Source organism: Ramlibacter sp. G4-7 (assembly GCF_057784995.1).
Map to the genome: position 1 here is coordinate 1 of NZ_JBYNTT010000004.1, position 55,001 is coordinate 55,001.

At 68.2% G+C, this 55,001-nt stretch carries 59 protein-coding genes and 1 tRNA gene (1 of these 60 running past the window's edge); 50 read left to right on the forward strand and 10 right to left on the reverse strand.

The window, feature by feature from the left end:
* Nucleotides 1–120: 120 nt before the first annotated feature.
* From AC3EGR_RS06625 to tatC, 36 genes are all read left to right on the forward strand, one after another.
* Complete coding sequence (locus AC3EGR_RS06625; protein WP_488545664.1) at nt 121–780, forward strand: type IV pilus inner membrane component PilO; 660 nt, start codon at nt 121–123, stop codon at nt 778–780.
* Nucleotides 777–1,319 (forward strand): pilus assembly protein PilP, encoded by a 543-nt coding sequence (locus AC3EGR_RS06630; RefSeq protein ID WP_488545665.1) that lies wholly within the window; start codon nt 777–779, stop codon nt 1,317–1,319. Before AC3EGR_RS06625 ends, AC3EGR_RS06630 begins: the two co-directional genes overlap by 4 nt.
* Entirely contained in the window at nt 1,316–3,436 is a 2,121-nt protein-coding gene (locus AC3EGR_RS06635; protein WP_488545666.1) for a type IV pilus secretin PilQ, read from the forward strand. The genes AC3EGR_RS06630 and AC3EGR_RS06635 overlap by 4 nt, the downstream gene beginning before the upstream one ends.
* A gap of 10 nt (nt 3,437–3,446) precedes the next feature.
* A complete protein-coding gene (locus AC3EGR_RS06640; RefSeq protein ID WP_488545667.1) occupies nt 3,447–3,974 on the forward strand; it encodes a shikimate kinase in 528 nt (175 codons plus the stop codon).
* Between the two features lie 282 nt (nt 3,975–4,256).
* The gene (aroB, locus tag AC3EGR_RS06645; RefSeq protein ID WP_488545668.1) at nt 4,257–5,360 is read left to right on the forward strand and encodes a 3-dehydroquinate synthase; all 1,104 of its coding nucleotides are present in this window, start codon (nt 4,257–4,259) and stop codon (nt 5,358–5,360) included.
* A gap of 4 nt (nt 5,361–5,364) precedes the next feature.
* The gene (locus AC3EGR_RS06650; RefSeq protein WP_488545669.1) at nt 5,365–6,504 is read left to right on the forward strand and encodes a deoxyguanosinetriphosphate triphosphohydrolase; all 1,140 of its coding nucleotides are present in this window, start codon (nt 5,365–5,367) and stop codon (nt 6,502–6,504) included.
* Nucleotides 6,501–7,712: an MFS transporter gene (locus AC3EGR_RS06655; protein ID WP_488545670.1), complete on the forward strand. Its 1,212-nt coding sequence runs from the start codon at nt 6,501–6,503 to the stop codon at nt 7,710–7,712. The genes AC3EGR_RS06650 and AC3EGR_RS06655 overlap by 4 nt, the downstream gene beginning before the upstream one ends.
* Nucleotides 7,713–7,721: 9 nt before the next feature.
* Nucleotides 7,722–8,273, forward strand: a complete 552-nt coding sequence (locus AC3EGR_RS06660) for a DUF1415 domain-containing protein (protein WP_488545671.1) — start codon at nt 7,722–7,724, stop codon at nt 8,271–8,273.
* Nucleotides 8,270–9,136, forward strand: a complete 867-nt coding sequence (locus AC3EGR_RS06665; protein WP_488545672.1) for a class I SAM-dependent methyltransferase — start codon at nt 8,270–8,272, stop codon at nt 9,134–9,136. The genes AC3EGR_RS06660 and AC3EGR_RS06665 overlap by 4 nt, the downstream gene beginning before the upstream one ends.
* 9 nt (nt 9,137–9,145) lie before the next feature.
* Nucleotides 9,146–9,853 carry a transposase gene (locus AC3EGR_RS06670; RefSeq protein WP_488545673.1) on the forward strand — a complete coding sequence of 236 codons (708 nt, stop codon included), beginning with the start codon at nt 9,146–9,148 and terminating at the stop codon, nt 9,851–9,853.
* Nucleotides 9,854–9,968: 115 nt separating this feature from the next.
* Nucleotides 9,969–14,708, forward strand: a complete 4,740-nt coding sequence (locus AC3EGR_RS06675; RefSeq protein WP_488545674.1) for a glutamate synthase-related protein — start codon at nt 9,969–9,971, stop codon at nt 14,706–14,708.
* Between the two features lie 12 nt (nt 14,709–14,720).
* Entirely contained in the window at nt 14,721–16,187 is a 1,467-nt protein-coding gene (locus AC3EGR_RS06680; RefSeq protein ID WP_488545675.1) for a glutamate synthase subunit beta, read from the forward strand.
* 111 nt (nt 16,188–16,298) lie between these two features.
* A complete protein-coding gene (locus tag AC3EGR_RS06685) occupies nt 16,299–17,117 on the forward strand; it encodes an ABC transporter ATP-binding protein (protein WP_488545676.1) in 819 nt (272 codons plus the stop codon).
* Nucleotides 17,114–17,896 carry a lipid asymmetry maintenance ABC transporter permease subunit MlaE gene (gene mlaE / locus AC3EGR_RS06690; RefSeq protein ID WP_488545677.1) on the forward strand — a complete coding sequence of 261 codons (783 nt, stop codon included), beginning with the start codon at nt 17,114–17,116 and terminating at the stop codon, nt 17,894–17,896. Before AC3EGR_RS06685 ends, mlaE begins: the two co-directional genes overlap by 4 nt.
* Nucleotides 17,897–17,912: 16 nt before the next feature.
* On the forward strand, nt 17,913–18,395 hold the full coding sequence (gene mlaD / locus AC3EGR_RS06695) for an outer membrane lipid asymmetry maintenance protein MlaD (protein ID WP_488545678.1): 483 nt from the start codon (nt 17,913–17,915) through the stop codon (nt 18,393–18,395).
* On the forward strand, nt 18,392–19,225 hold the full coding sequence (locus AC3EGR_RS06700; RefSeq protein ID WP_488545679.1) for an MlaA family lipoprotein: 834 nt from the start codon (nt 18,392–18,394) through the stop codon (nt 19,223–19,225). The genes mlaD and AC3EGR_RS06700 overlap by 4 nt, the downstream gene beginning before the upstream one ends.
* Before the next feature lie 117 nt (nt 19,226–19,342).
* Nucleotides 19,343–19,993: an MlaC/ttg2D family ABC transporter substrate-binding protein gene (locus AC3EGR_RS06705; RefSeq protein WP_488545680.1), complete on the forward strand. Its 651-nt coding sequence runs from the start codon at nt 19,343–19,345 to the stop codon at nt 19,991–19,993.
* 5 nt (nt 19,994–19,998) lie between these two features.
* Nucleotides 19,999–20,271 carry an STAS domain-containing protein gene (locus AC3EGR_RS06710; protein ID WP_488545957.1) on the forward strand — a complete coding sequence of 91 codons (273 nt, stop codon included), beginning with the start codon at nt 19,999–20,001 and terminating at the stop codon, nt 20,269–20,271.
* 113 nt (nt 20,272–20,384) lie between these two features.
* Nucleotides 20,385–21,305: an ABC transporter ATP-binding protein gene (locus AC3EGR_RS06715; protein WP_488545681.1), complete on the forward strand. Its 921-nt coding sequence runs from the start codon at nt 20,385–20,387 to the stop codon at nt 21,303–21,305.
* Nucleotides 21,302–22,057: an ABC transporter permease gene (locus tag AC3EGR_RS06720; RefSeq protein ID WP_488545682.1), complete on the forward strand. Its 756-nt coding sequence runs from the start codon at nt 21,302–21,304 to the stop codon at nt 22,055–22,057. The genes AC3EGR_RS06715 and AC3EGR_RS06720 overlap by 4 nt, the downstream gene beginning before the upstream one ends.
* A gap of 9 nt (nt 22,058–22,066) precedes the next feature.
* Complete coding sequence (locus tag AC3EGR_RS06725; RefSeq protein WP_488545683.1) at nt 22,067–22,309, forward strand: BolA family protein; 243 nt, start codon at nt 22,067–22,069, stop codon at nt 22,307–22,309.
* Between the two features lie 5 nt (nt 22,310–22,314).
* Complete coding sequence (gene murA / locus AC3EGR_RS06730; RefSeq protein ID WP_488545684.1) at nt 22,315–23,580, forward strand: UDP-N-acetylglucosamine 1-carboxyvinyltransferase; 1,266 nt, start codon at nt 22,315–22,317, stop codon at nt 23,578–23,580.
* Complete coding sequence (gene hisG / locus AC3EGR_RS06735) at nt 23,577–24,245, forward strand: ATP phosphoribosyltransferase (protein ID WP_488545685.1); 669 nt, start codon at nt 23,577–23,579, stop codon at nt 24,243–24,245. Before murA ends, hisG begins: the two co-directional genes overlap by 4 nt.
* Nucleotides 24,242–25,558: a histidinol dehydrogenase gene (hisD, locus tag AC3EGR_RS06740; protein WP_488545686.1), complete on the forward strand. Its 1,317-nt coding sequence runs from the start codon at nt 24,242–24,244 to the stop codon at nt 25,556–25,558. Before hisG ends, hisD begins: the two co-directional genes overlap by 4 nt.
* A gap of 144 nt (nt 25,559–25,702) precedes the next feature.
* Nucleotides 25,703–26,779, forward strand: coding sequence for a histidinol-phosphate transaminase (gene hisC / locus AC3EGR_RS06745; protein ID WP_488545687.1), 1,077 nt, complete (start codon nt 25,703–25,705; stop codon nt 26,777–26,779).
* Complete coding sequence (hisB, locus tag AC3EGR_RS06750) at nt 26,776–27,372, forward strand: imidazoleglycerol-phosphate dehydratase HisB (protein WP_488545688.1); 597 nt, start codon at nt 26,776–26,778, stop codon at nt 27,370–27,372. Before hisC ends, hisB begins: the two co-directional genes overlap by 4 nt.
* Nucleotides 27,373–27,427: 55 nt before the next feature.
* The gene (hisH, locus tag AC3EGR_RS06755; protein ID WP_488545689.1) at nt 27,428–28,084 is read left to right on the forward strand and encodes an imidazole glycerol phosphate synthase subunit HisH; all 657 of its coding nucleotides are present in this window, start codon (nt 27,428–27,430) and stop codon (nt 28,082–28,084) included.
* Between the two features lie 51 nt (nt 28,085–28,135).
* A complete protein-coding gene (gene hisA / locus AC3EGR_RS06760) occupies nt 28,136–28,876 on the forward strand; it encodes a 1-(5-phosphoribosyl)-5-[(5-phosphoribosylamino)methylideneamino]imidazole-4-carboxamide isomerase (protein ID WP_488545690.1) in 741 nt (246 codons plus the stop codon).
* Nucleotides 28,877–28,911: 35 nt separating this feature from the next.
* A complete protein-coding gene (gene hisF / locus AC3EGR_RS06765) occupies nt 28,912–29,691 on the forward strand; it encodes an imidazole glycerol phosphate synthase subunit HisF (RefSeq protein ID WP_488545691.1) in 780 nt (259 codons plus the stop codon).
* A 55-nt stretch (nt 29,692–29,746) separates the two neighbouring features.
* A complete protein-coding gene (gene hisI / locus AC3EGR_RS06770; protein ID WP_488545692.1) occupies nt 29,747–30,136 on the forward strand; it encodes a phosphoribosyl-AMP cyclohydrolase in 390 nt (129 codons plus the stop codon).
* Between the two features lie 6 nt (nt 30,137–30,142).
* Entirely contained in the window at nt 30,143–30,517 is a 375-nt protein-coding gene (locus tag AC3EGR_RS06775) for a phosphoribosyl-ATP diphosphatase (RefSeq protein ID WP_488545693.1), read from the forward strand.
* A gap of 21 nt (nt 30,518–30,538) precedes the next feature.
* Entirely contained in the window at nt 30,539–30,901 is a 363-nt protein-coding gene (locus AC3EGR_RS06780) for a DUF4870 family protein (protein WP_488545694.1), read from the forward strand.
* Between the two features lie 11 nt (nt 30,902–30,912).
* The gene (locus AC3EGR_RS06785; protein ID WP_488545695.1) at nt 30,913–31,272 is read left to right on the forward strand and encodes a histidine triad nucleotide-binding protein; all 360 of its coding nucleotides are present in this window, start codon (nt 30,913–30,915) and stop codon (nt 31,270–31,272) included.
* A gap of 64 nt (nt 31,273–31,336) precedes the next feature.
* A complete protein-coding gene (gene tatA / locus AC3EGR_RS06790; RefSeq protein WP_488545696.1) occupies nt 31,337–31,579 on the forward strand; it encodes a Sec-independent protein translocase subunit TatA in 243 nt (80 codons plus the stop codon).
* A gap of 15 nt (nt 31,580–31,594) precedes the next feature.
* Nucleotides 31,595–32,056, forward strand: a complete 462-nt coding sequence (tatB, locus tag AC3EGR_RS06795; protein WP_488545697.1) for a Sec-independent protein translocase protein TatB — start codon at nt 31,595–31,597, stop codon at nt 32,054–32,056.
* A gap of 34 nt (nt 32,057–32,090) precedes the next feature.
* A complete protein-coding gene (gene tatC / locus AC3EGR_RS06800) occupies nt 32,091–32,885 on the forward strand; it encodes a twin-arginine translocase subunit TatC (protein ID WP_488545698.1) in 795 nt (264 codons plus the stop codon).
* 99 nt (nt 32,886–32,984) lie between these two features.
* Here tatC and AC3EGR_RS06805 read toward each other — a convergent pair whose 3' ends face one another.
* Nucleotides 32,985–34,190: a S1C family serine protease gene (locus AC3EGR_RS06805; RefSeq protein ID WP_488545699.1), complete on the reverse strand. Its 1,206-nt coding sequence runs from the start codon at nt 34,188–34,190 to the stop codon at nt 32,985–32,987.
* A gap of 69 nt (nt 34,191–34,259) precedes the next feature.
* On the reverse strand, nt 34,260–35,525 hold the full coding sequence (locus AC3EGR_RS06810) for a hypothetical protein (protein ID WP_488545700.1): 1,266 nt from the start codon (nt 35,523–35,525) through the stop codon (nt 34,260–34,262).
* A gap of 88 nt (nt 35,526–35,613) precedes the next feature.
* Here AC3EGR_RS06810 and AC3EGR_RS06815 point away from each other — a divergent pair, with 88 nt between their 5' ends.
* A complete protein-coding gene (locus tag AC3EGR_RS06815) occupies nt 35,614–36,372 on the forward strand; it encodes a Nif3-like dinuclear metal center hexameric protein (RefSeq protein WP_488545701.1) in 759 nt (252 codons plus the stop codon).
* Nucleotides 36,369–37,388 carry a 4-hydroxythreonine-4-phosphate dehydrogenase PdxA gene (gene pdxA / locus AC3EGR_RS06820; RefSeq protein WP_488545702.1) on the forward strand — a complete coding sequence of 340 codons (1,020 nt, stop codon included), beginning with the start codon at nt 36,369–36,371 and terminating at the stop codon, nt 37,386–37,388. The genes AC3EGR_RS06815 and pdxA overlap by 4 nt, the downstream gene beginning before the upstream one ends.
* Here pdxA and mscL read toward each other — a convergent pair.
* The gene (gene mscL / locus AC3EGR_RS06825; RefSeq protein WP_488545703.1) at nt 37,371–37,829 is read right to left on the reverse strand and encodes a large conductance mechanosensitive channel protein MscL; all 459 of its coding nucleotides are present in this window, start codon (nt 37,827–37,829) and stop codon (nt 37,371–37,373) included. The two genes, pdxA and mscL, sit on opposite strands and share 18 nt — an antisense overlap.
* A 122-nt stretch (nt 37,830–37,951) precedes the next feature.
* On the opposite strand from mscL, the gene petA reads away from it, so the two are divergent.
* The 9 genes from petA (at nt 37,952) to AC3EGR_RS06870 (ending at nt 44,035) form a co-directional block, all read left to right on the forward strand.
* A complete protein-coding gene (petA, locus tag AC3EGR_RS06830; protein WP_488545704.1) occupies nt 37,952–38,548 on the forward strand; it encodes a ubiquinol-cytochrome c reductase iron-sulfur subunit in 597 nt (198 codons plus the stop codon).
* 7 nt (nt 38,549–38,555) lie between these two features.
* Entirely contained in the window at nt 38,556–39,965 is a 1,410-nt protein-coding gene (locus tag AC3EGR_RS06835; protein ID WP_488545705.1) for a cytochrome b, read from the forward strand.
* Nucleotides 39,966–39,982: 17 nt separating this feature from the next.
* Complete coding sequence (locus tag AC3EGR_RS06840) at nt 39,983–40,741, forward strand: cytochrome c1 (RefSeq protein ID WP_488545706.1); 759 nt, start codon at nt 39,983–39,985, stop codon at nt 40,739–40,741.
* 92 nt (nt 40,742–40,833) lie between these two features.
* The gene (locus AC3EGR_RS06845; RefSeq protein ID WP_066702169.1) at nt 40,834–41,445 is read left to right on the forward strand and encodes a glutathione S-transferase N-terminal domain-containing protein; all 612 of its coding nucleotides are present in this window, start codon (nt 40,834–40,836) and stop codon (nt 41,443–41,445) included.
* A gap of 36 nt (nt 41,446–41,481) precedes the next feature.
* Nucleotides 41,482–41,991: a ClpXP protease specificity-enhancing factor gene (locus AC3EGR_RS06850; RefSeq protein WP_488545707.1), complete on the forward strand. Its 510-nt coding sequence runs from the start codon at nt 41,482–41,484 to the stop codon at nt 41,989–41,991.
* 32 nt (nt 41,992–42,023) lie between these two features.
* Nucleotides 42,024–42,099: transfer RNA gene (locus AC3EGR_RS06855), tRNA-Thr, on the forward strand.
* Nucleotides 42,100–42,392: 293 nt separating this feature from the next.
* Nucleotides 42,393–42,872 (forward strand): VOC family protein, encoded by a 480-nt coding sequence (locus tag AC3EGR_RS06860; protein WP_488545708.1) that lies wholly within the window; start codon nt 42,393–42,395, stop codon nt 42,870–42,872.
* A gap of 103 nt (nt 42,873–42,975) precedes the next feature.
* Nucleotides 42,976–43,374: a YciI family protein gene (locus AC3EGR_RS06865; protein ID WP_488545709.1), complete on the forward strand. Its 399-nt coding sequence runs from the start codon at nt 42,976–42,978 to the stop codon at nt 43,372–43,374.
* 136 nt (nt 43,375–43,510) lie between these two features.
* Nucleotides 43,511–44,035 carry a MarR family winged helix-turn-helix transcriptional regulator gene (locus AC3EGR_RS06870; protein WP_488545710.1) on the forward strand — a complete coding sequence of 175 codons (525 nt, stop codon included), beginning with the start codon at nt 43,511–43,513 and terminating at the stop codon, nt 44,033–44,035.
* Nucleotides 44,036–44,146: 111 nt separating this feature from the next.
* On the opposite strand, the gene AC3EGR_RS06875 is transcribed toward AC3EGR_RS06870, so the two are convergent.
* The 7 genes from AC3EGR_RS06875 to AC3EGR_RS06905 form a co-directional block, all read right to left on the reverse strand.
* Complete coding sequence (locus AC3EGR_RS06875) at nt 44,147–45,319, reverse strand: Gfo/Idh/MocA family protein (RefSeq protein WP_488545711.1); 1,173 nt, start codon at nt 45,317–45,319, stop codon at nt 44,147–44,149.
* Nucleotides 45,316–46,284 (reverse strand): PDR/VanB family oxidoreductase, encoded by a 969-nt coding sequence (locus AC3EGR_RS06880; protein WP_488545712.1) that lies wholly within the window; start codon nt 46,282–46,284, stop codon nt 45,316–45,318. Before AC3EGR_RS06880 ends, AC3EGR_RS06875 begins: the two co-directional genes overlap by 4 nt.
* A 43-nt stretch (nt 46,285–46,327) precedes the next feature.
* The gene (locus tag AC3EGR_RS06885) at nt 46,328–47,320 is read right to left on the reverse strand and encodes an ABC transporter substrate-binding protein (protein WP_488545713.1); all 993 of its coding nucleotides are present in this window, start codon (nt 47,318–47,320) and stop codon (nt 46,328–46,330) included.
* Between the two features lie 12 nt (nt 47,321–47,332).
* On the reverse strand, nt 47,333–48,658 hold the full coding sequence (locus AC3EGR_RS06890) for a Rieske 2Fe-2S domain-containing protein (protein ID WP_488545714.1): 1,326 nt from the start codon (nt 48,656–48,658) through the stop codon (nt 47,333–47,335).
* A gap of 22 nt (nt 48,659–48,680) precedes the next feature.
* Nucleotides 48,681–49,151 (reverse strand): bacteriohemerythrin, encoded by a 471-nt coding sequence (locus AC3EGR_RS06895; RefSeq protein ID WP_488545715.1) that lies wholly within the window; start codon nt 49,149–49,151, stop codon nt 48,681–48,683.
* A 78-nt stretch (nt 49,152–49,229) separates the two neighbouring features.
* A complete protein-coding gene (locus AC3EGR_RS06900; RefSeq protein WP_488545716.1) occupies nt 49,230–50,108 on the reverse strand; it encodes a Bug family tripartite tricarboxylate transporter substrate binding protein in 879 nt (292 codons plus the stop codon).
* 404 nt (nt 50,109–50,512) lie between these two features.
* On the reverse strand, nt 50,513–50,836 hold the full coding sequence (locus AC3EGR_RS06905) for a hypothetical protein (protein WP_488545717.1): 324 nt from the start codon (nt 50,834–50,836) through the stop codon (nt 50,513–50,515).
* A 15-nt stretch (nt 50,837–50,851) separates the two neighbouring features.
* Here AC3EGR_RS06905 and AC3EGR_RS06910 point away from each other — a divergent pair, with 15 nt between their 5' ends.
* The 3 genes from AC3EGR_RS06910 to cqsA all read left to right on the forward strand — a co-directional run.
* Nucleotides 50,852–51,829, forward strand: a complete 978-nt coding sequence (locus AC3EGR_RS06910; RefSeq protein ID WP_488545718.1) for a M23 family metallopeptidase — start codon at nt 50,852–50,854, stop codon at nt 51,827–51,829.
* A gap of 217 nt (nt 51,830–52,046) precedes the next feature.
* A complete protein-coding gene (gene secA / locus AC3EGR_RS06915; RefSeq protein WP_488545719.1) occupies nt 52,047–54,830 on the forward strand; it encodes a preprotein translocase subunit SecA in 2,784 nt (927 codons plus the stop codon).
* 143 nt (nt 54,831–54,973) lie between these two features.
* A protein-coding gene (gene cqsA, locus AC3EGR_RS06920; RefSeq protein WP_488545720.1) for an alpha-hydroxyketone-type quorum-sensing autoinducer synthase crosses the window boundary here: on the forward strand, nt 54,974–55,001 show its start. It continues 1,277 nt past the right edge of the window; only the first 28 of its 1,305 coding nucleotides appear in the window; its start codon is at nt 54,974–54,976; the stop codon falls past the right edge of the window.

A 55,001-nucleotide genomic window follows, 5' to 3' on the forward strand; every position in this document is an offset into this window, starting at 1 on the left:
CCGCCGCGCCGGTCGCTCCCCTCGCGGCCGCCGCCGCACCCGTGGCCAGCGCCGCGGTCGCCACCGCGGCGGTCGGCACCGGCGCCTCCCCGGCGTCGGCCCGGAAGTGAAGGACTGAACATGGCAACGACCGCCAACCTGGACGTCAGCGGCGCGATGGAACGTTTCGCCGCGCAGTTCCGCAACCTCAACCCGAACGACCCGGCCGCCTGGCCGATCCTGCCCAAGGTGGCCCTGTGCGGCCTGGTGGCGAGCGCGATCGTGATCGCCCTGTGGTTCGTCTGGCTCACCGGCTCCGCCGAGGAACTGGAGGCCGAGCAGAAGAAGGAAGAGGGCCTGCGCGCCGACTTCCAGAAGAAGCTCGCCCAGGCCGTGAACCTGGACGCCCTGCGCAAGCAGCGCGAGCAGGTGCAGCAGTACGTGACGCAACTGGAAAAGCAGCTGCCCAGCAAGGCCGAAATGGACGCCCTGCTGTCCGACATCAACCAGGCCGGCCTCGGCCGCAGCCTCGCCTTCGAGCACTTCCGCCCCGGCAGCGTGAGCGTCAAGGAGTACTACGCGGAGCTGCCGATCTCGCTGCGCGTGACCGGCCGCTACCACGACATCGGCGCCTTCGCCTCCGATATCGCGCACCTGTCGCGGATCGTGACGCTGAACAACCTGCAGATCAACGCGGCGGGCAGCGGCCTCGTGATGGACACGACGGCCAAGACCTTCCGCTACCTCGACACGGACGAAGTCGCGGCGCAGCGCAAGGCCACCGGAGGGAAGAAGAAATGAGGCACACGCTGTTGCTCGCCCTGGCGGCCTGCACCGTGCTCGCCGCCTGCGAAGGCTCGGAGGGCGAGGAAGTCACCAAGTGGATGGCCGAACAGAGGGCGGTGACCAAGCCCAAGGTCGACCCGATCCCCGAGCCCAAGCAGTTCAAGCCGGAAGCCTACGCCCAGGAGGCGCAGGTCGAGCCTTTCAGCAACCAGAAGCTGGTGGTGGCGCTCAAGCGCGACTCGCAGCAGCAGGGCACGGCCAGCGCGGCGTTGCTGGCGCCCGAGCTCACCCGGCGCAAGGAGGCCCTGGAGGCCTTCCCGCTGGACGCGATGGCGATGGTGGGCAGCCTGGTCAAGCAGGGCCAGCCCGTGGCGCTGATCCGCGTGGACAAGCTGCTGTACCAGGTGAAGCCGGGCAATTACCTCGGCCAGAACTACGGAAAGATCACGAAGGTGGGAGAGAGCGAAGTGGTGCTGCGCGAGCTCGTCCAGGATGCCGCCGGCGAATGGGTGGAGAGAGTCGCGACGCTGCAATTGCAGGAGAAGGCCAAATGAAGAAAATAAATGTTTGGGGGTGGCGAGCCCTTGTCGCCGCGGCTGCGGTGTTCGTGACCGGGGCGGCCTTCGCGGCGCCGGCGGTCCAGAACATCACCGGCTCGCTGCAGGGTGGCCAGGAGGTGGTCCGCATCGAGTTCTCCGAGCCGCTGGCCACGCTGCCCACGGGCTTCGTGACGCAGGCGCCGGCACGCATCGCACTGGACGTCCCCGGGGCGGGCAATGCCATGGGGCGCACCGCGGTGGAAATGAACGTGGGCAACCTGCGCTCGGTCAACGTCGTGCAGGCCGGTGACCGCGCCCGCGTCGTGCTGAACCTGAAGGCGCCCACCAACTACAAGCTGCAGATGGAAGGCAACGCGCTGCTGGTCGCCCTCGACCCGGTGGCGCAGTCCGCCGCGGCCGCGAACCAGCCCTCGACCTTCTCCGAGAGCCGCAACCGCGACGCCCAGCCCCTGAAGGACCTGGACTTCCGCCGCGGCCCCGACGGCTCCGGCCGCGTGATCGTGGACCTGCCGACCAACCAGGTGGGCGTGGACATCCGACAGCAGGGCCAGACCCTGGTCGTCGAATTCCTCAAGGCCACGCTGCCCGAAGGCCTGCGTCGCCGCATGGACGTGACCGACTTCGGCACGCCGGTGCAGAGCGTGACCACCACGCAGCAGGGCGACCGGGTGCGCATGGTGATCGAGCCGCGCGGCGTCTGGGAACACAGCGCCTACCAGTCCGACACCCAGTTCGTGGTGGAAGTGCGCCAGCAGCGCCAGGACCCGAACAAGCTCACGCAAGGCCCCGGCTTCAGCGGCGAGAAGCTGTCGCTGAACTTCCAGAACATCGAGGTGCGCTCGCTGCTGCAGGTCATCGCCGACTTCACCAACTTCAACATCGTGACCTCGGACTCCGTCTCGGGCGCGGTGACCCTGCGCCTGAAGGACGTGCCCTGGGACCAGGCGCTGGACATCATCCTGCAGGCCAAGGGCCTGGGCATGCGCCGCTCCGGCAACGTGCTGTGGATCGCGCCCAAGGATGAAATCTCCGCCAAGGAGAAGCTGGAGCTCGAGGCCCAGGCCGCGATCCAGACCCTGGAGCCGCTGCGCACGCAGGCCTTCCAGCTGAACTACACGAAGTCCGCCGACATCGCCGTGCAGCTGACCGGCACCGGTTCCTCGCGCATCCTGAGCCAGCGTGGCAGCGCCATCGCCGAGCCGCGCACCAACCAGCTGTTCGTCACCGACGTGCCGACCCGCCTGGAGCAGGTGCAGCAGCTGATCGCCCGCCTCGACATCGCGGTGCCGCAGGTGCTGATCGAAGCGCGCATCGTGGAAGCTTCCGACACCTTCGGCAAGTCGCTGGGCGTGCGCCTGGGCGCGAGCGACCTGCGCACGGACAACCCGCGCGGCGGCACCTCGGGCTACGGTGCCCCGAACAACCAGCGCTTCTCCGCCGCCGCCACCTACGACGCCGTGACCGGCCAGACGCGGGAAAGCAATACGCAGCTGACCACGACCAACACGAGCTTCCTGAACATGCCGTCCGCCGGCGCCGGCGGTTTCCCCGCCGCCAGCTTCGCGGTGTCGATCTTCAACTCCGCGGCCAACCGCTTCCTGAACCTGGAACTGTCCGCGCTGGAAGCCGACGGCAAGGGCAAGCTGGTGTCCAGCCCGCGCATCGTGACGGCCGACAAGACCAAGGCGCTGATCGAGCAGGGCACGGAATTCCCGTACCAGCAGGCAACCTCCAGCGGCGCGACCTCGGTGGCCTTCCGCCGGGCGACCCTGAAGCTGGAAGTCACGCCGCAGATCACGCCCGAGGGCAACATCATCCTGGACCTCGACATCGCCAAGGACAGCCGCGGCGAGACGACGGCCGCCGGCATCGCCATCAACACCAAGCACATCAAGACCCAGGTGCTGGTGGAGAACGGCGGCACGGTCGTGATCGGCGGCATCTTCGAGCTGACCGAGACCGAGAACGAGGCGCGCGTGCCGCTGCTGGGCGACATCCCGGTGGCCGGCAACCTGTTCAAGAACAAGAACCGCACCTCCAGCAAGCAGGAAATGCTGGTCTTCATCACGCCGAAGATGATCAGCGATCGCCTCGCCGGCGCCGGCCGTTGATGATGCGGGGGTGATCCTCGTCCTCGTCGGCATGCCCGGCAGTGGCAAAACCACTGTCGGGCGCCAGCTTTCCAGGCGGCTGGGTCTGCCATTCTTCGACTCCGACCACCTGATCGAACAGCGCCTGGGCTGCAGCATCCGGGAGTACTTCGCCCGCGAGGGCGAAATCGCTTTTCGCGACGTCGAGGAGCAGGTGCTGCGCGAACTGGCGCAAGGCCCGTCCGCCGTCGTCGCCACCGGGGGCGGCGCGGTGCTGCGCCAGGCGACACGGGAGGCGCTGCGCGCCGGCGGCAAGGTCGTCTACCTGCGTTCCTCCCCGGAGGAGCTGTACCGGCGCGTGCGCCACGACACGCAGCGGCCGCTGTTGCAGGTCGCGGATCCGATGGCGAAGCTGCGCGCGCTGCACGCCGAGCGCGACCCGCTGTACCGCGACGCGGCGCACTTCCAGATCGAGACCGGCCGGCCCTCGGTGCCCACGCTGGTGAACATGATCCTCATGCAGCTGGAGCTCGCCGGGGTGCTGCCGCTGCAGCCTTGAACGCATTCACTGAAAAATCCGCGAGCGGATTTTTCAGTGGCCTGAAATGTGGGACGGGGCCCGGCAAAGCCGGATCCCCATCCCAAGAGGGACCGGACTGCGCGATGCTCCGCTCGGTCCACGTGCCGCTGCTCGGATCTCCCGGCACCGGGAGCGCTCGGAACGGCCGGCAGAGCGGCCCTCGTGAAGAGATTCCGCCACCGCGGCTTCTTCACACGGATCACAACCCCGTGAAAAGGGCGCCGTCGGGCCATCCTTCGCAGATTCCTTAAACTCCGGGGCATGCCTGCCCCGTCCCCCGCAGTTCCCGAGCGCGTGCGCATCGCCCTCGAGGAGCGCAGCTACGACATCCTGATCGCTCCCGGCCTGCTGGCGCAGCCGTCCTGCTGGGACGGCCTGCCCGCCGCCTCGGCCGCCGTCATCGTCAGCAACTCCACGGTCGCTCCCTTGTACGGCGCCAAGCTGCGTGCGGCCCTGGCCGGGCGCTACCGGACGGTCCACGAGGTGGTGCTGCCCGACGGCGAGGACCACAAGGACTGGCCGACGCTCAACCGGATCTTCGACGCGCTGCTCGCCCACGGCTGCGACCGCAAGACGGTGCTGTTCGCGCTGGGCGGCGGCGTGGTGGGTGACATGGCTGGTTTCGCGGCGGCCTGCTACATGCGCGGCGTGCCCTTCGTGCAGGTGCCCACGACGCTGCTGGCGCAGGTCGATTCCTCGGTCGGCGGCAAGACGGCGATCAACCATCCGCTGGGCAAGAACATGATCGGCGCCTTCTACCAGCCGGCGCGGGTGCTGTGCGACCTCGACACCCTGGCGACGCTGCCACGGCGCGAGCTGAGTGCGGGCGTGGCGGAGGTGATCAAGTACGGCCCGATCTTCGACCTGGACTTCCTGGCCTGGATCGAGGGCAACATCGACGCGCTGATGCGGCGCGATGCGGCGGCCCTGGCCTACGCGGTGCGGCGCAGTTGCGAGATCAAGGCGCAAGTCGTGGGCCAGGACGAGCGCGAGGCGGGGCTGCGCGCGATCCTCAACTTCGGCCACACCTTCGGCCACGCGATCGAGGCGGGGCTGGGCTTCGGCAAGTGGCTGCACGGCGAGGCCGTGGGCTGCGGCATGGTGATGGCGCTGCAACTGTCGCGACGGCTCGGCCTGGTGGAGGAGGGCTTCGTGCAGCGCGTGACGGCGCTCATCGAGCGCGCCGGGCTGCCCACCGTCGGACCCGCCCTGGGCGCCGGGCGCTATCTGGAACTGATGCGCGTGGACAAAAAGGCCGAGGGCGGGGAGATCCGCTTCGTCGTCATCGAGCGCCCGGGCCAGGCCGCCGTGCGCGGCGCGCCTGACGAGGTGGTGCGACAGGTGCTGGCGGACTGCACGCGCTGACACGATGAGCCTGGCCGCCTACGCCTGCGACGCGGCGCGCAGCCGCGGGCGCCGCCATGCCGAAGCCCCCGCGCCCACGCGCAACGACTTCCAGCGGGACCGGGACCGCATCGTGCACTCCACCGCGTTCCGGCGGCTGGTCTACAAGACGCAGGTCTTCCTGAACCACGAAGGCGACCTGTTCCGCACGCGCCTGACCCACTCCATCGAAGTGGCGCAGCTGGCGCGCTCCATCGCGCGTCCGCTGGGGCTGAACGAGGACCTGGTGGAGGCGATCGCGCTGGCGCACGACCTGGGCCACACGCCTTTCGGCCATGCGGGCCAGGACGCCCTGAACGAATGCATGGCGGTGCACGGCGGTTTCGAGCACAACCTGCAAAGCCTGCGCGTGGTCGATGCGCTGGAGGAGCGCTACCCCGACTTCGACGGCTTGAACCTGTGCTTCGAGACGCGCGAGGGCATCCTCAAGCACTGCTCGCGCGTGAATGCGGAGAAGCTGGAGGCGCAGGAGCCCGGTGGCGTAGGGCGGCGCTTCCTCGATCGCACCCAGCCCGGCCTGGAGGCGCAGCTGTGCAACCTGGCCGACGAGATCGCCTACAACGCCCACGACATCGACGACGGCGTGCGCTCCGGCCTGATCACCATCGAGCAGGTGGCCGAGGTGCCCTTGTTCGGCCGGCACCAGCAGGAAGCCATGCGGGATCATCCGCAGTTGCAGGGACGGCGGCTGCTGTACGAGGCGATCCGCCGCATGCTCAGCGCGCTGGTGTACGACGTGATCGAGGCGACGCGCGCGCGCATCGCTGCCGCCGACCCAGCGGACGCCGATGCGGCGCGCTCCGCGCAGCCGCTGGTGTGCTTCACCGATCAGGCACGTGCGCAGTCCGCCGAACTCAAGTCCTTCCTGTTCCGCAATCTCTACCGCCATCCGCGCGTGAGCGAGACCACCGCGCAGGCACAGGAGGTCGTGCGCGAGCTCTTCGCCTGCTACGCGGCGCAACCCGCGGAGATGCAGGCGGGCTTCACGGCGCGCCAGGACACGCAACGCGCGGTGGCGGATTACATCGCAGGCATGACCGACCGCTACGCCCTGCGCGAACACGAGCGCCTGACGGGGCGCAGGCTGCTGGCGACGGGCACATGAAGCGCATCGACCCGGCCTTCGTGGTCGTGCTCGCGGGCGTGTGCGCCGCGCTGCACGTGGGCAAGCTGCCGCCGGCCTTGCCGGTGCTGCGCGATGCCCTGCACATCAGCCTGGTGCAGGCCGGCTTCCTGCTGTCCCTGGTGCAGCTCGCGGGCATGACCCTGGGAGTGGCCATCGGCGCGGGCGCGGACACGCTCGGCCCGCGCCGCACCATGGTGCTGGGTTTGCTGATCCTGGCCGCCGCCAGTTTCGCCGGCGGCTTCGCCGCCACGCCCGCAGCGCTGATGGCCTTGCGCGGGGTGGAAGGTGCCGGCTTCCTGCTCGCGTCCCTGCCCGCGCCGGGCCTCATCCGCAGGCTGGTGGAGCCTGCCCGCCTGAGCGCGGCGCTCGGCATGTGGGGTGCCTTCATGCCGGTGGGCACCGCGGCGGCCTTGCTGGCCGGCCCCGCGTGCATCGCGCTCACCGGCTGGCCTGGGTGGTGGTGGTTGCTGGCCGCGCTGGCGCTGTTGATGGCCGCGGTGCTGGCCGCCGCCGTGCCGGCCAGCGCCGATGCGCGCCACGGCGGGCAAACCGGCGCGGCGCGGCGGATCGTCCGCACCATCCGCTCGCGCGGTCCCTGGCTCCCGTCGCTCGCCTTCGCGGTGTATTCCGCGCAATGGCTCACGGTGGTGGGCTTCCTGCCCACCATCTATGCGCAGGCGGGGCTGGCCACCGCGTATGCCGCGGTGGCGACGGCCTTCGCCGCGCTGGTCAACATGGTGGGCAACATCGCTTCTGGGCGGCTGCTGCAGCGGGGTGTCGCGGTGCCCACGCTGCTGTTTGCCGGATTCTTCGCGATGCTGGTCGGGGCCGTGATCGCCTTTTCGACCTGGGTCGACAGCGCGCCGCTGCGCTACCTGGGTGTGCTCCTGTTCTCCGCGGTCGGGGGCCTGGTGCCCGGCACCTTGTTCTCGGTGGCGGTGCGCGTGGCGCCGGACGAGAGCACCGTGTCGAGCACGGTGGGCTGGATGCAGCAGTTGTCCGCGTTCGGCCAGTTCGTCGGCCCGCCGGTGGCCGCCGCGATCGCCGCTCGCGTGGGCGGCTGGCACGTGATCTGGTGGGTGACGGGGGCCTTCGCGCTCGCCGGCATGGGCATGGCGCATGCGATCTCCCGTTTCCTTGCGGGGCATGCTGCCGCAGCGCCTGCGGTGCCGCAGCCGGGTCCGTAAAATCCGTCCGTGAGCACGCCGCAGACCGCCATCGCCGACACCCGCCGCTGGCTCGAGCGTGCCGTGATCGGCCTGAATTTCTGTCCTTTCGCCAAGGCGGTGCTGGTCAAGGAGCAGGTGCATTTCGCGGCCACAGATGCGCAGGATGCGAACGGCATCCTGGCGGCTTTCGGGGACGAACTGGATGCCCTCGTTGAAACGCCCGCCAGCGAGCGCGACACCACGCTGCTCGTGATTCCCGGCGGCATGGACGACTTCCTCGGCTTCCTCGACCTCGTTGCGCGGGCGGAGCGCCTGGTGCGCAAGCGGGGGCTGGAGGGCATCGTGCAGGTCGCGCACTTCCACCCGCGCTTCGTGTTCGCCGACAGCGACGAGGACGACGTCACCAACTGCACCAACCGTTCGCCCTGGCCCACGCTGCACCTGCTGCGCGAGGAGAGCGTCGACCGCGCCGTGGCTTCGTTTCCCGACGCGGCCGACATCTACGAGGCGAACATGGCGCGGCTGCAGGAGCTCGGGCCCGAAGGCTGGGACGCGCTGGGCGTGGGCGCGACGCGATGAAGGGCAAGGACCTGCACGCGGAACTCGGGCTGCGTCCCGGGCAATCGCTGGAGCTGCTGAAGGAACTGCACATCCTCACGCGCGAGGGCAAGGTCAACCAGGACTCGCGGCGCAAGCTCAAGCAGGTCTACCACCTCGTTCAGTTCATCGAGAAGCTGCTGCTGGAGATTCCCGCCGAGGGCGGCCATCCGACGCTCGCCGACCACGGGGCGGGCAAGTCCTACCTGGGGTTCATCCTCTACGACCTGTTCTTCCAGCCGCGCGGCGTGGGGCACATCTACGGTATCGAGACGCGCGCGGAGCTGGTGGAGACGACGCGCGAACTCGCGCGGCGGCTCGGTTTCGAGCGCATGTCCTTCCTGCACCTGAGTGCGGCGGAAGCGGCCGATGCGGCGCAGCTGCCGGAGAAGATCGACGTGGTCACCGCGCTGCACGCCTGCGACACGGCCACCGACGATGCGATCGCCTTCGGGCTGCGCAAGCACGCGAAGTTCCTGGTGCTGGTGCCGTGTTGCCAGGCGGAAATCGCGGGCTGCCTGCGCGAGCAGAAGGCGCTCACGCTGTCGCGCACCCCGCTCGCGGAGCTGTGGCGGCACCCGCTGCACACGCGCGAGATCGGCAGCCAGGTGACCAACGTGCTGCGCTGCCTCTATCTCGAGGCCATGGGCTACCAGGTCACGGTGACCGAGCTGGTGGGCTGGGAGCACTCGCTGAAGAACGAGCTGATCCTGGCGCGCTGGACCGGCCAGCGCAAGCGCAGCGCCGCCGAGCGCCTGCGGGCGCTGCTCGCTGAGTTCGGCCTGCAGGCGCTGGAGCCGCGTCGCTACCCGGGGCTGCCGGAATTGGGGTCAGATTCCAATTAAGATCGGCGGATGGCCCGCCTTCCCCGCCTGACGGTCCCCGGCTACCCCCACCACATCATCCAGCGCGGCAACAACCGCCAGCCGATCTTCGGCGGTGCCGCGGATTACGAGCTGCTGCTCGGCCTGATCGACGAGCACGCCCGCAAGCAGCACGTCGCCATCCACGGCTACGTGCTCATGAGCAATCACTTCCACCTGCTGGCGACGCCCGACAGCGAGGACGGCATCCCGCAGATGATGCAGTCGGTCGGCGGGCGCTATGTGCGCAACTACAACCTGCGCTACCAGCGCACCGGGACGCTCTGGGAGGGCCGCTACAAATCCACGCTGATCCAGGCCGAGCGCTATCTGCTGGCCTGCATGGTGTACATGGACCTCAATCCGGTGCGCGCGGGCATGGTGGCGGACCCGGCCGACTATCCGTGGTCGAGCCACCTGCACTACATCGGCCGGCGCAACGACAGGCTGATCACGCCGCATCCGCTCTACTGGGAGCTGGGCAATACGCCTTTCGCCCGCGACGAGGCCTATGCAGCCATGGTCCGCGCCGGCATCGGCGAAGGCGAGAGGCGGGCACTCACGGAGGCGACCCTGCGCGGCTGGGCGCTCGGGGAGCCGGACTACGTGGCCGACCTGCAGCGTCGGACCGAGCGGCGCGTGGTGAAAGGGCAGGCGGGTCGCCCCATCAGGAAGCGAATTGAACCTGTCCCCCATTAGAAAAGAGGCCCGTCCGCGATCCAGATAATTGGAATCTGACCCCAATTATTCTGCTTGGCATCCATGCTGCGCTGCGGTAGTCTCGGGGTTTCCCCGAATCCCAGAGGTGCGCGCCATGACGACGGCTGCCGAAATCGCCCATTTGCAAGAACAAGGCCTGTATGCCGGCGCGAACGAACACGACGCGTGCGGCGTCGGCTTCGTGGCCCACATCAAGGGCGAGAAGAGTCACAACATCGTCTCCCAGGCGCTGAAGATCCTGGAGAACCTGGACCATCGCGGCGCCGTCGGTGCCGACAAGCTGATGGGCGACGGCGCGGGCATCCTGATCCAGCTGCCCGACGCCCTCTACCGCGAAGAGATGGCGCGCCAGGGCGTGGAACTGCCGCCGCCCGGCGAGTACGGCGTCGGCATGATCTTTCTGCCCAAGGAACACGCCTCCCGCCTGGCCTGCGAGCAGGAGATGGAGCGCGCGATCAAGGCCGAGGGCCAGGTGCTGCTTGGCTGGCGCGACGTGCCGGTCGACCGCGACATGCCCATGTCGCCCGCCGTGCGCGCCAAGGAGCCTATCCTCAAGCAGGTGTTCGTGGGCCGCGGCAACGACGTGATCGTGCAGGACGCGCTGGAGCGCAAGCTGTACGTGATCCGCAAGACCGCCAGCGCCGCGATCCAGGGCCTGAAGCTCAAGCACAGCAAGGAATACTACGTCCCCTCGTTTTCCAGCCGCACGGTCATCTACAAGGGCCTGCTGCTGGCCGACCAGGTCGGCGTGTACTTCAAGGACCTGCAGGACCCGCGCTGCGTGTCCGCCCTGGGCCTGGTGCACCAGCGCTTCTCCACCAACACTTTCCCCGAGTGGCCGCTCGCGCACCCCTACCGCTACGTCGCCCACAACGGCGAGATCAACACGGTCAAGGGCAACTACAACTGGATGAAGGCGCGCGAGGGCGTGATGTCCTCGCCGGTGCTGTCGGCGGACCTGAAGAAGCTCTACCCCATCAGCTTCCCCGACCAGTCCGACACCGCCACCTTCGACAACTGCCTCGAGCTGCTGACGATGGCCGGCTACCCGCTGGCCCACGCGGTGATGATGATGATCCCGGAGCCCTGGGAGCAGCACACGCTGATGGACGAGAGGCGCAAGGCCTTCTACGAATACCACGCGTCCATGCTGGAGCCCTGGGACGGCCCGGCCTCGATCGTGTTCACCGACGGCCGCCAGATCGGCGCCACGCTGGACCGCAACGGCCTGCGTCCCTCGCGCTACTGCGTGACCGACGACGACCTCGTCATCATGGCCTCCGAGTCCGGCGTGCTGCCGGTGCCGGAGAACCGGATCGTGCGCAAGTGGCGCCTGCAGCCCGGCAAGATGTTCCTGATCGACCTGGAGCAGGGCCGCATGATCGACGACGAGGAGCTCAAGTCCTCGCTCGCCAACGCCAAGCCCTACAAGCAGTGGATCGAGAACCTGCGCATCCGCCTCGATGACCTGTCCGACACCGCGGGCGCCGCGCCGGCCAGCAGCATCGAACTGCTCGATCGCCAGCAGGCCTTCGGCTACACCCAGGAAGACATCAAGTTCCTGATGTCGCCGATGGCGCAGGCCGGCGAAGAGGGCATCGGCTCCATGGGCAACGACAGCCCGCTGGCCGTGCTGTCGGACAAGAACAAGCCGCTGTACAACTACTTCAAGCAGCTGTTCGCGCAGGTGACGAACCCGCCGATCGACCCGATCCGCGAAGCGATCGTGATGTCGCTGGTGTCCTTCATCGGCCCCAAGCCGAACCTGCTGGACATCAACCAGGTCAATCCGCCGATGCGGCTGGAAGTGTCGCAGCCCATCCTCGACTTCGCGGACATGCAGAAGCTGCGCGAGATCGAGAAGCACACGCACGGCAAGTTCCGCAGCTACACGCTGGACATCACCTATCCGCTGGCCTGGGGCCACGAAGGCGTGGAGGCCAAGCTGGCCTCGCTCAACGCCGAAGCCGTGGACGCCATCAGGAGCGGCCACAACATCCTGATCATCAGCGACCGCGGCGTGAACGCGCAGCAGGTCGCGATCCCGGCGCTGCTGGCCCTGTCCTCCGTGCACCAGCACCTGATCCGCGAAGGCTTGCGCACGACCGCCGGCCTCGTCGTGGAGACGGGCTCCGCGCGGGAAGTCCACCACTTCGGCGTGCTGGCCGGCTACGGCGCGGAAGCGGTGCACCCGTACCTGGCGATGGAAACGCTGGTCTCCATCCACAAGGACCTGCCGGGCGACCTGAACCCCGAGAAGGCGATCTACAACTACATCAAGGCGATCGGCAAGGGCCTGTCGAAGATCATGTCCAAGATGGGCGTGTCGACGTACATGTCCTACTGCGGCGCCCAGCTGTTCGAGGCCATCGGCATCAACAGCGACGCCATCGCCAAGTACTTCACCGGCACCTCCAGCCGCGTCGAAGGCATCGGCGTGTTCGAGATCGCGGAAGAAGCGATCCGCTGCCACCGGGCGGCCTTCGGTGACGACCCGGTGCTCGCCTCCATGCTGGACGCCGGCGGCGAATACGCCTGGCGCACCCGCGGCGAAGAGCACATGTGGACGCCCGACGCGATCGCCAAGCTGCAGCACAGCGCACGCGCCAACAACTGGAACACGTACAAGGAATACGCCCAGATCATCAACGACCAGAGCCGCCGCCACATGACGCTGCGCGGCCTGTTCGAGTTCCGGGTGGACCCGGCCAAGGCCATTCCGGTGGACGAGGTCGAGTCGGCCAAGGAGATCGTCAAGCGCTTCGCCACCGGCGCCATGTCGCTCGGCTCCATCTCCACCGAGGCGCATGCCACCCTGGCGGTCGCGATGAACCGCATCGGCGGCAAGAGCAACACCGGCGAAGGCGGCGAGGACGAGGCGCGCTACCGCCAGGAGCTCAAGGGCATCCCGATCAAGCAGGGCCAGACCATGGCCCAGATCATCGGCAGCGACGTGGTCGAGGTCGACATCCCGCTGCAGGACGGCGACTCGCTGCGTTCGCGCATCAAGCAGGTGGCTTCCGGGCGCTTCGGCGTGACGGCGGAGTACCTGCAGTCCGCCGACCAGATCCAGATCAAGATGGCGCAGGGCGCCAAGCCCGGCGAGGGCGGCCAGCTGCCCGGCGGCAAGGTCTCCAAGTACATCGGCAAGCTGCGCCACAGCGTGCCTGGCGTGGGCCTGATCTCGCCGCCGCCGCACCACGACATCTACTCGATCGAGGACCTGGCCCAGCTGATCCACGACCTGAAGAACGTGGCGCCGCATGCTTCCATCAGCGTCAAGCTGGTGTCCGAGGTGGGCGTGGGCACCATCGCAGCGGGCGTGGCCAAGTGCAAGTCCGACCACGTGGTGATCGCCGGCCATGACGGCGGCACCGGCGCGTCGCCCTGGTCGTCGATCAAGCACGCGGGCTCGCCCTGGGAGATCGGCCTGGCCGAAACGCAGCAGACCCTCGTGCTGAACCGCCTGCGCGGCCGCATCCGCGTGCAGGCCGACGGCCAGATGAAGACCGGCCGCGACGTCGTGATCGGCGCGCTGCTCGGTGCCGACGAATTCGGCTTCGCCACCGCGCCGCTGGTGGCCGAGGGCTGCATCATGATGCGCAAGTGCCACCTGAACACCTGCCCGGTGGGCGTGGCCACGCAGGACCCGGTGCTGCGCAGGAAGTTCTCCGGCAAGCCCGAGCACGTCGTCAACTTCTTCTTCTTCGTCGCCGAGGAAGTGCGCCAGATCATGGCGCAGCTGGGCATCCGCAAGTTCGACGACCTGATCGGCCGCGCCGACCTGCTGGACACGAAGAAGGGCCTGTCGCACTGGAAGGCGCGCGGCCTGGACTTCAGCCGCCTGTTCGCGCAGCCCAAGGTGCCGGCCGACGTCGCCCGCTTCCACGTCGAGGAGCAGGACCACAAGCTGGACAAGTCCCTGGACGTCGTGCTGATCGAGAAGTCGCGCGCGGCGATCGAGCGCGGCGAGAAGGTGCAGTTCATGGAGCACGCCCGCAACGTCAACCGCTCGGTGGGCGCGATGCTCTCCGGCGCGCTGACCAAGGTGCGCCCGGAAGGCCTGCCCGACGACACGCTGCGCATCCAGCTCGAAGGCACCGGCGGCCAGAGCTTCGGCGCCTTCCTGGCCCGCGGCATCACGCTGTACCTGATCGGCGATGCCAACGACTACACCGGCAAGGGCCTTTCCGGCGGCCGCGTGGTGGTGCGACCCTCGATCGATTTCCGGGGCGACGCGACCAAGAACATCATCATCGGCAACACGGCGCTCTACGGCGCCACCACCGGCGAAGCGTTCTTCAGCGGCGTCGCGGGCGAGCGCTTCGCCGTGCGCCTGTCCGGCGCCACGGCGGTCGTCGAAGGCACGGGGGATCACGGCTGCGAGTACATGACCGGCGGCACCGTGGCGGTGCTGGGCAAGACCGGCCGCAACTTCGCGGCGGGCATGTCCGGCGGCATCGCCTACGTCTACGACGAGGACGGCAAGTTCGCCAGCCGCTGCAACACCTCCATGGTGTCGCTGGAGCGCGTGGGCAGCGCCGCGGAGCAGCAGGCCTCGGCCGGCCGCACCCGCCTGCACCGCGACCAGACCGACGAGGCGCTGCTCAAGAAGCTGCTGGAGGACCACAACCGCTGGACCGGCAGCCGCCGCGCCCGCGAGCTCCTGGACGACTGGGCCAACGCCCGCACGCGCTTCGTGAAGGTGTTCCCGAACGAATACAAGCGCGCGCTCGCGGAGATGTACGAGCGCGAGGTGGAGCTGGCCAGCACGGGCAACAACGCCCAGGTCGGCATGAAGCACGAACAGAAGCAGCCGGCGCCGGCCAAGTAAGAGGAAAAGCAAATGGGGAAAGTCACCGGCTTCATGGAGTTCGAGCGCGTCGAGGAGGGCTACAAGCCCGTGCCCGAGCGCGTGAAGCACTACAAGGAATTCGTGATCGGCCTGACCGACGAGCAGGCCAAGGTGCAGGGCGCGCGCTGCATGGACTGCGGCACGCCCTTCTGCAACTCGGGCTGCCCGGTCAACAACGTGATCCCGGACTTCAACGACCTGGTGTACCGCCAGGACTGGCAGGACGCGTGGACGGTGCTGGATTCGACCAACAACTTCCCCGAGTTCACCGGCCGCATCTGCCCCGCGCCTTGCGAGGCGGCCTGCACGCTGAACGTCAATGACGAGCCCGTCGGCATCAAGTCGCTGGAGCACGCGATCATCGACCGCGCCTGGGAGCACGGCTGGGTGCAGCCGCGCGTGCCGCGCATCAAGACCGGCAAGAAGGTCGCCGTGGTGGGCTCCGGCCCCGCCGGCATGGCCGCCGCGCAGCAGCTCGCGCGCGCGGGGCACGCCGTGACGCTGTTCGAGAAGAACGACCGTCTCGGTGGCCTGCTGCGCTACGGCATCCCCGACTTCAAGATGGAGAAGCTGCACATCGACCGCCGCATCGAGCAGATGCAGGCCGAGGGCGTGACCATGCGCACCGGCGTGATGGTCGGCGAGCTGCCCAAGGACTCCAAGGTCACCAACTGGGCCAAGGAAACGATCTCCGCGCAGCAGTTGCAGCGGGACTTCGACGCCGTGGTCCTCACCGGCGGTGCCGAGCAATCGCGCGACCTGCCGGTCCCGGGCCGAGACCTGGACGGCATCCACTTCGCGATGGAGTTCCTGCCGCAGCAGAACAAGGTGAATGCCGGCGACAAGGTGAAGAACCAGATCCGCGCCGACGGCAAGCACGTCATCGTCATCGGCGGCGGCGACACCGGCAGCGACTGCGTGGGCACCAGCAACCGCCACGGCGCCAAGTCCGTCGTGCAGTTCGAGCTGATGCCCATGCCGCCCGAGGAGGAGAACAAGGAGCTGACCTGGCCTTACTGGCCGTACAAGCTGCGCACGTCCTCCTCGCACGAGGAAGGCGTGACGCGTGAGTTCGCCATCGCCACCAAGGAGTTCGTCGGCGAGAAGGGCAAGGTCACCGGCCTGAAGACCGTGCAGGTGGAGCTCAAGGACGGCAAGTTCGTCGAGGTCCCCGGTACGGAAAAAGAATACAAGGCGGACCTCGTGCTGCTGGCCATGGGCTTCACGAACCCGGTCGCGACCATCCTGGAAGGCTTCGGCGTGGACAAGGACGCGCGCGGCAACGCGAAGGCGAGCACGGACTTCCACGGCGGCTACGCCACGAACGTGCCCAAGGTGTTCGCCGCGGGTGACATGCGCCGCGGCCAGTCCCTCGTCGTGTGGGCGATTCGCGAGGGGCGCCAGGCGGCCCGCGCCGTGGATGAATTCCTCATGGGATTCAGCGACCTGCCGCGTTGACGCCACATCTGGCAACAGCTGCCCACCCTTGCGGGGGCAGCTCTTCAGCAAACGCCCTATCATTCAGGGTTTGTGCTGACGGCCGCTTCCGCAGCGGCCCGCTTTCCCCGGATGACCGAACCCGACCCGAGCGCGCTGGTCGAATGCCGCAACCTGAGCTTCGGCTACGACCAGCGGCGCATCCTCGATGACGTGAGCTTCACCGTGCCGCGCGGCAAGGTGACGGCACTCATGGGTGCGTCCGGCGGCGGCAAGACCACGGTGCTGCGCCTGATCGGCGGGCAGGTGAAGCCGCAAGCCGGCGAACTGCTGTTCGACGGCCAGAACATCCCGGCGCTGGACCGCGAGGGCCTGTTCCGCATGCGCCGGCGCATGGGCATGCTGTTCCAGTTCGGCGCCCTGTTCACCGACCTCACGGTGTTCGACAACGTCGCCTTCCCGCTGCGCGAGCACTCGGGGCTGCCGGAAAACCTGGTGCGCGACATCGTGCTCATGAAGCTCAATGCCGTGGGCCTGCGCGGCGCGCGCGACCTCATGCCCAGCCAGGTGTCCGGCGGCATGGCGCGGCGCGTCGCGCTGGCGCGGGCGATCGCGCTGGACCCCGACCTGATCATGTACGACGAGCCTTTCGCCGGGCTCGACCCGATCTCGCTCGGCACCGCCGCCCACCTGATCCGCCAGTTGAACGACACGCTGGGCATCACCAGCGTGATCGTCTCGCACGACCTGGAGGAAACCTTCCGCATCGCCGACCACGTGATCGTGCTGGCCAACGGCCGCGTCGCGGAGCAGGGGACGCCCGAGGCGGTGCGCCAGTCCAGCGACCCGCTGGTGCACCAGTTCGTGCACGCACTGCCGGAAGGCCCGGTGCACTTCCACTACCCGGGGCCGACAGTCGCCGACGACTTCAGCGAAGGGCTGGGCAAATGAGCTGGTGGCATCCTTCGGACGTGGGCTTCGCCGTTCGCGGCAAGCTGGCCGACTACGGCACCGGCACGCGCCTGCTCGCGCGCCTGCTGGCAATGGTCGGCCCGACCTTCGCGCGCGGCCGCCTGCTGCGCGACCAGGTGCACTTCCTGGGCAACTACTCGCTCGCGATCGTGGGCGTGTCGGGCCTGTTCGTCGGCTTCGTGCTGGCGCTGCAGGGCTACTACATCCTCCAGCGCTACGGCTCCTCCGAGGCCCTGGGCCTCATGGTGGCCCTGAGCCTGGTGCGCGAACTCGGTCCGGTCGTGACGGCGCTGCTGTTCGCCGGCCGCGCCGGCACCTCGCTCACCGCCGAGATCGGCCTGATGAAGGCGGGCGAGCAACTCTCTGCCATGGAGATGATGGCAGTCGACCCCGTGCAACGTATCCTTGCCCCGAGGTTCTGGGGCGGGGTGGTGGCGATGCCGCTGCTGGCGGCCGTGTTCAACGCGGTCGGCATCCTGGGCGGCTGGGTGGTCGGCGTGGTGCTGATCGGCGTCGACCCCGGCTCCTTCTGGAGCCAGATGCAGGGCGGCGTCGACGTGTTCCGGGACGTGGGCAACGGCGTGCTCAAGAGCGTGGTGTTCGGCGTGGCCGTCACCTTCATCGCGGTGCTGCAAGGCTATGCGGCCAAGCCGACGCCCGAAGGCGTCTCGCGCGCAACGACGCGCACGGTGGTCATGGCTTCGCTGGCCGTGCTCGCATTGGATTTCGTGCTGACCGCGATGATGTTCAGCATCTAAAGAGAGGTAGGAAAAGATGGAGCGCAACAAGAACGACGTCTGGGTGGGGCTGTTCGTCCTCATCGGCGCCGCGGCGCTGGTGTTCCTCGCCCTGCAGGCGGCCAACCTGCTGACGCTGAGCTTCCAGCCGACCTACCGGCTGAGCGCGCGCTTCGACAACATCGGTGGACTGAAGCCGCGTGCGGCCGTCAAGAGCGCGGGTGTGGTCGTCGGTCGTGTGGAATCCATCACGTTCGATGACAAATCGTTTCGCGCGAACGTGACGATGGCGCTGGAAAGCAGGTATCAATTCCCCAAGGACAGCTCGCTCAAGATCCTGACCAGCGGCCTGCTGGGTGAGCAGTACATCGGGATCGAGGCGGGCGCCGAAGACAAGGCGCTGGCGGGCGGCGACACGATCAACAACACGCAGTCCGCCGTCGTCCTCGAGAACCTGATCGGGCAATTCCTCTACAACAAGGCGGCCGAAGGACCGACCCCGGCCGCGAACAAGAAATGAAGACACCTCGCCTGCAGGCAACACGCACCGTTGCCGCCCTCGCGCTGGCAGCGGTGCTGGGCGGCTGCGCGAGTGTCACGCCGACGAACCCGCGCGACCCGCTCGAGCCGCTCAACCGCCAGACGCACAAGTTCAACGAAGGCGTCGACAACGTGCTGCTCAAGCCGGTGGCAACGCTGTACCGCGACAAGGTGCCGCCGCTGGTGCGCACGGGCGTGTCCAATTTCTTCGGCAACCTCACGGACGCCTGGTCGGCCGTGAACAGCCTGCTGCAGTTCCGGCTGCAGGACGCGGAGGAGAACCTCGCCCGCTTCCACCTGAACACGATGTTCGGCCTGTTCGGCATCTTCGACATCGCCAGCGACGCCAACATCGAGCGCCACCGGGAAGACTTCGGCCAGACGCTGGGCCGCTGGGGCGTCCCGGCCGGCCCGTACGTCGTGCTGCCGCTGCTGGGGCCCTCCACGCTGCGCGATACGCTGGTGCTGCCGGTGGATTGGCAAGGCGACCTGGCCAGCCGCATCCACCCCGTGGACGTGCGCAACGTGACCTACGCCATCCGGGCGGTCGACACCCGCTCCAACCTGCTGCGCGTGAGCTCGGTGCTGGAAGGAGCCGCGCTGGACAAGTATTCCTTCACGCGCGATGCCTACCTGCAGCGCCGCCGGGCCGACGTCTACGACAACACCGACGACGGCGAGGTGCCGCCGGGGCTGCCTTCGCTGCGGATCCTGCGGCGCGACGACAGCAAGCTCCAGCAGCAGGACGAGGGCGGCAAGGTCCCGCCGCTGGAGCCCGACGAGGCCCCGCCCCCGCAGCCCGCGCGATGATCGATGAGGTTGCAGGCTGTTGCCACCGCCGGGCGGCAGGCGCTGAACCTTGGCACACTGCAGTGTTCCAATTGCCAATTGGGAGCTCCGGGCTGCGGCCCCGCTGAAAGGATAGGAATGAACCGACGTACCCTGGGCCGCCTGGCGGCCTCCGTGTTTGCCACCAGCCTGCTGGCGGGCCTGGTCCCGCTGGCGCATGCCGCCGACGAAGCACCGGATGCCTTCATCAAGCGCCTGTCGGACGAGGTGCTGAGCACGATCCGGACCGACAAGAGCGTGCAGTCCGGCAATATCGACCACATCATGCAGGTGGTCGACGCCAAGATCATGCCCAACGTGAACTTCCAGCGCATGACCGCCGGCGCCGTCGGCCCGGCCTGGCGCGAGGCCACGCCGGCGCAGCGCCAGCGCCTGCAGGACGAGTTCAAGCTGCTGCTGGTGCGTACCTACTCGGGCGCCCTGTCCCAGGTCTCGGAAGAGACGATCAGCATGAAGCCGCTGCGCGCGGCGCCCACCGACACCGACGTGGTCGTGCGCAGCGAGATCCGCGGCCGCGGCGAGCCGATCCAGCTGGAATACCGGCTGGAGAAGACGCCCGGCGTGGGCTCCGGCTGGAAGATCTACAACCTGAACGTCCTGGGCGTGTGGCTGGTGGAAACCTACCGCAGCCAGTTCGCCCAGGAAGTGAACGCCAAGGGCATCGACGGCCTGATCGCGTCGCTGTCGGAGCGCAACAGGGCCAACGTCGCCGCCGGCAAGAAGGGTTGAACCGATTGCTGGTGCTCCCGGCCGAACTGACCCACGCCCAGGCGAGCGCCTGTGCGCGGATGCTGGCGCAGGCGCTGCGCTCCGAGCCGGGGCGCGAAGCGCTGGCGGACGCATCGGCCCTGCGCCAGTTCGACTCCTCGGCGCTCGCCGTGCTGCTGGAGTGCCGCCGCGAGGCGCTGGCCCTGGGCAAGCGCTTCGCGGTCACGCACATGCATCCGCGCCTGCGTGCGCTGGCGGCGCTGTACGGGGTCGCTGAACTCCTGCCGGATTCACCCTGAAGGCACGTCACCGCATAGGCGCGGAAACCCCCGTCTTCTTCCGCGCTTGTGCGGCGATCGAATTCCCTTCGCCCCGGCACTTTCCACCCCCTCGTTAAAATCGCGGGTTCCCCATGCCCGCAGTCTCCTTCCAGTCCGTCTCCAAGACCTACAGCACCGCACGCGGCAGCTTCCAGGCACTCGACCGCGTTTCCTTCGACATCCAGCAGGGCGAGTTCTTCGGCCTGCTGGGGCCGAACGGCGCCGGCAAGACCACCCTCATCAGCATCCTGGCCGGTCTCACCCGGGCCACGTCCGGCAAGGTGCTCGTGCACGGCAAGGACGTGCAGCAGGACTATGCCCTGGCGCGCCGCCAGCTCGGCGTGGTGCCGCAGGAGCTCGTGTTCGATCCCTTCTTCACCGTGCGCGAGGCGCTGCGCATCCAGTCGGGGTACTTCGGCGTGAAGAACAACCACGCCTGGATCGACGAACTGCTCGCCAGCCTGGGGCTGTCGGACAAGGCCAGCGCCAACATGCGCCAGCTCTCGGGCGGCATGAAGCGCCGCGTGCTCGTGGCGCAGGCGCTCGTGCACCGGCCACCGGTCATCGTGCTGGACGAGCCGACCGCCGGGGTCGACGTGGAACTGCGCCAGACGCTGTGGCAGTTCATCGCGCGCCTGAACAGCGAGGGCCACACGGTGCTGCTCACCACGCACTACCTGGAAGAAGCCGAAGCGCTGTGCAGCCGCATCGCGATGCTCAAGACCGGCAAGGTGGTGGCGCTGGAGCGCACCAGCGACCTGCTCAAGGCAGCCTCGACCAACGTGCTGCGCTTCAAGCTCGATGGCGCGCTGCCGCGCGAATTCGAAGGCAAGGCGCGCGTGACCGGCCGCATCGTGCAGCTGCCCGCGCACGACGCGCACGAGATCGAGCAGCACCTGTCGATCATCCGCCAGGCCGGCCTGAGCGTGGAGGACGTCGAGATCCGCAAGCCCGACCTGGAAGACGTGTTCCTCGACGTGATGGCCGCCGGCCGCGCGGAGGTCACGGCATGACCGGCTGGCAAACACTCCTCTACAAGGAGGTCCTGCGCTTCTGGAAGGTGAGCTTCCAGACCGTGGCCGCGCCGGTGCTCACCGCGCTGATGTACCTCCTGATCTTCGGGCACGTGCTTTCCGACCGCGTGAAGGTCTACGACCAGATCAGCTATACGGCCTTCCTGGTCCCGGGGCTGGTGATGATGAGCGTGCTGCAGAACGCCTTCGCGAACAGCTCCTCCTCGCTGATCCAGAGCAAGATCACGGGCAACCTCGTGTTCGTGCTGCTCACGCCGCTGTCCCACTGGAGCTGGTTCGTCGCCTACGTGGGCGCCTCGGTGGCGCGCGGCCTGGGCGTGGGCCTGGGCGTGTTCATCGTGACGGTCTGGTTCACGCACGTGAGCTTCGCCGCGCCGCTGTGGATCCTGGTGTTCGCGCTGCTCGGCGCCGGCATGCTCGGTGCCCTGGGGCTGATCGCCGGGCTGTGGGCGGAGAAGTTCGACCAGATGGCCGCCTTCCAGAACTTCATCATCATGCCGATGACGTTCCTCTCGGGCGTCTTCTATTCCATCCATTCGCTGCCGGCGTTCTGGCAGCGCGTGTCGCACCTCAACCCCTTCTTCTACATGATCGACGGCTTCCGCTACGGCTTCTTCGGCGTGAGCGACGTATCGCCCTGGCTGAGCCTGGGCATCGTCGGCACGGCGATGCTGGCCGTGAGCGGCGTCGCCGTGCACCTGCTGCGCATCGGCTACAAGATCCGCAGCTGAAGAGCCACCATGACCGCCGACGAACTCCGCTCCCTCATCGCCTCCAGCCTGCCCTGCGACCACATCGAGGTGGAGGGCGACGGCCGCCACTGGTCGGCGGTGATCGTGTCAGCCGAGTTCGCCGGTTTGCGTCCTATCCAGCGGCACCAGCGCGTCTACGCCACCCTGGGTGCGAGAATGCACACCGACGAGGTACACGCCTTGTCGATGAGAACACTCACGCCCACCGAGTGGGCGAACACACCTCACTAAGGCCCATGGACAAGCTCCTGATTCGCGGCGGCCGGCCGCTGAACGGCGAAGTGCGCATTTCCGGCGCCAAGAACGCCGCCTTGCCGGAACTGTGTGCGGCGTTGCTGACCGCCGAGCCGATGACGCTGCAGAACATCCCCCGCCTGCAGGACGTGGCGACGATGCTCAAGCTCATTCGCAACATGGGCGCCAGCGCGGAATTCAGCCCGGACGGGACCGTGCGCATCGACTCGTCGACCCTGCACTTCCCGGAAGCGCCTTACGAGATGGTCAAGACCATGCGGGCGGCCGTGCTGGCGCTCGGTCCGCTGCTCGCGCGCTTCGGCGAGGCCACCGTGTCGCTGCCGGGCGGCTGCGCCATCGGCGCGCGGCCGGTCGACCAGCACATCAAGGGCCTGCAGAAGATGGGCGCCGAGATCGTGATCGAGCACGGCTACATGATCGCCAAGCTGCCCAAGGGCTGGACGCGCCTGAAGGGCGCGCACATCCGCACCGACATGATCACGGTGACCGGCACCGAGAACTTCATGATGGCCGCGGCGCTGGCCGAAGGCGAAACCATCCTGGAGAACCCCGCGCAGGAGCCGGAGATCACCGACCTGGGCGAGATGCTGATCGCCATGGGCGCCAAGGTCGAAGGCCACGGCACCGGCCGCATCCGCATCCAGGGCGTCGAGAAGCTGCACGGCGCCACCCATCGCGTCGTCGCCGACCGCATCGAATGCGGCACCTTCCTGTGCGCGGTCGCGGCCACCGGCGGCGACGTGTTCCTGCGCGACGGGCGGGCCGAGCACCTGGAGGCCGTGATCGACCTGCTGGTCGCCGCGGGCGCCAAGGTCGAGGCGGTGGAAGGCGGCATCCGCGTGCGCGGCGAAGGCCGCATGGAAGCGCAGAGCTTCAAGACCACCGAGTACCCGGGCTTTCCCACCGACATGCAGGCGCAGTTCATGGCGCTCAACTGCATCGCCGAAGGCGAGGCCAAGGTCACCGAGACGATCTTCGAGAACCGGTTCATGCACGTCAGCGAACTGATGCGCATGGGCGCGCGCATCGACGTCGACGGCAAGGTGGCCGTCACCCACGGTGTGGAGAAGCTCTCCGGGGCCATGGTCATGGCCACCGACCTGCGCGCTTCCGCCAGCCTGGTCATCGCCGGCCTGGTGGCCGAGGGTGAAACCATGGTCGATCGGATTTACCATCTCGACCGTGGCTACGAGCAGATGGAAGCGAAACTCACGCAGCTCGGCGCGGACATCGAAAGACTGAAATGAGCCCTGCGGGCAAGCCCGCCATCACCCTCGCCCTGTCCAAGGGCCGCATCTTCGACGAAACCCTGCCGCTCCTGAAGGCCGCAGGGATTTCGGTGCTGGAAGATCCCGAGAAGAGCCGCAAGCTGATCATCGGCACCAGCGACCCCGACCTGCAGGTCGTGCTGGTGCGCGCCTCCGACGTGCCGACCTACGTGCAGTACGGCGGCGCCGACCTGGGCGTCACGGGCAAGGACACGCTCATCGAGCACGGCGGCCAGGGCCTGTACCAGCCGCTGGACCTGCAGATCGCCAAGTGCCGCGTGAGCGTCGCGGTGCGCGCCGATTTCGACTACGCCTCCGCCGTGCGGCAGGGCTCGCGCCTGAAGGTGGCCACCAAGTACGTGGGCATCGCCCGCGAGTTCTTCGCGGCCAAGGGCGTGCACGTGGACCTGATCAAGCTCTATGGCAGCATGGAGCTCGCCCCCCTGACGGGCCTGGCCGACGCCATCGTGGACCTCGTGTCCACCGGCAACACCCTCAAGGCCAACAACCTGGTCGAAGTCGAGCGCATCATGGACATCAGCTCCCGCCTGGTGGTGAACCAGGCCGCGCTCAAGCTGAAGCAGGAACCCATCCGCCACCTGATCGACGTCTTCGCACGCACGGTCGCCGCCGCCCCGAAATGACCTTGTCCGCCCGCCCCCTGCGCCTCGCGACCACCGACGGCGGCTTCGATGCCGCCCTGGCGGCGCGCCTGCATTGGTCCGCCGACACGGACGCGGGCATCGAGCAGGCGGTCGCGGGCATCCTGGAGGACGTGCGCCGGCGCGGCGACGCCGCGGTGCTGGAGTACACCAACCGCTTCGACATGCCGGCCTTCGCGATGGCGGACCTGGAATTGAAACCGGCGGAGCTCAAGGCGGCCTTCGAAAGCCTGCCGCCGGCTCAGCGCAGCGCCCTGGAAGCGGCCGCCCAGCGCGTGCGCACCTACCACGTGGCCCAGCGCAAGGCGAGCGGCGAGAGCTGGAGCTACCGCGATGCCGACGGCACGCTCCTGGGCCAGAAGGTCACGCCGCTGGACCGGGTGGGGATCTACGTGCCGGGCGGCAAGGCGGCCTATCCCTCGTCCGTGCTGATGAATGCGATTCCCGCGCACGTGGCCGGCGTCGGCGAGATCGTCATGGTGGTCCCGACGCCCCGGGGCGAAAAAAACCCGCTGGTGCTGGCGGCCGCGCACGTCGCCGGGGTCACGCGCGTGTTCACGATCGGCGGTGCGCAGGCCGTCGGGGCGCTGGCCTACGGCACCGAAAGCGTGCCGCGCGTCGACAAGGTCACCGGCCCGGGCAACGCCTACGTTGCTGCCGCCAAGCGCCGCGTGTTCGGCCAGGTGGGCATCGACATGATCGCCGGCCCCAGCGAGATCCTGGTGCTGGCCGACGGCACGACGCCGGCCGACTGGGTGGCCATGGACCTGTTCTCCCAGGCGGAGCATGACGAACTGGCGCAGAGCATCCTGCTGTGCCCGGACGCCGGCTACATCACGCAGGTGCAGGCGGCGATCGACCGCATGCTGGGGGAGATGCCGCGGGCGGAGATCATCGCCAAATCCCTGAACGGGCGCGGCGCGCTGATCCACACCCGCACGATGGAAGAAGCCTGCGAGATCAGCAACCGCATCGCCCCCGAGCACCTGGAGATCGCCAGCCGGGACCCGCACCGCTGGGAGCCCTTGCTGCGCCATGCCGGCGCCATCTTCCTGGGCGCGTACACCAGCGAGTCGCTCGGCGACTACTGCGCCGGCCCCAACCACGTGCTGCCCACCAGCACCACCGCGCGGTTTTCCAGCCCGCTGGGCGTCTACGACTTCCAGAAGCGCAGCAGCCTGATCGAAGTGAGCGAAGCCGGCGCCCAGACCCTGGGCGCGATCGCCGCCGAACTGGCCTACGGCGAAGGCCTCCAGGCCCACGCCCGCGCGGCGGAGTTGCGGCTCAAGCGCTGAAGTCGCCACCCGGCAAGCGGGCGCAGGCGACGCAAAAGTCACGCGGAAAACGCGGAAGAGAAGAAACCGGATAATGGGTTCTTCCGCGCCGCCTGCGGAACTTCGGCGCTTTCTGTGTCCGGATGCCTGTTTTTCGTTCTTCCCATGACCGCCACCCTCGACCGCCTGATCGCCACCCGCATCCGCCAGGACGTGCAGGGCATGCATGCCTATGCGATCCAGGATTCGAAGGGCATGGTCAAGCTCGATGCCATGGAGAACCCGCACCGGCTGCCCGCGGCGCTGCAGAAGGAACTGGGCGAGCGGCTCGCGGCCGTGGCGCTGAACCGCTATCCGGGCGAGCGCATCGAGGATCTCAGGAAGGCCCTGGCGCGGCACGCGAAGCTGCCGGCGGGCTTCGGCCTCATGCTGGGCAACGGCTCCGACGAACTGATCTCGCTGCTGGCGATGGCCTGCGACCTGCCGGGCGCCACCATCCTCGCGCCGCTGCCCGGCTTCGTCATGTACGGCATGAGCGCGCAGCTGCAGGGGCTGAAGTTCGTCGGCGTCGACCTCACGCCCGATTTCGAGCTCGATGAGCAGGCCATGCTGGATGCGATCGCACTGCACCAGCCGGCCATCGTCTACCTGGCCTATCCGAACAACCCGACGGCCAACCTGTGGAACGACGCCACCATCGAGAAGATCGTGGAAGCCGCCCCCGGGTTCGTCGTTCTCGACGAGGCCTACCAGCCGTTCGCCAGCCGCAGCTACCTGGACCGCGTGACGAAGCACGAGCACGTGCTCCTGATGCGCACCTTGAGCAAGTTCGGCCTGGCGGGCGTGCGCATCGGCTACATGATGGGCCCCGAGCGCCTGGTGCACGAGGTGGACAAGGTGCGCCCGCCCTACAACGTCAGCGTGCTGAACGCCGAGGCGGCGCTGTTCGCGCTGGAGCACGAGGAGGTGTTCGCCGCCCAGGCCGCGGACCTGAAGAAGGAGCGCGCCCGCCTGCAGTCCGGCCTGAAGGAACTGGGCCTGAAGTCCTGGCCGAGCGACGCCAACATGATCCTGGTGCGGGTGCCCGACCCGGCCGCCAGCTTCGAAGGCATGAAGGCGCGCAAGGTGCTCGTCAAGAACGTTTCTAGAATGCACCCATTGCTGGCCGGCTGCCTGCGCCTGACCGTCGGCACCTCCGACGAGAACACCCAGATGCTGGCCGCCCTGCAGTCCACCCTATGAGCACCGAGCGCAAAGCGGAGATCACCCGCAACACGGCCGAGACCCGGATCACCGTCCGCCTGAACCTGGACGGCACCGGCCAGGCGAAGCTGGCCACCGGCATCGGCTTCTTCGACCACATGCTGGACCAGATCGCCAGGCACGGCCTGATCGACCTGGAAATCGAGGCGAAGGGCGACCTGCACATCGACGGCCACCACACCGTGGAGGACGTCGGCATCGCCGTGGGGCAGGCGGTCTACAAGGCCATCGGCGACAAGAAGGGCATCCGCCGCTACGGCCATGCCTACGTGCCGCTGGACGAGGCGCTCTCCCGGGTGGTGCTGGACTTCTCCGGCCGCCCCGGCCTGGTCATGAACGTGCCGTTCAAGAGCGGCATGATCGGCACCTTCGACACCCAGCTGGCGCACGAGTTCTTCCAGGGCTTCGTGAACCACGCCTTCGTCACGCTGCACATCGACAACCTGCGCGGCGAAAACGCCCACCACCAGTGCGAAACCGTGTTCAAGGCCTTTGCCCGGGCGCTGCGCGCCGCGGCGGAGCCGGACGCGCGGGCCGCCGGCACCATCCCGTCGACGAAGGGCAGCCTTTGATCCACCCCGCACGGCCGCCCGAAGGGGCGGGCACACCGGTTTGCGCAGGATGGAGGTGGTTCCTGTGACCCGGACGGTGGCCGTGGTGGACTACGGCATGGGCAACCTGCGCTCCGTGTCCCAGGCCGTGCTGCACGTCGCCCAGGGCAGCGGGGTGGAGGCGATCGTCACCTCCCGGCCGGAAGAGGTACGCGCCGCCGAACGGGTGGTGCTGCCGGGCCAGGGCGCCATGCCCGACTGCATGCGCGAGCTGCGCGAGTCCGGCCTGCTCGAATCCGTGCTGGAGGCGGCGGCTTCCAAGCCCCTGTTCGGGGTCTGCGTGGGCATGCAGATGCTGCTCGATCGCAGCGAGGAGGGCCCCACGGCCGGCCTGGGCCTGATCCCCGGCGAGGTGGTGCGCTTCCGGCTGGAGGGGCAGTTGCAGCCCGATGGCAGCCGCTACAAGGTGCCGCAAATGGGCTGGAACCGGGTGCGCCAGGCGCGGCCCCACCCCCTGTGGGCGGGCGTGCCGGACCAAAGCTTCTTCTATTTCGTCCACTCCTTCTACGCGCGGCCGTCCGAGGCGCGCCACAGTGTCGGGGAATCCGAGTACGGCGCGCGCTTTACCTGTGCCGTGGGCCGCGATAATATTTTTGCAACCCAATTCCACCCCGAGAAAAGCGCGGACCAGGGCCTCAGGCTCTATCGCAACTTCCTGCACTGGAATCCCTGACCGCCCAGGAAGCGGTCCCCCATCCCCGCAGTTGCCTCGCAGCACCTCCCCATGCTCCTGATTCCCGCGATCGACCTGAAAGACGGCCACTGCGTACGCCTGAAGCAGGGCGACATGGACCAAGCCACGACCTTCAGCGAGGACCCCGCCGCCATGGCGCGGACCTGGCTGGAACGCGGGGCCCGCCGCCTGCACCTGGTGGACCTCAACGGCGCCTTCGCCGGCAAGCCGCAGAATTTCAGCGCCGTGCGCTCCATCCTGAGGGCGGTCGGCGACGACATCCCGGTGCAGCTGGGGGGCGGCATCCGCGACCTCGACACGATCGAGCGCTACATCGACGGCGGCCTGCGCTACGTGATCATCGGCACCGCCGCGGTCAAGAACCCCGGTTTCCTGAAGGACGCCTGCACGGCCTTCGGCGGCCACATCATCGTCGGCCTCGATGCGAAGGACGGCAAGGTGGCCACCGACGGCTGGAGCAAACTGACCGGCCACGAAGTGGTCGACCTGGCCAAGAAGTTCGAGGACTGGGGCGTCGAGTCCATCATCTACACCGACATCGGCCGCGACGGCATGCTCACCGGCATCAACATCGACGCCACGGTGAAGCTGGCGCAGGCCCTGTCCATCCCCGTGATCGCCTCCGGCGGCCTGTCCTCCATGCAGGACATCGAGGCCTTGTGCGCGGTGGAGGACGAGGGCATCGAAGGCGTGATCTGCGGCCGCGCGGTCTACTCGGGCGACCTCGATTTCGCCCAGGCGCAGGCCCGCGCCGACGAACTCAACGGATAACCCTGGGTCCCCGCCCGCGCGGGGATGACGAAAACGTGCTCGCCAAACGCATCATCCCCTGCCTGGACGTCACCGGCGGCCGGGTCGTCAAGGGCGTCAACTTCGTGGAGCTGCGCGATGCCGGCGACCCGGTGGAGATCGCCGCGCGCTACAACGAGCAGGGCGCGGACGAACTCACCTTCCTGGACATCACGGCGACCAGCGACGGGCGCGACCTGATCCTGCACATCATCGAGGCGGTCGCCTCGCAGGTGTTCATCCCCCTCACGGTGGGCGGCGGCGTGCGCACCGTCGAAGACGTGCGGCGCCTGCTCAACGCCGGCGCCGACAAGACCAGCTTCAACTCCGCCGCGGTCGCCAATCCGGACATCATCTCCGCCGCCTCGGCCCGGTACGGCGCGCAGTGCATCGTCGTCGCCATCGATGCCAAGCGGCGCAGCACGCAGGAGGCGGCCACCCGTGGGCCCGGCTGGGACGTGTACACCCACGGCGGCCGCCGCAACACGGGCCTGGACGCCGTGGCCTGGGCCACCGAGATGGCCAGGCGCGGGGCCGGCGAGATCCTGCTCACCAGCATGGACCGAGACGGCACCAAGTCCGGCTTCGACCTGGCGCTCACCCGGGCCGTCAGCGACGCCGTGCCGGTGCCCGTGATCGCCTCCGGCGGCGTGGGCAACCTGGACCACTTGGCCGACGGCATCCAGCAGGGCGGCGCCGACGCCGTGCTCGCCGCCAGCATCTTCCACTACGGCGAGTACACCGTGGCCCAGGCCAAGGCCCGGATGGCGCAGCGGGGGATTCCGGTCCGCCAGTGATCCTGGTGCTGGTGGTTTCGGGGGAGGACCTGCGCAATTCACCGACAATACCGCCATGGATTGGCTAGAACAGGTCCGGTGGGACGCCCAGGGGCTCGTCCCGGTGATCGCCCAGGAGGCGGACACCGGCGACGTGCTGATGTTCGCCTGGATGGACCGCGAGGCCCTGCGGCAGACGGCCGAACTCGGGCGCGCGGTGTACTTCAGCCGCTCGCGCGGCAAGCTGTGGTTCAAGGGCGAGGAGTCCGGCCACGTGCAGCAGGTGCACGAGATCCGCATGGACTGCGACAACGACGTGCTGCTGCTGAAGGTGACCCAGCTCGGGCACGATCCTTCGATCGCCTGCCACACGGGCCGCCACAGCTGCTTCTTCCACCTTTACCGTGACGGGCAGTGGCAGGTGGTCGAACCTGTCTTGAAGGACCCGTCGAGCATCTACAAGTAAGGCCTCATGACTGCCCCCGCCCCCGACCCGCTGGCCCGACTGGCCGACGTCATCGAGAGCCGCAAGCCGGCCAACGGCGGCGATCCCGACGCGAGCTACGTCGCGCGGCTGCTGCACAAGGGGCCGGATGCCTTCCTCAAGAAGATCGGCGAGGAAGCCACGGAAGTCGTCATGGCCGCCAAGGACTGCGACCACGGCGGCGACACGCACAAACTGGTCGGCGAGGTGGCCGACCTCTGGTTCCACAGCATGATCGCGCTGGCGCACTACGGCCTGAAGCCGGCGGACGTGGTCGCGGAGCTGACGCGGCGCGAGGGCCTCTCCGGGCTGGAGGAGAAGGCCTTGCGCAAGGCGCGCTCGCGCGAGGCCGGCGGCGAATAGCCACTCTCCACGGGAGCAGCCATGGCGCAGACAGATTACGTGAGCCTGGAAGACGACAACGGCGATTCCGGCCGGCGCACCGTCATGCACGTCCTGTACGGCATGCACACGGTGTCCCCGTTCACCCTGTGGAGCCTGTCGCTCGTCGCGCTGGTCATCCACTACGTCAAGCGCGCCGACGAAACGGATTCGCGCTACGTGGCGCACCACACGTACATGATCCGCACCGTCTGGTGGACGCTGTTGTGGCTGGCGCTTTCTTCGCCGCTGTGGCTGCTGTTCATCTTCCCGGGCGCGATCGCCTACACGCTCATAGGCGCGTGGTACCTGTACCGCTGCCTGCGCGGCTGGCTGCGCTTCAACGACAATCGCTTTCCCGAGTGACCCGCACCGCCATGAGCCACGATCCCGACTGCCTGTTCTGCAAGATCGTCGACGGGAAGATTCCCGCCAAGAAGGTGTACGAGGACGAGGAGGTGCTGGCCTTCCACGACATCCACCCCTGGGCGCCGGTGCACTTCCTGCTGATTCCCAAGGAACACGTCACCTCCATGGCCCACGTGGAAGAGCGCCATGCGGCGGTGCTGGGCAAGATCATGACCCTCGTGCCGAGGCTGGCCAAGCAGGAGGGCTGCAGGCCGTATCCGCAAGGCGGCTTCCGGGTGGTGTGCAACACTGGCGGCGACGGTGGACAGGAGGTGCCGCACGTGCACTTCCACGTCATCGGCGGCCCGCGGCCGTGGCTGAAGGGCTGAGCAGTTCCCACACGGAGCGAACTTCGCAGCCCGACTAGAATCCGAGCAGTAACAGGAGTAATCCATGGGTTCCTTTTCCATCTGGCACTGGCTGATCGTGCTGTTGATCGTGGTGCTCGTGTTCGGCACCAAGAAGCTGAAGAACATGGGCCAGGACCTTGGCGGCGCCGTCAAGGGCTTCAAGGACGGCATGAAGGACGGCAGCCAGCCGGACACGCCGGTGCCGCCCCAGTCGCAGGTCACGGCGGCGCAGGGCGCGCCGGCCGACAAGAACACGATCGACGTCGAAGCCCGCAACAAGTCCTGAACGGCGACCTGAACCGTGCTTGACCTCGGCCTGGAGAAGATGGCGATCATCGGCGTGGTCGCCCTGATCTTCATCGGTCCCGAAAAGCTGCCCCGCGTCGCGCGCACGGTGGGCACGCTCCTGGGCAAGGCGCAGCGCTACGTCAACGACGTCAAGGCCGAAGTCAACCGCTCCATGGAGCTCGATGAGCTCAAGAAGATGAAGGAGACGGTCGAGACCGCGGCGCGCGACGTGGAAAATTCCGTCGCCAGCGCCAGCGCCGATTTCGAGAAGACCTGGCAGGAAGCGACCTCGGATGCGCAGACCGCGCTGCCGGACCTGTCGCCCAGCTATCCCGAGTACCGGCACCCGAAGAAGAAGTGGCGGGTGAAGCAGGGCGCCGTGCCCCACTGGTACAAGGCCCGCACCGGCGTGCGCACCCGGGCGCTGTCCGGCGCCGCGCGTGTGGCAAAGTACCGCCCGCAGAAGTTCAACTGAAAGCGGGGCCGGCAGCGCCGGCGGCCGTCCCCCTATGTCCACAACACCGAACGACCAGGACGACGAGCTGGCCGGCACCGAGCAGCCCTTCGTCGCCCACCTGGTCGAATTGCGCGACCGGATCGTCAAGGCCGTCATCGCCGTGGCGGTGGTGGCCGGCGTCCTTGCCATCTACCCCGGCCCGTCGTCGCTCTACGACATCCTGGCGGCGCCGCTGGTGGCGCACCTGCCCAAGGGCGCGACGCTGATCGCCACCTCGGTGATCTCGCCGTTCGTGGTGCCGCTGAAGATCCTGCTCATGGCGGCCTTCCTGATCGCGCTGCCGGTGGTGCTGTGGCAGGTCTGGGCCTTCGTCGCGCCCGGCCTGTACTCGCACGAGAAGAAGCTGGTGCTGCCGCTGGTGGTCTCCAGCACCATCCTGTTCTTCATCGGCGTGGGCTTCTGCTACTTCTTCGTGTTCGGCAAGGTGTTCTCGTTCATCCAGAGCTTCGCCCCCAAGAGCATCACGGCGGCGCCTGACATCGAGGCCTACCTCAGTTTCGTGCTCACGATGTTCCTCGCCTTCGGCGCGGCCTTCGAGGTGCCCATCGTCGTGGTGGTGCTCGCGCGCATGGGCCTCGTGCCGGTGGACAAGCTCAAGGAGTTCCGCGGCTACTTCGTCGTGCTGGCCTTCATCATCGCCGCGGTGATCACTCCGCCCGACGTCGTCTCGCAGCTCGCGCTGGCCGTGCCCATGTGCCTGCTCTACGAGATCGGCATCTGGGCGGCGCAGTTCTTCATCAAGCACACCAAGGCGCCGGACGAGCAGGGCGAGGCGGCCAAGCCGTAAGCCGCTTCATCCCCGCGCAGGGGGGCCCAGGGCATTCGGTAGGGGCGCACTGCGCCCCTTTTTTCTCATGCGCGCACGGCCATCACGGCCGCGACGGGGTCAGCGCTGCTGCGGCACCCCTGGCTGCTGCGGCACGCCGGGCTGCTGCGGCAAGCCCGGCTGCTGCTGCACTTGCCGCGGCTTCGGACGCTTGCCGGGGGTGACGGTCACTTCCATGTTGTCGTCGCGCCGCTGCATCCTGAACTGCGTGGCCGTGCCCGGCTTGAGCGAGGCGACCATCGTCAGCAGCTCGGAAACGTTCGCCACGTCCTTGCCCGCCACCTGCACGACGACGTCGCCGGGGCGGATGCCCGCCTGCGCCGCGGGGCCGTTCTGCAGCACGCCGGTAATGAGCACCCCCTTGCGCGCCTTCACGCCGAAGGTTTCCATCAGCTCGGGCGAGAGGTCCGCCGGTTCGACGCCGATCCAGCCGCGGGTGACCACGCCGTCCTTCACGATCCCCTCGAGCACCAGCTTGGCCGTGGACACGGGAATGGCGAAGCCGATGCCCATGCTGCCGCCCGAGCGCGAGTAGATGGCGGTGTTGATGCCCATCAGGTTGCCGTTGACGTCGACCAGCGCGCCGCCGGAATTGCCCGGGTTGATCGCCGCATCGGTCTGGATGAAGTTCTCGAAGGTGTTGATGCCCAGCTGGTTGCGCCCGAGCGCGCTGACGATGCCGCTGGTCACGGTCTGTCCCACGCCGAAGGGGTTGCCGATGGCCAGCACCTGGTCGCCGACCTGCAGCGCGTCGGAATTGCCCAGCGTGATCACCGGCAGCCGGTCCAGGTTGATCTTGAGGATGGCCAGGTCGGTCTCGGGATCCGTGCCGATGACGCGCGCGCGCGCCTTGCGGCTGTCGTTCAGGGCGACTTCGATCTCGGTGGCGCCTTCGACGACGTGGTTGTTGGTGAGGATAAAGCCGTCGGGGCTGATGATCACGCCGCTGCCCAGGCCGCTCTGGGGCACCGAGCCCTGGTCGCCGAAGAAGAAGCGGAACCAGGGGTCGCTGGACGAGGGCCGGTCGGCCGCCTTGCTGGTGTTGATGCTCACCACCGCCTGCGATGCCTTCTGCGCGGCGTTGCGGAAGCTGCCCACGGGCGGCGGGGCGTTGGGCGAGGTGGGCGCCTCGCTCAGGGACACGCCGGTGCTGCCGGTGGTGACGGGCCGGGAATGCAGCCATTCGGGCTTCATCGTCATGAGCACGAAGTAAGCCGCCAGCAGCACCGTGACGGCTTGCGAGAACACCAGCCAGTAGCGTCGCATGTTGTATCTTGGGAAAGCCCGAGTGTATGCCTGCGCGCTGGCGCGGGACCCGCCGCAGGGCGCCGCGGATCAGGAGGCCAGGCGCTGGGCGCGTGCCAGCCGCTGGGGCCGGGGCTCGGCAGCAGCGGCGTGGAACCTGGCCTCCTCCGCGGGCACCGGCTCCCCCGTCACGGGGTCGGCCAGGGCCGCCCGCGACCGCATGCCCCTGGCCGCCACCGCCAGGTGCTGCGCGGCGTCCAGCACGTCCTCCACTTCCGCCGGCCGCCGCCCGAGGTGCACCACGCCCACGCCGAAGTCCACCCGCACGCGCATGATCTCGCCGTCGCGGCCGGTGACCTCCATCGGCTGCCCCAGCGTCCGGGCCAGCCGCAGGCCGATGGTACGCAGCCAGCGCCGTGACGGGATGGTCTCCACCAGTCCGACGAAGCAGCGGTCCCAGTAGCGCCCGACCGGGTTCGCCAGCCCGAGCTGGCGCTGGATGCGGCCGGCCAGCGTCATCCACACCTCGTTGACGGCGGTGCTGCCGGCCACGGCGGCGATGCGCTCCGGCTCGAACACGGTGATGGCCAGAAGTGCGCCTTCGCGCCCGGTGCGGCGGCGCCGCTTCTGCGCCGCGATCAGCTCGTGCACGAGCGCCGTGCTGCTGTGGACCTGGGTCACGGGGTCGATCGCGGTCGCGCCGCCCTCGCGGGTGCGCCAGGCGCGGCGGGCCCGCCGCCACAGCACATGGCCGGTCAGCGCATTGCTGCCGACGGCCGCCACGGCCAGGGCCGCGTGCGCGACGGGCCGCCAGGACCCCAGCTGCATCGCCAGCGCATACAGGCCGGCGATGGCCGGCACGGTCAGGGCGCAGCCGGCGCCCATCAGCAGCGCCAGGCGGTCGCCGATGGTCCAGGCGCGGAAGGTGAGCCAGCAGGTCAGGCCGCTTCCCAGCAGCGACAGCAGGCCGGCCACGGGCAGTTGCAGCTCCCCCGGCAGGGCGAGCGCGGCCACGCCGCCGGCCGGCAGGGCGATGGCCGAACAGCGCAGCACGGCGGCCATCAGGCGGTCCCGCTCGCCCGCGCCCAGCCAGCCCTGGATCCAGAAGTTGGACAAGCCGACGCACACCGGTCCGGCGAGCACCTGCAGCACCCGCAACCGTTCCGCGCCGGGATGGGCCAGCTGCCGCAGCACGCCGCTTTCCACCAGCACCAGCAGGAACACGCTCAGGTGGTAGGCCACCGCCCGCAGCTGCACCGGCCCCGGCCGCGCGACCAGGTCGCCCGCCCGCGCCAGGCCGACGGCGGCGATCGCGCCCAGCGCCATGCTCCACACCGCCAAACCCGTCGTGCCCATGGCCGCTCCTTTGCAAGCGGCCCATGGTGCGGTCGGGCGCCGGGACGGGCATAGGACAATGGGGGCCTGATCCTTGTGACCTCTTTCCATGACCGACCGGCAAGACCTGCTGCAAGCCTTCGACACCCTGCTGGCGCCCGAACGCTTCAAGGACTACGGCCCCAACGGGCTGCAGGTGGAAGGGCGTGACACGGTGCGCAGCATCGTCTCGGGCGTGACCGCCAGCCGGGCGCTGATCGAGGCGGCCGTCGCGCGCCAGGCCGACGCGATCTTCGTGCACCACGGCCTGTTCTGGCGCGGGCAGGACGGCCGCGTGACCGGCTGGATGAAGCAACGGCTCGCGCTGCTGCTGGCCCACGACATCAACCTCTTCGCCTACCACCTGCCGCTGGACGCGCACCCGGAGCTCGGGAACAACGCCCAGCTGGGAAAGAAGCTGGGCCTGGCAGCGACCGGCCGCTTCGGCGAGCAGGACCTGGGCTTCATCGGCGAGCGCGCCGACGGCCAGGTGTTCGCCGGCACCGAGGCGCTGGCCGCGCACGTGCGCCAGGCGCTGGGGCGCCATGTGACGGCCGTGGCGGGCGCGCCGGGCGCGATCCGGCGCGTCGCCTGGTGCACCGGCGGCGCCCAGTCGTACTTCGAGGACGCGATCGCGGCCGGCGCCCAGGCCTTCCTCACCGGCGAGATCTCCGAGCCGCAGGCGCACTACGCGCGCGAATGCGGCGTGAGCTTCCTGGCCTGCGGCCACCATGCGACCGAGCGCTACGGCGCACCCGCGGTGGCGGCGCACGTCGCGCGGCAGCTGGGGATCGCGCACGAGTTCGTGGACGTGGACAACCCGGCATGAAGCCGATCGCGATCACCATCGGCGACGCGGCGGGCATCGGGCCGGAAATCATCGCCAGGGCCTACGCGCAGGAACCGGAGCTCACGCGCGGCTGCTTCGTCGTCGGCGACCTGGAATGCCTGCGGCGCGGCACGCATGCAGTGGCCGGCGGCGAGCCGCCGCTGCCCCTGGCCGTGATCGGCGACATCGCCGAAGCCGCCGACGTTCCGCCGCGCTGCATCCCCTTGCTCCAGGTCGGCCCGCCGCTGACGGACCTGCCGCCGATGGGCGAGGTGAGCGCCCAAGCCGGCGGCCTGGCCGCCGAGGCCGTGACCTGGGCCGCGCGCGCGGCGCTGCGCGGCGACATCGCCGCGCTGGTCACCGCGCCGCTGCACAAGGAGGCCCTTGCCGCCGCCGGCGTCCCGTTCCCCGGTCACACCGAGCTGTTGCAGGCCGAAGCCGCCCTGCATGCCGGGGTGCCGGTGGAGCAGATGCCCGTGCGCATGATGCTGGCCAACGAGGAACTGCGCACGGTGCTGGTGAGCATCCACGTCGCGCTGCGGCAGGCGCTGGACGCCGTGACCTACGACCGCGTGCTGGAGACCCTGCGCATCACCGACCGCACGCTGTCGCTGGCCCTGGGCCGCCGCCCCCGCATCGCCGTCGCGGGCCTCAATCCGCACGCGGGGGAGGGCGGCTTGTTCGGGCGCGAGGAGCTGGACGTGATCGTTCCGGCGATGCAGGCCGCGGCGGCCGAGGGCCTGGACCTGCACGGCCCTTTCGCGCCCGACACGGTGTTCATGCGCGCGCGCCGCGGCGAGTTCGACGTGGTCGTGGCGATGTACCACGACCAGGGCCTGATCCCGGTGAAGTACCTCGGCGTGGAAAAAGGCGTGAACGTGACGCTGGGGCTGCCGCTGGTGCGCACCAGCCCTGACCACGGGACGGCTTTCGACATCGCCGGGACGGGCCGCGCCGACCCCTCCAGCCTGGTCGCGGCGATCCGGATGGCGCGGACGCTAGCGGCTCGCGCTTAGGCCGTTCGGCTTCAGGCTGTCGCGGATCTCGCGCAGCAGCTGCACGTCCTCCGGCGGCGGCGCCGGTTCGGCGGCGGCCGCGGGGTGCGCATGCAGCCGGCGCAGGTGGTTGATCTGCTTGATCATCAGAAAGATCACGAAGGCGAGGATCAGGAAGTTGACGGCCACCGTGACGAAGTTGCCCCAGGCCAGCACCGGGACCCCCGCCTTCTTCAGGGCGTCCAGCGTCATCGGCGTGCCGGCGGGCGGCTGCGCCAGGACGATGAACAGGTTGCCGAAGTCCAGCCGCCCCACGATGCGGCTGATCAGGGGCATCACGATGTCGTTCACCAGCGAGTCGACGATCTTGCCGAAGGCGGCGCCGATGATCACGCCCACCGCCAGGTCCACGACGTTGCCCTTGACCGCGAACTCGCGGAATTCATGCAGCAGCTTGCCCATCGTTCCCTCCTCTTGCGGAAAAGCGGCAGTATGCGCGAGGCAACGCGAGGGTGGAATCCGGTGGAAACGACCCGCTACAATCGCGGGTTGACCCTCAACAACGAGAGATCCTCGAGGACCCCATGAGCAACTCCACGGTGGACGCCAGCAAAAGGACATGGCTGATCGCGTCCAGCTGCGCGGGTGCGGTGGGCGCCGGCTTCGTCGCCGTGCCCTTCGTCAGCAGCTTCCAGCCCTCCGAAAGAGCCAAGGCGGCAGGCGCTCCGGTCGAAGTCGACATCTCCGCGCTGCAGCCCGGACAGAAGATGACGGTCGAATGGCGCGGCAAGCCGGTGTGGATCCTGCGCCGCACGCCGGAGCAGCTCGCCTCCCTCAAGAAGACCGACTCCGAGGTGGCGGACCCGCAGTCCAAGCGCACGGCCTACCCCACGCCCGAATACGCGCAGAACGAGTACCGCTCGCTCAAGCCCGAGTACTTCGTGGCCGTGGGCATCTGCACGCACCTCGGATGCTCCCCCACCGACAAGCTCGCCCCCGGCCCGCAGCCCTCGCTGCCCGATGACTGGCACGGTGGCTTCCTGTGCCCCTGCCATGGCTCCACCTTCGACCTGGCGGGCCGCGTCTACAAGAACAAGCCCGCGCCGGACAACCTCGAAGTGCCGCCCTACGCCTTCCTGTCGGACACCCGCCTGCTGATCGGCGAAGACAAGAAAGCCTGAACGGAACATGGCCGAATTCAAGGAAATCTCCCCGAACGCCAGCACCGGCGCCAAGCTGAACAACTGGCTGTACAACCGGTTCCCGACCGCGTACGACGCGTACAAGGTCCACATGTCGGAGTACTACGCTCCGAAGAACTTCAACTACTGGTACTTCTTCGGCTCGCTGGCGCTGCTGGTGCTGGTGATCCAGATCGTCACCGGCATCTTCCTGGTGATGCACTACAAGCCGGATGCGGCGACGGCCTTCGCGTCCGTCGAGTACATCATGCGCGACGTGCCCTGGGGCTGGTTGATCCGCTACATGCACTCCACGGGTGCGTCTGCGTTCTTCATCGTCGTGTACCTGCACATGTTCAAGGCGATGATCTACGGCAGCTACCGCAAGCCGCGCGAGCTGGTGTGGATCTTCGGCTGCACGATCTTCCTGATGCTGATGGCCGAGGCCTTCTTCGGCTACCTGCTGCCCTGGGGCCAGATGTCCTACTGGGGCGCGCAGGTGATCGTGAACCTGTTCTCCGCCGTGCCCTTCGTCGGCCCCGACCTCGCCCTGCTGATCCGCGGCGACTACGTGGTGAGCGACGCGACCCTGAACCGCTTCTTCAGCTTCCACGTGATCGCGATCCCGCTGGTGCTGATCGGCCTGGTGGTGGCGCACCTGTTCGCGCTGCACGACGTCGGCTCCAACAACCCGGACGGCATCGACATCAAGGGCAAGGACTACCCCAAGGACGCCAACGGCCACTCGGTGGACGCGGTGCCCTTCCACCCCTACTACTCCGTGCACGACATGGTGGGCGTGGCGGTGTTCCTGATGGTGTTCAGCGCGATCATCTTCTTCGCGCCTGAAATGGGCGGCTACTTCCTGGAGTACAACAACTTCATCCCGGCCGACCCGCTGAAGACCCCGCCGCACATCGCGCCGGTCTGGTACTTCACGCCCTTCTACTCGATGCTGCGCGCGACCACCGACTTCATGGTCGACGTGTTCTGCGTCATCGTGGCGCTTGCGGCTGGCTGGGCCTTCTTCCGCAGCCGGCTGTCCTTCATGGGGAAGGTGGCGACCATCGTCGTGGCGGTGATCGCGATCGTGCTGCTCAAGAGCCTGGACGCGAAGTTCTGGGGCGTGGTCATCATGGGCGGCGCGGTGATCATCCTGTTCTTCCTGCCCTGGCTGGACAAGAGCCCCGTGCGCTCCATCCGCTACCGCCCGGGCTGGCACAAGTGGGTCTACGGCGTGTTCGTGGTGTTCTTCCTGGTGCTCGGCTACCTGGGCATCCAGCCGCCATCCCCTGTCGGCACGCTGATCGCGCAGATCGGCACCGTCTACTACTTCGGCTTCTTCCTGCTGATGCCATGGTGGAGCCGCCTGGGCGAGTTCAAGGCCGTGCCCGAGCGCGTGACCTTCGCGCACTGAAGCCGGGAACCGACAGAATGAAAAAACTGATCCTCACGTTCCTGCTGGCGCTGGGCGTCGCGGCCGGCGCGCAAGCGGCCGGTGGCGAAGAGATCCATTGGGACAAGGCGCCCAGCCACAGCAACGACCTGCCCTCGCTGCAGAACGGTGCCAAGCTGTTCGTCAACTACTGCCTGAACTGCCATTCGGCCGCCTTCATGCGCTACAACCGCCTGCAGGACATCGGCATCACCGAGCAGCAGATCAAGGACAACCTGCTGTTCGTGACCAACAAGGTGGGCGACACCATGAAGTCGCCGATCGACCCGCAGGAAGCCAAGGAGTGGTTCGGCGCGGTGCCGCCCGACCTGACCCTGATCGCGCGCGCGCGCTCGGGCCACGGCGGCACCGGCGCGGACTACCTGTACACGTACATGCGCACCTTCTACCGCGACCCGTCGCGGCCCACCGGCTGGAACAACCTGGCGTTCCCGAACGTCGGCATGCCGCACGTGCTGTGGGAACTGCAGGGCGACCGCGAGCCGGTGTTCGTGAAGACGGAAGAGCACGGCCACGAGGCCGAGGTCTTCAAGGGCTGGCGGCAGGTGAGCCCGGGCACGCTGACGCCGCTGCAGTACGACCAGGCCGTCGGCGACCTCGTCGGCTACCTGCAATGGATGGCCGAGCCGGCGCAGAACCACCGCGTGCGCGTCGGCGCCTGGGTGCTGCTCTTCCTGGCGGCACTGACGGTCATTTTCTGGCGCCTCAACGCGGCGTTCTGGAAAGACGTTAAATAAGCGGATACGCGGGCGCCGACGGCGGCGCCGCGTGCCTGTTGCAGAGTGGGTCGCCGCCGCGCCCACTCTTTTTGGTTTAAAGGACATTCAAAATGATGGTGCTGTACTCGGGAACCACCTGCCCCTTCTCCCATCGCTGCCGCTTCGTGCTGTTCGAGAAGGGCATGGACTTCGAAATCCGTGACGTCGACCTGTACAACAAGCCGGAAGACATCAACGTGATGAACCCGTACGGCCAGGTGCCCATCCTGGTCGAGCGCGACCTGATCCTGTACGAGTCGAACATCATCAACGAGTACATCGACGAGCGCTTCCCGCATCCGCAGCTGATGCCCGGCGACCCGGTGGACCGCGCCCGCGTGCGCCTGTTCCTGCTCAACTTCGAGAAGGAGCTGTTCGTGCACGTGTCGACGCTGGAGTCGCGCGCCTCCAAGGGCAACGAGAAGGCGCTGGAGAAGGCCCGCTCGCACATCCGCGATCGCCTCACCCAGCTCGCTCCCGTGTTCCTGAAGAACAAGTACATGCTGGGCGAGAACTTCTCGATGCTGGACGTGGCCATCGCCCCCCTGCTGTGGCGCCTGGACTACTACGGCATCGAGCTGTCGAAGAACGCGGCGCCGCTCCTGAAGTACGCCGAGCGCATCTTCTCGCGGCCGGCCTACATCGAAGCGCTGACGCCTTCGGAAAAGGTCATGCGGAAGTAAGCGTGTAAGCTTGCGGTTCAGCAGTTTCCTCACCGCATGAACGCCCTCGAATCGACGTCGACCCGCCCGTACCTGATTCGCGCCCTGTACGAATGGTGCACCGACAACGGCTTCACGCCGTACGTGGCGGTGCTCGTCGACGAATCGGTGCAGGTGCCGCGCGAGTACGTGAAGAACGGCGAGATCGTGCTCAACATCAGTTACGACGCCACCAGCTCGCTCAAGCTCGGGAACGACTTCATCGAGTTCAAGGCGCGCTTTGCCGGCAGCGCGCGCGAGATCATGGTCCCCGTCAACCGGGTGATCGCGATCTACGCGCGCGAGAACGGGCAGGGCATGGCCTTCCCGGTGCCGGTGTCCGGCGGCGCCGCGGACGACGCCGCCACGCCCTCCAAGCCCTCGCCGCTCTCGAGCGTGCCCGCCGCGCCGTCGGAAGAGGGCAAGGTGGTGCAGCTCGTGACCCCGGAAGAAGGCGGCAAGCCGCCCGAGCACGAGCCGCCCAAGCCGCCCAGCGGTCCGCGTCCGGCGCTCAAGCGCATCAAGTAAGCCCCCATCGCGCGGCCTAGAATCCCCTTCGCGCCGGTTTAGCTCAGTTGGTAGAGCAACCGCCTTGTAAGCGGTAGGTCGTCCGTTCGATTCGGACAACCGGCACCATCTCCCGGCCGACATCTGCGCTGCCCGCTCTTCACTGGCCGTGCCGGCGCGCCCGCTGCCCAACGGCGGCCATATCCTGCTCAGCAGTTCCTCGGGCATCCACGCTGGCTCCCACGGCATTCCTCCCGTAGAGCATCGGCGGCGGCGTCGCGGGAGAACCCTGAACCTTCCGTGTCGATTTCGTCGAGGATGCTTCGTCGTCCCCAGGAGCGGGTGTACTGCCCGCAACCATGCAGTCCGACCCGGGCGGCTGCATGGCCGTGGACGGCCCCGACCCTTTGGAGAAGATGCAAATGGCCAGCAAGAACACGATCTGCCTCTGGTACAACCGCGACGCGCTGGAAGCTGCGCAGTTCTACGCCAGGACCTTCCCGGGAAGTTCCGTCGGCGCCGTGTATCGCGCCCCCGGCGACTTTCCCTCGGGCAAGGAAGGCGACGTCCTGACCGTGGAATTCACCGTGATGGGCATTCCCTGTCTCGGGCTGAACGGCGGGCCGGCGTTCCAGCACAACGAAGCGTTCTCGTTCCAGGTGGCGACCGAGGACCAGGCCGAAACCGATCGCCTCTGGAACGCGATCGTCGGCAACGGCGGGCAGGAAAGCGCCTGCGGTTGGTGCAAGGACAAGTGGGGCCTGTCGTGGCAGATCACCCCCCGGGCGCTCACGATGGCCATCGCCGACCCGGACCGGGCGGCGGCGAAGCGGGCGTTCAACGCCATGATGGAAATGGGGAAGATCGACATCGCCAGGATCGAGGCCGCCCGCAGGGGCTGAGCACCACCGGCCGCTCCATGGGGCGTAGCAGGAGCGCGCATGCGCCCGTGAGCGCTGCGCGAACGCGAGTGCGCGTAAGCTGCTCACAGGAGAACCTATCCGGATGTCGACGACTTCTTCCACCAACGAATACCTGCTGCTGTCGCGCGGCCAATGGGACGCGGGCAAGTCGCCCGAGGAAATCCAGGCGGCCATCGACGCGTTCTACGCCTGGCATGCCCGGCTGGTCGAGGAAGGCCGGTTCAAGTCCGGCCAGCGCCTGGCCAAAGGAGCGAAGCTCGTGACACGCTCCGGCATCACGGACGGGCCATTCACCGAAGCCAAGGAATTGATCGGCGGCTACTGGTTCGTCCTGGCCGACAGCCTGGACGAGGCCGCGCGCATCGCCGCGGACAATCCCTGCCTCGCCTGCGGCCTGGCCTTCGAGATCCGGCCGATCGAGCCGGAACGGGCGAGCGCTTATCGTGAGGGCAATGAGACGCCGGCTGCCTGGGCCAAATAGCGCCTTCGGCGGCGCTTCCAGGGCAGGACCCACCTGGTGACTCTCGCGGTGGCCCGGTTGTGATGCTCTCCCGCATGACGGGCTGGCGCGCGGCGGTGAGCGGCAGATGCGCGATGCCATGGTGCAGAATCGGACCATGGCTCGTTCAGCATCGGACCGCGAAGCCGAACTCTCCCAACGCATCCTGAAGCATTGGCACCACGCGGTGCCGAACGACCGCATGGCGCACCTCGTGAAGGACGCTTCGCGCAGCTTCCTTCGTTCGCTGCAGGCGCGCCTGGCCGGCAAGGGCGTCTCCCTGGGGCACTGGACCTTCCTGCGCATTCTCTGGGAGCAGGATGGACTCACGCAGAGGGAACTGAGCCAGGAGGCCGGGGTGATGGAGCCCACCACGGTCGTCGCGCTGCGCGCGATGGAGGAACTCGGCTACGTCACGCGGGAGCGGCTTCCGGAGAACCGGAAGAACATCTACGTTTTCCTCACCGCGAAAGGCAAGGCGCTCAAGCGCAAGCTGGTGCCGCTGGCCGAAGAGGTCAACGCCGTCGCCCTGCGCGGCCTGAAGGAAGGCGAGATCGAAATGGCGCGGCGCTGCCTGCTCGTGATGCTGGACAACCTCGCACGCGACGAGGCGCTCGGCCCTCAGCTGCAGGCGGAGGAGTGAACCCCGGCCAGCCCGTGACGCGCATCGAGGGATCGAGCGCGCGCTCTTGCGCGAGCGCATCGCGCACGTTGCGGGCGCGCGCGAGCTCCAGGGGTTCGTCCTGTTCGAAGTTCATGCATTCAAGCGGATGTCACGGTCGTCGCGCGCGGATTCCAGGATGGCCAGGCACACCTGCAGCGTGGCGCGGGCCCACTCGCCGTCATGCAGCGGCGCAACGCCATCGCGCAAGGCCGCGACGAGCTCGTCGATCACCTCGGTGCGCGGCACCGGCGGCTGGGGCAAGGGCTCGTGCCGCTTGCTCTCATCGCCGTAGATCCACACCCCATCGGGCACGGGCCGCACATCTCCGTGCTCGCACGACACCACCATGGGCCCGAAGTGCTGGTACCAGGCCGCCGACGCCGGGGCTGGTGGCTTGTACGAGGGCCCGCCGTACGTGCTCTCGTTCTTCAGCCGGGCCTCTTCCTCGGGGTTGCCGATCTCCCGCAGGCGCCGGCGCGCGCCGCCGTGCTCCGACGGGTTCTTCGCATGGCCCATCTCACCGGTCCAGCCGCACCATTCGTCCGAGTCGAAATGGCCATAGCCGCTGTAGGTGAGCGATGCGAACGCCCCGTTGGCGAACCACAGGAGCACCGAATAGGCACCTTCGGTGTTGCGTTCGACGTCCCAGGCACCCGTCACCGCCCGCACGCGCACCACTTCGCTGCCAGCCAGCAGGCGCACCACGTCCACCTGGTGCGCCGCCTGGCTGAAGACCACGCCGCCACCGTCGGAAGTCCGCAACTCCTCGGGCCGGCGCGGCCGGTACAGGAAGTCGGTGTAGTTGAGGGCGTGGATCATCCGCACGCGGCCCAGCGAGCCGCCGTCCACGATGGCGCGCGCGCGCAGGTACGGCGCGTCGAAGCTGTGGCAGTGGCCCACGATCAGCCGCACGTTCGCTTCGCGGCATTGCCGGATCATGGCGTCGCACTCGTCGAGGCTGAGCGCCATCGGCTTTTCCAGCAGCATGTGCTTGCCGTGCGCCGCGGCGATGCGCGTGTGCTCCGCGTGGAACTGGTGCGGGCTGGCGATGTACAGGGTCTCGACCGCGGGATCGCGCGCGAGCTCCTCGAGCGTCGCGTGAGCCGGTACCGCGAAGTCGCGCTGGAACTGCTCACGCGCCGCGGCGCGCGGGTCGCAGGCCCCCGCGAGCTGCACGCGCCGGTCGCCCAGGAAGGTCGGGAGCATGAGCGTGAAGGCCCGCCCGAGGCCGACGACACCCAGGCGAATGGGAGCGGTGTTCACAGGTCGATCACCAGGCGCTCGCCCTTGGCGCGCGACACGCAGATCATGATCTGGCTTTCCATCTCTTCGGGGTACAGGACCATGTCGCGGTGGTCGGCTTCGCCTTCGAGCAGCCCGGTGCGGCAGGTGCCGCAGGTGCCGCTCTCGCAGGAGGACGCCGCATTGCAACCGTGCTCGCGCACTACCGACAGGATGGACTTGCCGACCGGAACTTCGAATTCGCGCCCGGACCTGGCCAGCTTCACCTGGAAAGGCTTGTCGTCGGCCTGGACGCCGCCGCCCTCGTTGAAGCTCTCGAAATGGATGTTGCTGCGCGACCAGTGGCCGGTCATGTCCCGCACCGACTCCATGAGCCCCTTGGGGCCGCAGCAGTAGACGTGCCCCATGTTCGGCTTCTCCAGCGCGGGCCAGAGATCGAAGGCGCGCTCGGGATCGCCCAGCGAATGGTGGATCACCACGTTGCGCTTCAGTGCCGGGTCCTTGAGCTCCTGCAGGAACGCCGTGCTTTCCGGATAGCGGGTCAAGTAGTAAAGCTTCCACGGCGCCGGCGGCAGCTCGCCGAAGGAGCGGATCATGGACAGGATCGGCGTGATGCCGATGCCGCCGGCGATGAACACGTACGAACGCGCGTTTTCCACCAGCGGGAAGGCATTGTCCGGCACGGACGTGGGCAGTGTCTGCCCGACCTGCACCTCGGTGTGCATGCTGAGCGAGCCGCCCTGGCCGCCGTCGTCGCGCTTGACGGCGATCACGTACCGGTGGCGTTCCGCTGCATCGTTGCAGAGGGAGTACTTGCGCAGGAGGCCATTCGGCGTCTGCACCTTCACGTGCGAACCCGGCGTGAAAGGCGGCAGCTCCGATCCGTCCGGTTGCACCAGCTCGAAGCTGCGGATGCCTTCGGCGACGTCGGTGATGGTGGCCACGCGCAGCGGCATCTGCGTGTCGGCATGGGTCTGGGGGATCATGGCGGGGCCTCCGGCAAGGTCGCCCCGGCGGGCGACCTTGCGGTCAGATGCTGTAGCTCTCGTACGTGGAGGGGTGGAACAGTTCTTCCACGGCGACCTGCCGCGGCGACAGTCCCTGGGCGTGGTGGTGACGCACGAAGGCCTCGAGCGTGCGGCGTGCCGGGGCGACGCCGTAGGACCAGAAGTCTTCCCCCAGGGTGTCGCGCGCCGCCTTGAGCTGCTCCTCGACGAAGGGCAGGGTGACCTTGGTCGCCGAGGTGTCGGACAGCAGCTCCAGTGCCGCGGCCTTGGACTGGGTGAAGGCCTTGAGCACCGCGTTCGGCAGCCAGGGATGCTGGGCCGCCAACTCCTTGCGGATGGCGACGATGTGCATGATGGGGAACACGCCCGTGCGCTTGTAGTAGTCCTTGGCCGCGGCCGTCGGGTCGTCGAAGAGCCACCGGATGTTCGGGTTCTTCTGCAGGATGTGGCGGCTGGGCGGGCGCGGACCCATGAAGGCGTCGATCTCCCCGCGATCCAGCAATTCGGAGATCGTGCTGCCTTCGGGTGCGGCCTCCACCTTGACGCCGGGCGGCAATTCCAGCTTGATCTTCTCGGGGCGGCCCGGCGTGTCGATGCCGCCGCGCACCCACGTCACGTCCTCGGGGCGGATGCCGTGGTCATCGGCCAGGATGGCGCGCGCCCAGACGTTGGCGGTGAGCTGGTACTCGGGCAGGCCGATGCGCTTGCCCTTGAGGTCCTCGGGGCGGGCGATGCGGTCCCGGCGCGCGTACAGGGATGTGTGACGGAACGCCCGCGAAAGGAACACCGGAACGGCGATGTAAGGGCACTCGCCGCGCGAATGCTTCACCAGGTAGCTGGAGAAGGACAGCTCGGTGATGTCGAAGTCGCGGCTGCGCATGGAGCGGAAGAACATTTCCTCCGGGTTGAGCAGCATGTAGACGGGATCCACGCCGTCGATCTGCACGCGGCCGTCGAAGAGCGCCCGCGTGCGGTCGTAGTCGCCCATGGCGACGGAAAGCTGGAGCTTGGACATCGAAGTGCTTCCTCAGGCCTGCTGCACGGAATAGGAAGGTTCCATTTCTTCGGCGTTCTCGGCGCCGCCGGCGAGCACGGGCCTGACCGCGAACTCGCGCCAGTCGGTCGTCTTCGGCACGATGGCCTGGAACGCGCAGACCGCGCGCGGGATCGCGAGCTCGCCGGTGCCGATCGCCGGCCCGCCTTGCGCAAAGGTCCTGACGGCCGCGATCATCTGCTTGCGGAATTCCACGATGGCCAGGTCGCTGGCGCCCAGGCGCTCGTGCGTGCGATCGGCGATGGCGCCCATCGTCACCCACATGGCGATGTCCTGGTTCGGGAAGCCGGTGATCCCGGTGAAGTTGCCGGCCTTCATGGCCTGGCGGTCCTGCCAGAAGCGATTGTCGTGATTGCGCAGGGGCCGGTAGTACGCGTCGAGGTCGACCCCGACGCTCTGGCCCAGGAACTTGCGCCAGGTTTCCGTCTCGGGCGTCTGGGCCGGGTCGCCCCACGCGATGAAATAGAACGCGGTGTTGGTGTCGTCCATCGGCACGTTCACGTTCGCCACGTTGTACAGGTTGTTGGGCGGGATCAGGACGGAGTAGGGCGCCACGAACACGGTGGAGCGCACGTAGTCCTTGGTGGCCGCGTCCTTGATGGGACGGCGCAGGGCGGCGTAGCGGAAGCCGTAGCCGCCCTGCTGGACCTGCAGCCGCGGCGCCTTGTCGGTGGAAGGACGCAGCCACAGCTTGTCCGTCGCGGCGGCGCTGTCGACGCGCGCGGGCACCATGTCGGAGGAGTGCAGGCTGGAACTGTGGGCCGAGTCGATGGCGCCTTCCAGCACCTGGGCCCAGTTGCAGGGAAGGACGGCCTTGGCGATGCTCACGCGCACGTTGGCCGTCGGGGCCCAGGCCGGCGGCGTGAACTCGGGCACGGCGTCGGCCGCGCCGAACCAGGCCCATACCATGCCACCCCACTCCTTGACCGGGTAGGCCTTGTGCCTGGTCTTTTCGGCCAGTCCGCTGGACATCGGTTCGGAGACCATCTCCAGCACGTTGCCGTCGACGTCCATCTTCCAGCCGTGGTACAGGCAGCGCAGCCCGCCTTCCTCGTTGCGGCCGTAGACCAGCGACACGCCACGGTGCGGGCACGACTCGTCCAGCACGCCGACGCGCCCGTCGCTGTCGCGAAACACGACGAGGTCCTCGCCGTAGACCCGGGCCTTGACCGGGGCGCCGTCGGGCTCGCCCACTTCCTCGATGAGGCACACGGGCGTCCAGTGGCGGCGCATCAGTTGGCCCATCGGGGAATCGCCCTCGACACGGCACAGCAGTTCGTTCTCTTCGCGGGTCAACATGGTCTTCTCTCCAGGAAATCAGTCAGGCTGTCGCGGCGGTCGTGGGTTCGACCTTCCTGCGGCGCAAGACCACGGGCGTGCCGCCCAGGGTCCTCTTGCACATCCAGTGCGCCAGCGCGGAGTCGAGGTAGTCCGCATGGCCGGGGAACCAGTCCACCAGCGCCCGGGCGAGCCGGCGTGCCGCTTCCACGTCGCCGGCGGCGACCTTCCGTCCGACGCCTTCCATGCTGGCCAGCACGGCCGCATGCTCGTCGCGATGGCATCCGGCCGCCGGAAATGCGCTTTCTTCCATCCAGCGTTCCTCGGCGGCGAAGTGCTCGCGCGAGTGCGCGTGCACGGCGAGCAGGGCATCCGGCACGGCGTCGTCCGGTGCGGCGAGCAACGCGGCCACGAGCGTCAGGAACTCTTCGTGCGTCGCGTCCATCGGCGCGAAGCCGAGCCGCAAGTCGTCGTCCCAGCTCGCGGCCTTGGGGGTCTCGGGGAGGATAGGCATGGTGTCGGAATCAGCTCAGGCGGCCAAGGAGGTCGGCAGGAAGCGGGGCGTCCATGCCCCGCTTCCGCCTTCCGGAAACTATTCCGGCTTCAGGCCGGCGTGCTGCGCGGCTCCGGCGATGCGCTGCATCTCGGTGTTCAGGGCGGTGGATGTCTGCTGCACGGAAGCCCCGACGGGTTCCACGCCAGCCTTGGCAAGTTGCTCGACCGCCTCGGGCATCTTCACCACCTTGGCAATCGCGGCGTTGATCTTGTTGATGGCGTCCGCCGGCGTGCCCGGCCTGGCAAGCACGACCACGTTGAAGGCGAAGTCGAAGCCAGGGATCTTTTCGGCGAGGGCGGGCACGTCGGGGGTTTGCGGCGATCGCTTCACGGAATTGATCGCGATGAGCTTGGCCTTGCCGTTCTTGACGAATCCCATCAGCGCCGGGGGCGATCCCAGGATCATGTCCACCTGGCCGCCGATCATGGCGGGCACCGACTGGCCGCTGCCCTTGAAGGGAACGTGCGTGAGCTTGATGCCCAGGCCCTGCTGCATCGCTTCGGCCGTCAGATGGTGGATGCTGCCCAGGCCTGCCGAGCCGTAGGTCAGCGCTCCCGGCTTGCTCTTGGCGAGTGCAACCAGCTCGTCCAGCGTGTTGGCCTTGACGTTCGCATTGACCGCCAGGTACAGCGGGGCGACCCCGATCAGGGACACCGGAACGAAGTCCTTCTGCGCGTTGAATGCAGGCTTGGCGGTCACGAACGGGGGAATGGCAAGCATCGGTCCATCCGTCACGATGAACGTGTAGCCGTCAGCCGGTGCGTTCGCCAGGGTGTTCGCGGCGACCGCGCCACCCGCGCCCGCCTTGTTGTCCACCACGAAGGCCTGGCCCAGCGTTTCCGTCAGCCGCTGGCCCACGATGCGGGCAACGGTGTCGGGCAGGCCGCCGGGAGCGTAGGGCACGACCAGCCGCACGGGTTGCGATGGATAACCTTCGGCTAGCGCAGCCGGAAGGGTGGCCAGTCCGGCGGCGGCAAGGGCTGCGGAGGCGAATGTGCGGCGATCGAGGCGCATGGAGGTGTCGTCCTTGGGAATGGATAGCTCTAGCGGGCCGCACGCGCGGAGCCGTGCGGAAGCGGTCAAATGCTTCGAGGACTAAGTATATTTGACCTGCGTCAAGGCCCAAAGTCCTTTTTCGTCAGGGTTAGTACGAATCCGGCCCGCGCCTGGGGCCGCTCGCGTGTCTGCTTGCCGCGGGGCGCACCGGTCCCTCCGCGGCTTCGCTTGATGCGTCCTCATGGACGGCCGGCGGCCGCTTCGTGACGAGCGGAGCTGCCGCGACGGCCGGTGTCAACCACCGGGACGAGCGGGCCGGCCGCTTACTTCTGGTGGCTTCCCACCTTCAGGCGGATGAGGCTAACCTCCCACCCAAGACGGCTGAGCTTCTGCTGCAGGACAGGCAACAACTGCCGCAGCTTCGCAGCCGCCGCGTTGCCGTCCACCAGCAGGCACCAGGTGGTCCCCTCGATGGGACCGGGCCGGATGGAGGCACGCAAGGGAGCAGGGATCAAGGCCTCGATTGCCCTGAGCCTGTCGCCGGAGTCGCGCGCGAGCTGCGACAGCCGTGCGAGCGTCGGCGCCTCCTCGGCGGCCTGTTGCAGGGTCACCGGGTGATGTCGGCGGGTGGTCGGGGACGAGGACATGAGGAGGAGAAGAAGATGCATTTCATTATCACGGATGCCTGGCTTGCCAAGAGCCGCGCCGTCCACCTGAGCGGGACCAAGCTGGTGCTGGCAGTGCTGGCGCTGTCGCTGGTGCTGGTGCTCATGGCGGCCGGCCTCTACCACTGGGTGCTTCTGAAGGGCGCGCGTGAGCGCTGGCCCGTGATCGGCTCGGTGGTGCGCTTCGTGGTGCAGGACGAATTCGAGCAGCGCGATCGCTTCATGCGCGAGAACCTCGACGCGATGGCGCGCCGGCTCGGCGAAATGCAGGCCCGCATGCTGCAGATGGAAGCGCTGGGCGAGCGCGTCGGCGGCCTGGCCGGCGTGAACCCGCAGGAATTCAAGGCGGCCACCGGCCGCGGCGGCGCCCTGGTGCAAGGCCGTCCCCTGTCGCTGGAGGAAGTGCAGGCGACGTTGAACGACCTGGAGCAGCTGACCGGCGAGCGCACGGACCTGCTCACGGTGATGGAGTCGCGCCTGATCGACCAGCGCCTGAAGAAGATGATGGTGCCCACCCAGAATCCGGTGAGCGGCCCCGTGGGCTCGCGTTTCGGCTGGCGCATCGACCCCTTCAACGGCCGCCAGGCCCTGCATACCGGCCTGGACTTCCAGGCCACCGTCGGCATGCCGATCGTGGCGGCCGCGGGCGGCGTGGTGGTGACCTCGGAGGCGCACCCCGAGTACGGCAACATGGTCGAAATCGACCACGGCAATGGCCTGGTCTCGCGTTATGCCCACGCTTCGCGCCTCATCGCCAGGAAGGGCGACCTGGTCAAGCGCGGCCAGAAGATCGCGCTGGTGGGGACCACCGGCCGCTCCACCGGCCCGCACCTGCACTTCGAGGTGCTGGTGCAAGGGGTGCACCAGGACCCGGGCAAGTTCCTGGCGGGCAACGGCCACCGGCCGGGCTCGCCTGCCCCGGCCGACACCCTGGCGCAGCTCGCCGTCGGCGGCCCGGACCACCGCCCGCACTGAGCCCTTCGCGGGTCCCCCGAACAGCCCCGCGATGCGGGGCTTTTTCACGCCCGTTCCAGCGAACCGCGCCTACAACGCTGCACAGTTAAAATGCCCTGCTTTGGCCGCCCCGCCCGGGTCTTGGAAACGTGCGTGGCGGCGTCAACTGATCTGCTGAACAACTAAAGGACTGCGCTGTCCGGCCCGCCGCCCGCAGGCCCGTGACGACCTCGCGCCCATGGCCACCACCTTCCTGACCAAAATCTTCGGCTCCCGCAACGACCGCCTGCTCAAGCAGTATCGGCGGACCGTGGAGCAGATCAACGCGCTCGAGCCCGGCCTCGAAAAGCTGTCCGATGAGCAGCTGCGTGCCAAGACCGAGGAGTTCCGCGGCCGGGTCGCCCAGGGCGAGGAGCTCGACGCGCTGCTGCCGGAAGCGTTCGCCGTGGTGCGCGAGGCCTCCAAGCGCACCATGCGCATGCGCCACTTCGATGTGCAGCTGATGGGCGGCATCGCGCTGCACCAGGGCAAAATCGCCGAGATGCGCACGGGCGAAGGCAAGACGCTCACGGCCACGCTTCCGGTGTACCTGAACGCGCTCTCGGGCAAGGGCGTGCACGTGGTGACCGTCAACGACTACCTGGCCAACCGCGACGCGCAGTGGATGGGCAAGCTGTACAACTTCCTGGGCCTGTCGGTGGGCGTGAACCTGCCGCACATGCCCAAGGACGAAAAGCAGGCGGCGTACCGGTCCGACATCACCTACGGCACCAACAACGAGTACGGCTTCGACTACCTGCGCGACAACATGGTGTACGAGACGGCCGACCGTGTGCAGCGGGGCCTGAACTACGCCATCGTCGACGAGGTGGACTCGATCCTGATCGACGAGGCGCGCACGCCGCTGATCATCAGCGGCCAGGCCGAGGACCACACGGACCTCTACATGGCCATGAAGTCCGTCGTGCCGCTGCTGACCAAGCAGGAAGGCGAAGCGGACCCGCGCACTGGCGAAGGGGTGACCAAGCCGGGCGACTTCACCGTGGACGAGAAGACGCACCAGGTCTTCCTCACCGAGCAGGGCCACGAGAACGCCGAGCGCATCCTCGCCAACATCGGGCTGATCCCCGAGGGCGCGACGCTGTACGACCCGGCGAACATCTCGCTGATGCACCACCTGAACGCGGGGCTGCGCGCCCAGCACCTGTTCCACCGCGACCAGCACTACGTGGTGCAGGAGGGCGAGGTCGTCATCGTCGACGAGTTCACCGGCCGCCTGATGTCGGGCCGGCGCTGGAGCGACGGCCTGCACCAGGCCGTGGAAGCCAAGGAAGGCGTGCAGATCCAGCCGGAAAACCAGACGCTGGCCTCCATCACCTTCCAGAACTACTTCCGCCTGTACGGCAAGCTCGCCGGCATGACCGGCACGGCCGATACCGAGGCCTACGAGTTCCAGGAGATCTACGGCCTGGAGACGGTGGTGATCCCGCCGAACAAGCCGAGCAGCCGCGACGACCAGCTCGATCGCGTCTACAAGACCACGCGCGAGAAGTACGAGGCGGCGATCCAGGACATCCGCGAGTGCTACGAGCGCGGCCAGCCGGTGCTGGTGGGCACCACCTCGATCGAGAACTCCGAGATCATCTCCAACCTGCTGCAGAAGGCAGGGCTGCCGCACCAGGTGCTCAATGCCAAGCAGCACGCGCGCGAGGCGGACATCGTGGCGCAGGCCGGCCGGCCGAAGATGATCACGATCGCCACCAACATGGCGGGCCGCGGCACCGACATCGTGCTGGGCGGCAACGTGGAGAAGGCGGTCGAGGCCCTGGAGGCCGACGACACCATCGATCCGGCGAGCAAGCAGGCGCGCATCGCCGAACTGCGGGCGCAGTGGCAGAAGGACCACGAGATGGTGGTGGGCCTGGGCGGCCTGCGGATCATCGCCACCGAGCGGCACGAGAGCCGGCGCATCGACAACCAGCTGCGCGGCCGCTCCGGCCGCCAGGGCGACCCCGGCTCCTCGCGCTTCTACCTGAGCCTGGACGATCCGCTGATGCGCATCTTCGCGGGCGACCGCGTGCGCGCCATCATGGACCGCCTGAAGATGCCCGATGGCGAGGCCATCGAGGCCGGCATCGTCACCCGCTCCATCGAGAGCGCGCAGCGCAAGGTCGAAGGCCGCAACTTCGACGTGCGCAAGCAGCTGCTCGAATACGACGACGTCGCCAACGACCAGCGCAAGGTGATCTACCAGCAGCGCAACGACATCCTGGACGCCGGCAACCTCGGCGCCCAGATCGCGTCGCTGCGCGAAGGCTGCTTCACCGACCTGGTGCACCAGTTCGTGCCGCCGGAGTCGGTCGAGGAGCAGTGGGACCTGGCCGGCCTGGAGAAAGCGCTGGCCGAGGAGTGGGGCATCGTGCTGCCGATCAAGCAGCAGGTCGAGTCCGCCGAGGCCATCACCGACGAGGACGTCGTTGAGAAGGTCGTCGTCGCTTCCGGCCAGGCCTTCGAGGCCAAGGTGCAGCAGATCGGCGAGGAGAACTTCACCCACTTCGAGCGCATGGTGCTGCTGCAGAGCATCGACTCGCACTGGCGCGAGCACCTCGCCGCGCTGGACTACCTGCGCCAGGGCATCCACCTGCGCGGCTACGCCCAGAAGCAGCCCAAGCAGGAATACAAGCGCGAGGCCTTCGAGCTGTTCGGCCAGATGCTCGACGCGGTGAAGAACGAGGTCACCCGGGTGCTGATGACGGTGCGCCTGCAGTCGCCCGAGCAGGTGGAGCAGGCCGCCGAGGACCTGGAGGACCGCGCCGAGCGCATCGCCAACGTCACCTACACGGCGCCCACCGAGACCGGCGAGGTGGAGAGCACCACCGACACGGCCACGGCCGTCGCGCAGCGCCCCGCCGTCGCGGTCGCCTCCGCGGCGGCCGCGGCCGGCATGCGCGTGGGGCGCAACGACCCCTGCCCCTGCGGCAGCGGCAAGAAGTTCAAGCACTGCCACGGGCAGCTGACTTAAACCACCGGATTAAGCCGCCGCCCTAGAGGGCGTCGCGCCGAAGTAACAAGCAGTAAGGCCCCCTGTCAAAGCTGACAGGGGTGCGCTTACGCATGGGCTTGAACTTGTCTTCAATGGTCAACTCCGGAAACGAGGAGTTGTGCATGGAAGTCACCGAGAAAAAAATCACGC

Coding starts and splice junctions, on each gene's coding strand:
- hisB (WP_488545688.1), top strand. CDS start 26,776: ATGAGCACCGAGCGCAAAGCGGAGATCACCCGCAACACGGCCGAGACC.
- AC3EGR_RS06895 (WP_488545715.1), bottom strand. CDS start 49,151: ATGCCTATCCTCCCCGAGACCCCCAAGGCCGCGAGCTGGGACGACGAC.
- pdxA (WP_488545702.1), top strand. CDS start 36,369: ATGAAGCCGATCGCGATCACCATCGGCGACGCGGCGGGCATCGGGCCG.
- mlaE (WP_488545677.1), top strand. CDS start 17,114: ATGAGCTGGTGGCATCCTTCGGACGTGGGCTTCGCCGTTCGCGGCAAG.
- AC3EGR_RS06845 (WP_066702169.1), top strand. CDS start 40,834: ATGATGGTGCTGTACTCGGGAACCACCTGCCCCTTCTCCCATCGCTGC.
- AC3EGR_RS06860 (WP_488545708.1), top strand. CDS start 42,393: ATGGCCAGCAAGAACACGATCTGCCTCTGGTACAACCGCGACGCGCTG.
- AC3EGR_RS06665 (WP_488545672.1), top strand. CDS start 8,270: ATGAAGGGCAAGGACCTGCACGCGGAACTCGGGCTGCGTCCCGGGCAA.
- hisC (WP_488545687.1), top strand. CDS start 25,703: ATGACCGCCACCCTCGACCGCCTGATCGCCACCCGCATCCGCCAGGAC.
- AC3EGR_RS06705 (WP_488545680.1), top strand. CDS start 19,343: ATGAACCGACGTACCCTGGGCCGCCTGGCGGCCTCCGTGTTTGCCACC.
- AC3EGR_RS06715 (WP_488545681.1), top strand. CDS start 20,385: ATGCCCGCAGTCTCCTTCCAGTCCGTCTCCAAGACCTACAGCACCGCA.
- hisG (WP_488545685.1), top strand. CDS start 23,577: ATGAGCCCTGCGGGCAAGCCCGCCATCACCCTCGCCCTGTCCAAGGGC.
- AC3EGR_RS06725 (WP_488545683.1), top strand. CDS start 22,067: ATGACCGCCGACGAACTCCGCTCCCTCATCGCCTCCAGCCTGCCCTGC.
- hisA (WP_488545690.1), top strand. CDS start 28,136: ATGCTCCTGATTCCCGCGATCGACCTGAAAGACGGCCACTGCGTACGC.
- AC3EGR_RS06865 (WP_488545709.1), top strand. CDS start 42,976: ATGTCGACGACTTCTTCCACCAACGAATACCTGCTGCTGTCGCGCGGC.
- AC3EGR_RS06785 (WP_488545695.1), top strand. CDS start 30,913: ATGAGCCACGATCCCGACTGCCTGTTCTGCAAGATCGTCGACGGGAAG.
- AC3EGR_RS06635 (WP_488545666.1), top strand. CDS start 1,316: ATGAAGAAAATAAATGTTTGGGGGTGGCGAGCCCTTGTCGCCGCGGCT.
- AC3EGR_RS06675 (WP_488545674.1), top strand. CDS start 9,969: ATGACGACGGCTGCCGAAATCGCCCATTTGCAAGAACAAGGCCTGTAT.
- AC3EGR_RS06630 (WP_488545665.1), top strand. CDS start 777: ATGAGGCACACGCTGTTGCTCGCCCTGGCGGCCTGCACCGTGCTCGCC.
- AC3EGR_RS06805 (WP_488545699.1), bottom strand. CDS start 34,190: ATGCGACGCTACTGGCTGGTGTTCTCGCAAGCCGTCACGGTGCTGCTG.
- aroB (WP_488545668.1), top strand. CDS start 4,257: ATGCCTGCCCCGTCCCCCGCAGTTCCCGAGCGCGTGCGCATCGCCCTC.
- AC3EGR_RS06775 (WP_488545693.1), top strand. CDS start 30,143: ATGACTGCCCCCGCCCCCGACCCGCTGGCCCGACTGGCCGACGTCATC.
- AC3EGR_RS06650 (WP_488545669.1), top strand. CDS start 5,365: ATGAGCCTGGCCGCCTACGCCTGCGACGCGGCGCGCAGCCGCGGGCGC.
- AC3EGR_RS06685 (WP_488545676.1), top strand. CDS start 16,299: ATGACCGAACCCGACCCGAGCGCGCTGGTCGAATGCCGCAACCTGAGC.
- AC3EGR_RS06870 (WP_488545710.1), top strand. CDS start 43,511: ATGGCTCGTTCAGCATCGGACCGCGAAGCCGAACTCTCCCAACGCATC.
- AC3EGR_RS06720 (WP_488545682.1), top strand. CDS start 21,302: ATGACCGGCTGGCAAACACTCCTCTACAAGGAGGTCCTGCGCTTCTGG.
- AC3EGR_RS06815 (WP_488545701.1), top strand. CDS start 35,614: ATGACCGACCGGCAAGACCTGCTGCAAGCCTTCGACACCCTGCTGGCG.
- AC3EGR_RS06655 (WP_488545670.1), top strand. CDS start 6,501: ATGAAGCGCATCGACCCGGCCTTCGTGGTCGTGCTCGCGGGCGTGTGC.
- petA (WP_488545704.1), top strand. CDS start 37,952: ATGAGCAACTCCACGGTGGACGCCAGCAAAAGGACATGGCTGATCGCG.
- secA (WP_488545719.1), top strand. CDS start 52,047: ATGGCCACCACCTTCCTGACCAAAATCTTCGGCTCCCGCAACGACCGC.
- AC3EGR_RS06885 (WP_488545713.1), bottom strand. CDS start 47,320: ATGTCCAAGCTCCAGCTTTCCGTCGCCATGGGCGACTACGACCGCACG.
- AC3EGR_RS06670 (WP_488545673.1), top strand. CDS start 9,146: ATGGCCCGCCTTCCCCGCCTGACGGTCCCCGGCTACCCCCACCACATC.
- AC3EGR_RS06680 (WP_488545675.1), top strand. CDS start 14,721: ATGGGGAAAGTCACCGGCTTCATGGAGTTCGAGCGCGTCGAGGAGGGC.
- hisD (WP_488545686.1), top strand. CDS start 24,242: ATGACCTTGTCCGCCCGCCCCCTGCGCCTCGCGACCACCGACGGCGGC.
- AC3EGR_RS06890 (WP_488545714.1), bottom strand. CDS start 48,658: ATGTTGACCCGCGAAGAGAACGAACTGCTGTGCCGTGTCGAGGGCGAT.
- hisI (WP_488545692.1), top strand. CDS start 29,747: ATGGATTGGCTAGAACAGGTCCGGTGGGACGCCCAGGGGCTCGTCCCG.
- AC3EGR_RS06810 (WP_488545700.1), bottom strand. CDS start 35,525: ATGGGCACGACGGGTTTGGCGGTGTGGAGCATGGCGCTGGGCGCGATC.
- mscL (WP_488545703.1), bottom strand. CDS start 37,829: ATGGGCAAGCTGCTGCATGAATTCCGCGAGTTCGCGGTCAAGGGCAAC.
- AC3EGR_RS06700 (WP_488545679.1), top strand. CDS start 18,392: ATGAAGACACCTCGCCTGCAGGCAACACGCACCGTTGCCGCCCTCGCG.
- mlaD (WP_488545678.1), top strand. CDS start 17,913: ATGGAGCGCAACAAGAACGACGTCTGGGTGGGGCTGTTCGTCCTCATC.
- tatC (WP_488545698.1), top strand. CDS start 32,091: ATGTCCACAACACCGAACGACCAGGACGACGAGCTGGCCGGCACCGAG.
- AC3EGR_RS06880 (WP_488545712.1), bottom strand. CDS start 46,284: ATGATCCCCCAGACCCATGCCGACACGCAGATGCCGCTGCGCGTGGCC.
- AC3EGR_RS06835 (WP_488545705.1), top strand. CDS start 38,556: ATGGCCGAATTCAAGGAAATCTCCCCGAACGCCAGCACCGGCGCCAAG.
- AC3EGR_RS06840 (WP_488545706.1), top strand. CDS start 39,983: ATGAAAAAACTGATCCTCACGTTCCTGCTGGCGCTGGGCGTCGCGGCC.
- AC3EGR_RS06780 (WP_488545694.1), top strand. CDS start 30,539: ATGGCGCAGACAGATTACGTGAGCCTGGAAGACGACAACGGCGATTCC.
- tatA (WP_488545696.1), top strand. CDS start 31,337: ATGGGTTCCTTTTCCATCTGGCACTGGCTGATCGTGCTGTTGATCGTG.
- AC3EGR_RS06625 (WP_488545664.1), top strand. CDS start 121: ATGGCAACGACCGCCAACCTGGACGTCAGCGGCGCGATGGAACGTTTC.
- AC3EGR_RS06910 (WP_488545718.1), top strand. CDS start 50,852: ATGCATTTCATTATCACGGATGCCTGGCTTGCCAAGAGCCGCGCCGTC.
- murA (WP_488545684.1), top strand. CDS start 22,315: ATGGACAAGCTCCTGATTCGCGGCGGCCGGCCGCTGAACGGCGAAGTG.
- AC3EGR_RS06850 (WP_488545707.1), top strand. CDS start 41,482: ATGAACGCCCTCGAATCGACGTCGACCCGCCCGTACCTGATTCGCGCC.
- AC3EGR_RS06905 (WP_488545717.1), bottom strand. CDS start 50,836: ATGTCCTCGTCCCCGACCACCCGCCGACATCACCCGGTGACCCTGCAA.